This is a genomic window from Bordetella genomosp. 4, assembly GCF_002261185.1.
Classification (GTDB): Bacteria; Pseudomonadota; Gammaproteobacteria; order Burkholderiales; family Burkholderiaceae_B; genus Bordetella_A.
In genome coordinates this window covers 172,432-229,922 of sequence record NZ_NEVQ01000013.1, presented here as the reverse complement: position 1 = coordinate 229,922, position 57,491 = coordinate 172,432, and the positions used below count along the sequence as shown (strand labels likewise).

Annotated in this window: 56 protein-coding genes (2 of these 56 only partly in view); 27 read left to right on the top strand and 29 right to left on the bottom strand. The window is 59.7% G+C overall.

From position 1 onward, the window contains the following. On the top strand, window positions 1–25 hold the end of the coding sequence (locus CAL20_RS11335) for an NADP-dependent isocitrate dehydrogenase (RefSeq protein ID WP_094838372.1). It extends 2,204 nt beyond the left edge of the window; 25 of the gene's 2,229 nt are visible here — the last part of the coding sequence; its start codon lies off the left edge, out of view; it ends in the stop codon at window positions 23–25. Between the two features lie 1,422 nt (window positions 26–1,447). Here CAL20_RS11335 and CAL20_RS11325 read toward each other — a convergent pair. Further along, a complete protein-coding gene (locus CAL20_RS11325; RefSeq protein WP_094821094.1) occupies window positions 1,448–2,095 on the bottom strand; it encodes a glutathione S-transferase family protein in 648 nt (215 codons plus the stop codon). Window positions 2,096–2,304: 209 nt separating this feature from the next. On the opposite strand from CAL20_RS11325, the gene CAL20_RS11320 reads away from it, so the two are divergent. After that, window positions 2,305–4,299, top strand: coding sequence for an acid phosphatase (locus CAL20_RS11320; RefSeq protein ID WP_176456493.1), 1,995 nt, complete (start codon window positions 2,305–2,307; stop codon window positions 4,297–4,299). A gap of 62 nt (window positions 4,300–4,361) precedes the next feature. Here CAL20_RS11320 and CAL20_RS11315 read toward each other — a convergent pair whose 3' ends face one another. The 3 genes from CAL20_RS11315 to coxB are packed head-to-tail and all read right to left on the bottom strand — an operon-like array spanning window position 4,362 to window position 8,254. Further along, window positions 4,362–4,709, bottom strand: coding sequence for a hypothetical protein (locus tag CAL20_RS11315; RefSeq protein WP_094821093.1), 348 nt, complete (start codon window positions 4,707–4,709; stop codon window positions 4,362–4,364). 6 nt (window positions 4,710–4,715) lie between these two features. Beyond that, window positions 4,716–7,265, bottom strand: coding sequence for a cytochrome c oxidase subunit I (gene ctaD, locus CAL20_RS11310; RefSeq protein WP_094821092.1), 2,550 nt, complete (start codon window positions 7,263–7,265; stop codon window positions 4,716–4,718). After that, window positions 7,262–8,254, bottom strand: coding sequence for a cytochrome c oxidase subunit II (gene coxB / locus CAL20_RS11305; protein ID WP_094838371.1), 993 nt, complete (start codon window positions 8,252–8,254; stop codon window positions 7,262–7,264). Before coxB ends, ctaD begins: the two co-directional genes overlap by 4 nt. 117 nt (window positions 8,255–8,371) lie before the next feature. Between coxB and CAL20_RS11300 the strand changes: the two genes are divergently transcribed. Then, complete coding sequence (locus tag CAL20_RS11300; RefSeq protein ID WP_094821090.1) at window positions 8,372–8,776, top strand: c-type cytochrome; 405 nt, start codon at window positions 8,372–8,374, stop codon at window positions 8,774–8,776. Window positions 8,777–8,788: 12 nt separating this feature from the next. Next, entirely contained in the window at window positions 8,789–9,652 is an 864-nt protein-coding gene (locus CAL20_RS11295) for a c-type cytochrome (RefSeq protein ID WP_094837907.1), read from the top strand. A gap of 27 nt (window positions 9,653–9,679) precedes the next feature. On the opposite strand, the gene CAL20_RS11290 is transcribed toward CAL20_RS11295, so the two are convergent. From CAL20_RS11290 to CAL20_RS11265, 6 genes are all read right to left on the bottom strand, one after another. Continuing rightward, window positions 9,680–9,859, bottom strand: a complete 180-nt coding sequence (locus CAL20_RS11290) for a hypothetical protein (protein WP_094821088.1) — start codon at window positions 9,857–9,859, stop codon at window positions 9,680–9,682. 215 nt (window positions 9,860–10,074) lie between these two features. Continuing rightward, the gene (locus CAL20_RS11285; protein WP_094837906.1) at window positions 10,075–10,554 is read right to left on the bottom strand and encodes a hypothetical protein; all 480 of its coding nucleotides are present in this window, start codon (window positions 10,552–10,554) and stop codon (window positions 10,075–10,077) included. Window positions 10,555–10,642: 88 nt separating this feature from the next. Continuing rightward, the gene (locus CAL20_RS11280; RefSeq protein WP_094837905.1) at window positions 10,643–12,028 is read right to left on the bottom strand and encodes an NYN domain-containing protein; all 1,386 of its coding nucleotides are present in this window, start codon (window positions 12,026–12,028) and stop codon (window positions 10,643–10,645) included. A gap of 77 nt (window positions 12,029–12,105) precedes the next feature. Then, window positions 12,106–13,674: a TerC family protein gene (locus CAL20_RS11275; protein WP_094837904.1), complete on the bottom strand. Its 1,569-nt coding sequence runs from the start codon at window positions 13,672–13,674 to the stop codon at window positions 12,106–12,108. Window positions 13,675–14,160: 486 nt separating this feature from the next. Next, entirely contained in the window at window positions 14,161–14,586 is a 426-nt protein-coding gene (locus tag CAL20_RS11270; protein ID WP_094837903.1) for a universal stress protein, read from the bottom strand. Window positions 14,587–14,688: 102 nt separating this feature from the next. After that, a complete protein-coding gene (locus tag CAL20_RS11265; protein ID WP_094837902.1) occupies window positions 14,689–15,681 on the bottom strand; it encodes a DNA-binding protein in 993 nt (330 codons plus the stop codon). A gap of 267 nt (window positions 15,682–15,948) precedes the next feature. Between CAL20_RS11265 and CAL20_RS11260 the strand changes: the two genes are divergently transcribed. The 4 genes from CAL20_RS11260 (at window position 15,949) to CAL20_RS11245 (ending at window position 20,502) form a co-directional block, all read left to right on the top strand. Continuing rightward, entirely contained in the window at window positions 15,949–16,968 is a 1,020-nt protein-coding gene (locus CAL20_RS11260) for a site-specific integrase (protein WP_094821407.1), read from the top strand. An 8-nt stretch (window positions 16,969–16,976) separates the two neighbouring features. Further along, complete coding sequence (locus tag CAL20_RS11255) at window positions 16,977–17,876, top strand: LysR family transcriptional regulator (RefSeq protein ID WP_094837901.1); 900 nt, start codon at window positions 16,977–16,979, stop codon at window positions 17,874–17,876. 106 nt (window positions 17,877–17,982) lie between these two features. Next, on the top strand, window positions 17,983–19,017 hold the full coding sequence (locus tag CAL20_RS11250; protein ID WP_094837900.1) for a succinylglutamate desuccinylase/aspartoacylase family protein: 1,035 nt from the start codon (window positions 17,983–17,985) through the stop codon (window positions 19,015–19,017). A 102-nt stretch (window positions 19,018–19,119) separates the two neighbouring features. Next, window positions 19,120–20,502: a YfcC family protein gene (locus CAL20_RS11245; protein ID WP_218830707.1), complete on the top strand. Its 1,383-nt coding sequence runs from the start codon at window positions 19,120–19,122 to the stop codon at window positions 20,500–20,502. A 34-nt stretch (window positions 20,503–20,536) separates the two neighbouring features. On the opposite strand, the gene CAL20_RS11240 is transcribed toward CAL20_RS11245, so the two are convergent. From CAL20_RS11240 to CAL20_RS11215, 6 genes are all read right to left on the bottom strand, one after another. Continuing rightward, a complete protein-coding gene (locus CAL20_RS11240) occupies window positions 20,537–21,112 on the bottom strand; it encodes an aromatic-ring-hydroxylating dioxygenase subunit beta (protein ID WP_254924013.1) in 576 nt (191 codons plus the stop codon). After that, on the bottom strand, window positions 21,109–22,422 hold the full coding sequence (locus tag CAL20_RS11235; RefSeq protein WP_094821078.1) for an aromatic ring-hydroxylating dioxygenase subunit alpha: 1,314 nt from the start codon (window positions 22,420–22,422) through the stop codon (window positions 21,109–21,111). The genes CAL20_RS11240 and CAL20_RS11235 overlap by 4 nt, the downstream gene beginning before the upstream one ends. Window positions 22,423–22,537: 115 nt before the next feature. Further along, a complete protein-coding gene (locus CAL20_RS11230; protein ID WP_094837898.1) occupies window positions 22,538–24,481 on the bottom strand; it encodes a dipeptide ABC transporter ATP-binding protein in 1,944 nt (647 codons plus the stop codon). Window positions 24,482–24,485: 4 nt separating this feature from the next. Beyond that, window positions 24,486–25,382, bottom strand: a complete 897-nt coding sequence (locus CAL20_RS11225; RefSeq protein ID WP_179266662.1) for an ABC transporter permease — start codon at window positions 25,380–25,382, stop codon at window positions 24,486–24,488. Further along, a complete protein-coding gene (locus CAL20_RS11220) occupies window positions 25,382–26,398 on the bottom strand; it encodes an ABC transporter permease (RefSeq protein WP_179266661.1) in 1,017 nt (338 codons plus the stop codon). The genes CAL20_RS11225 and CAL20_RS11220 overlap by 1 nt, the downstream gene beginning before the upstream one ends. After that, complete coding sequence (locus tag CAL20_RS11215; RefSeq protein WP_094837897.1) at window positions 26,398–27,951, bottom strand: ABC transporter substrate-binding protein; 1,554 nt, start codon at window positions 27,949–27,951, stop codon at window positions 26,398–26,400. Before CAL20_RS11215 ends, CAL20_RS11220 begins: the two co-directional genes overlap by 1 nt. Before the next feature lie 171 nt (window positions 27,952–28,122). On the opposite strand from CAL20_RS11215, the gene CAL20_RS11210 reads away from it, so the two are divergent. Continuing rightward, window positions 28,123–28,620 carry a V4R domain-containing protein gene (locus CAL20_RS11210; protein WP_094837896.1) on the top strand — a complete coding sequence of 166 codons (498 nt, stop codon included), beginning with the start codon at window positions 28,123–28,125 and terminating at the stop codon, window positions 28,618–28,620. Between the two features lie 71 nt (window positions 28,621–28,691). Beyond that, window positions 28,692–29,375: a GntR family transcriptional regulator gene (locus tag CAL20_RS11205; RefSeq protein WP_179266660.1), complete on the top strand. Its 684-nt coding sequence runs from the start codon at window positions 28,692–28,694 to the stop codon at window positions 29,373–29,375. Here CAL20_RS11205 and CAL20_RS11200 read toward each other — a convergent pair. Further along, on the bottom strand, window positions 29,358–30,311 hold the full coding sequence (locus CAL20_RS11200; protein WP_179266659.1) for a LysR family transcriptional regulator: 954 nt from the start codon (window positions 30,309–30,311) through the stop codon (window positions 29,358–29,360). The genes CAL20_RS11205 and CAL20_RS11200 overlap by 18 nt on opposite strands. Before the next feature lie 109 nt (window positions 30,312–30,420). Between CAL20_RS11200 and CAL20_RS11195 the strand changes: the two genes are divergently transcribed. Both CAL20_RS11195 and CAL20_RS11190 read left to right on the top strand, forming a co-directional pair. Beyond that, a complete protein-coding gene (locus tag CAL20_RS11195; protein WP_094837893.1) occupies window positions 30,421–31,650 on the top strand; it encodes an MFS transporter in 1,230 nt (409 codons plus the stop codon). A 135-nt stretch (window positions 31,651–31,785) separates the two neighbouring features. Further along, entirely contained in the window at window positions 31,786–32,289 is a 504-nt protein-coding gene (locus CAL20_RS11190) for a YciE/YciF ferroxidase family protein (RefSeq protein WP_094837892.1), read from the top strand. Window positions 32,290–32,455: 166 nt separating this feature from the next. On the opposite strand, the gene CAL20_RS11185 is transcribed toward CAL20_RS11190, so the two are convergent. The 4 genes from CAL20_RS11185 to CAL20_RS11170 all read right to left on the bottom strand — a co-directional run bounded on the left by CAL20_RS11185 (window position 32,456) and on the right by CAL20_RS11170 (window position 36,199). Further along, window positions 32,456–32,785: a glycine zipper domain-containing protein gene (locus CAL20_RS11185; protein WP_094837891.1), complete on the bottom strand. Its 330-nt coding sequence runs from the start codon at window positions 32,783–32,785 to the stop codon at window positions 32,456–32,458. Between the two features lie 98 nt (window positions 32,786–32,883). Continuing rightward, a complete protein-coding gene (locus CAL20_RS11180; protein ID WP_094837890.1) occupies window positions 32,884–34,653 on the bottom strand; it encodes a thiamine pyrophosphate-requiring protein in 1,770 nt (589 codons plus the stop codon). Window positions 34,654–34,745: 92 nt separating this feature from the next. Continuing rightward, window positions 34,746–35,570, bottom strand: coding sequence for an IclR family transcriptional regulator (locus CAL20_RS11175; protein ID WP_094837889.1), 825 nt, complete (start codon window positions 35,568–35,570; stop codon window positions 34,746–34,748). After that, a complete protein-coding gene (locus CAL20_RS11170; protein WP_094837888.1) occupies window positions 35,567–36,199 on the bottom strand; it encodes a flavin reductase family protein in 633 nt (210 codons plus the stop codon). Before CAL20_RS11170 ends, CAL20_RS11175 begins: the two co-directional genes overlap by 4 nt. Before the next feature lie 209 nt (window positions 36,200–36,408). Here CAL20_RS11170 and CAL20_RS11165 point away from each other — a divergent pair, with 209 nt between their 5' ends. The 6 genes from CAL20_RS11165 to CAL20_RS11140 all read left to right on the top strand — a co-directional run bounded on the left by CAL20_RS11165 (window position 36,409) and on the right by CAL20_RS11140 (window position 41,136). Then, window positions 36,409–37,380, top strand: a complete 972-nt coding sequence (locus tag CAL20_RS11165) for a Bug family tripartite tricarboxylate transporter substrate binding protein (protein WP_094837887.1) — start codon at window positions 36,409–36,411, stop codon at window positions 37,378–37,380. Window positions 37,381–37,407: 27 nt separating this feature from the next. Continuing rightward, on the top strand, window positions 37,408–37,806 hold the full coding sequence (locus CAL20_RS11160) for a RidA family protein (protein ID WP_094837886.1): 399 nt from the start codon (window positions 37,408–37,410) through the stop codon (window positions 37,804–37,806). Then, window positions 37,803–38,678, top strand: coding sequence for an amidohydrolase family protein (locus CAL20_RS11155; RefSeq protein ID WP_179266658.1), 876 nt, complete (start codon window positions 37,803–37,805; stop codon window positions 38,676–38,678). Before CAL20_RS11160 ends, CAL20_RS11155 begins: the two co-directional genes overlap by 4 nt. Beyond that, complete coding sequence (locus CAL20_RS11150; protein ID WP_094837885.1) at window positions 38,675–39,541, top strand: fumarylacetoacetate hydrolase family protein; 867 nt, start codon at window positions 38,675–38,677, stop codon at window positions 39,539–39,541. The genes CAL20_RS11155 and CAL20_RS11150 overlap by 4 nt, the downstream gene beginning before the upstream one ends. Before the next feature lie 9 nt (window positions 39,542–39,550). Then, a complete protein-coding gene (gene hpaH / locus CAL20_RS11145) occupies window positions 39,551–40,333 on the top strand; it encodes a 2-oxo-hept-4-ene-1,7-dioate hydratase (RefSeq protein WP_094837884.1) in 783 nt (260 codons plus the stop codon). Between the two features lie 152 nt (window positions 40,334–40,485). After that, a complete protein-coding gene (locus CAL20_RS11140; protein WP_179266657.1) occupies window positions 40,486–41,136 on the top strand; it encodes a LysE family translocator in 651 nt (216 codons plus the stop codon). Window positions 41,137–41,142: 6 nt separating this feature from the next. Here CAL20_RS11140 and CAL20_RS11135 read toward each other — a convergent pair whose 3' ends face one another. Further along, complete coding sequence (locus tag CAL20_RS11135) at window positions 41,143–41,598, bottom strand: hypothetical protein (protein WP_179266656.1); 456 nt, start codon at window positions 41,596–41,598, stop codon at window positions 41,143–41,145. Window positions 41,599–41,827: 229 nt separating this feature from the next. Between CAL20_RS11135 and CAL20_RS11130 the strand changes: the two genes are divergently transcribed. From CAL20_RS11130 to treY, 6 genes are all read left to right on the top strand, one after another. Then, window positions 41,828–42,598: an endonuclease/exonuclease/phosphatase family protein gene (locus tag CAL20_RS11130; RefSeq protein ID WP_094837882.1), complete on the top strand. Its 771-nt coding sequence runs from the start codon at window positions 41,828–41,830 to the stop codon at window positions 42,596–42,598. Continuing rightward, entirely contained in the window at window positions 42,595–43,791 is a 1,197-nt protein-coding gene (clsB, locus tag CAL20_RS11125; protein ID WP_094837881.1) for a cardiolipin synthase ClsB, read from the top strand. Before CAL20_RS11130 ends, clsB begins: the two co-directional genes overlap by 4 nt. 95 nt (window positions 43,792–43,886) lie before the next feature. Continuing rightward, on the top strand, window positions 43,887–44,795 hold the full coding sequence (locus tag CAL20_RS11120) for a lysylphosphatidylglycerol synthase domain-containing protein (RefSeq protein WP_256981442.1): 909 nt from the start codon (window positions 43,887–43,889) through the stop codon (window positions 44,793–44,795). 31 nt (window positions 44,796–44,826) lie between these two features. After that, window positions 44,827–45,948 (top strand): DUF3182 family protein, encoded by a 1,122-nt coding sequence (locus tag CAL20_RS11115; RefSeq protein WP_094837879.1) that lies wholly within the window; start codon window positions 44,827–44,829, stop codon window positions 45,946–45,948. Continuing rightward, on the top strand, window positions 45,935–46,702 hold the full coding sequence (locus CAL20_RS11110) for an alpha/beta hydrolase family protein (RefSeq protein WP_094837878.1): 768 nt from the start codon (window positions 45,935–45,937) through the stop codon (window positions 46,700–46,702). Before CAL20_RS11115 ends, CAL20_RS11110 begins: the two co-directional genes overlap by 14 nt. A 41-nt stretch (window positions 46,703–46,743) precedes the next feature. Then, window positions 46,744–49,290, top strand: coding sequence for a malto-oligosyltrehalose synthase (gene treY / locus CAL20_RS11105; protein ID WP_094837877.1), 2,547 nt, complete (start codon window positions 46,744–46,746; stop codon window positions 49,288–49,290). Between the two features lie 9 nt (window positions 49,291–49,299). On the opposite strand, the gene CAL20_RS11100 is transcribed toward treY, so the two are convergent. Beyond that, window positions 49,300–49,452 carry a DUF3309 family protein gene (locus CAL20_RS11100; protein ID WP_094837876.1) on the bottom strand — a complete coding sequence of 51 codons (153 nt, stop codon included), beginning with the start codon at window positions 49,450–49,452 and terminating at the stop codon, window positions 49,300–49,302. A gap of 158 nt (window positions 49,453–49,610) precedes the next feature. Here CAL20_RS11100 and CAL20_RS11095 point away from each other — a divergent pair, with 158 nt between their 5' ends. Next, complete coding sequence (locus CAL20_RS11095) at window positions 49,611–50,600, top strand: SDR family oxidoreductase (protein ID WP_094821060.1); 990 nt, start codon at window positions 49,611–49,613, stop codon at window positions 50,598–50,600. Here CAL20_RS11095 and CAL20_RS11090 read toward each other — a convergent pair. Together CAL20_RS11090 and CAL20_RS11085 are read right to left on the bottom strand one after the other, a co-directional pair. Then, on the bottom strand, window positions 50,597–51,901 hold the full coding sequence (locus CAL20_RS11090; RefSeq protein WP_094837875.1) for an NTP/NDP exchange transporter: 1,305 nt from the start codon (window positions 51,899–51,901) through the stop codon (window positions 50,597–50,599). The genes CAL20_RS11095 and CAL20_RS11090 overlap by 4 nt on opposite strands. 26 nt (window positions 51,902–51,927) lie before the next feature. Continuing rightward, complete coding sequence (locus tag CAL20_RS11085; RefSeq protein WP_094837874.1) at window positions 51,928–52,836, bottom strand: aldo/keto reductase; 909 nt, start codon at window positions 52,834–52,836, stop codon at window positions 51,928–51,930. Between the two features lie 215 nt (window positions 52,837–53,051). Between CAL20_RS11085 and CAL20_RS11080 the strand changes: the two genes are divergently transcribed. Continuing rightward, window positions 53,052–53,936, top strand: coding sequence for a hypothetical protein (locus CAL20_RS11080; RefSeq protein ID WP_094837873.1), 885 nt, complete (start codon window positions 53,052–53,054; stop codon window positions 53,934–53,936). Further along, the gene (locus tag CAL20_RS11075; RefSeq protein ID WP_094837872.1) at window positions 53,926–54,732 is read left to right on the top strand and encodes an FxLYD domain-containing protein; all 807 of its coding nucleotides are present in this window, start codon (window positions 53,926–53,928) and stop codon (window positions 54,730–54,732) included. Before CAL20_RS11080 ends, CAL20_RS11075 begins: the two co-directional genes overlap by 11 nt. Before the next feature lie 70 nt (window positions 54,733–54,802). Here the strand turns inward: CAL20_RS11075 and speD are convergent, their stop codons facing one another. The 4 genes in view from speD to CAL20_RS11060 are tightly spaced (at most 6 nt apart) and all read right to left on the bottom strand, a layout consistent with a single transcriptional unit that may run on beyond the window. Continuing rightward, window positions 54,803–55,153, bottom strand: coding sequence for an adenosylmethionine decarboxylase (speD, locus tag CAL20_RS11070; RefSeq protein WP_094821055.1), 351 nt, complete (start codon window positions 55,151–55,153; stop codon window positions 54,803–54,805). Beyond that, the gene (locus tag CAL20_RS25610; RefSeq protein ID WP_179266655.1) at window positions 55,150–55,290 is read right to left on the bottom strand and encodes a hypothetical protein; all 141 of its coding nucleotides are present in this window, start codon (window positions 55,288–55,290) and stop codon (window positions 55,150–55,152) included. The genes speD and CAL20_RS25610 overlap by 4 nt, the downstream gene beginning before the upstream one ends. A 3-nt stretch (window positions 55,291–55,293) precedes the next feature. Next, on the bottom strand, window positions 55,294–56,763 hold the full coding sequence (locus CAL20_RS11065; RefSeq protein WP_094837871.1) for a DUF4178 domain-containing protein: 1,470 nt from the start codon (window positions 56,761–56,763) through the stop codon (window positions 55,294–55,296). A gap of 6 nt (window positions 56,764–56,769) precedes the next feature. Then, window positions 56,770–57,491, bottom strand: partial view of an SPFH domain-containing protein gene (locus CAL20_RS11060; protein ID WP_094821053.1) — the 3' portion only. It continues 313 nt past the right edge of the window; 722 of the gene's 1,035 nt are visible here — the last part of the coding sequence; its start codon lies beyond the right edge, outside the window; its stop codon occupies window positions 56,770–56,772.

Below are 57,491 nucleotides of genomic sequence, written 5' to 3'. Positions count from 1 at the left end.
TCAGGTCCTGTCCTCGATCGGCTGATCCAGCCAATCAAAGGGGAAACTCACCTCCCCCTGCAAACGGGTCGGCGACCATGAGGCCCGTTTGTCAGCGCAATGCTACTGGTCATAGAAGGCCTGAATCTGGCGTTAGCCGGATTCAGGCCTTTGTCATTCTGTGCCCACGACAGAATCGTGTCGCGGCGGCTCACATTTCAATTTCGTTTGACATTGAAACGATCCGATTTTGGGGCCACATGGATCGCTTTTGAAACGTCATATTGTCAACGGCATAGAGTGTGAAGCAGTGTTCTTGCAGCGGCTATGCACCGACGTCCAATACAGCGCGTGTCAAACCTTCGTGGCATGCCAAGGTTTCAAGGTCACTATCCGTTCTCACCCGTTCAAGGTTGTTGTTCGGGTTCTACTTTATTGAGGAAGACGTATGAGACCAATCAGCCTCTCGGAACTCTCCGATGTAGCAGGAGGAGAGTTACAGCAGCGCTTTGAGCCCCCACGGCCGGGCAACGATGCCGGGTTCCATGTTGATTTCGTCCGTCAACGCGATGGTTCGACCGACATTCACTTGAAAGACCGCTCCGGCAAACTAGTTTGGAGTCAAAACTCAGGTGTAGGCTTGGGTTGTTTCATGGTCGGCGCAGGTGCTGGAACTATCGCAGGAGGACTGACCGGGAACCCACTATTAGGAGGCGCCGCCGGGGTTGCTACTAGACAAGGTTGTAACGCACTCGGCCAGTCATCGCGTTCCCGCCATTGATTGTCAGCATAGGAAGAGCTACAGCAGGTTGATGTAATCAGGGCATTATGCAGAATCTGGTGTCCTGATTATCTCTATATGCTTTGTTCACTGAGTCCTACCTATTTTTAAGTAAATAGCATCCGTACGCTTATCACAGCAAAATTTCAGAAGGAATATTGATCGATGGGTAAATTGCGTGATACGCGGCTCGTCTACCGAGAGAGGCTAATCGTCTACGCTATCGGCGTGACCATCTGCCTTGCATCAGCGCAATATGGGGAGAGTCCAGTAGTCATGGCAGTTATACCGGCTATTTCAATGTGGATCTCCATGAGTATTGTTATACATGTATGTATGAGTTTAATGCACGCTTTTCGAGATCCGATCACGAGCTCTTTGGGTGTGCCCAATCGTGTGCTTAACGTTATTTTCCTTGTTGTGGGCTTGACCATCATTGCCGCTGCAACATGGTACGCCTCGGCAGACATAGGAACCTGGGGATGCCTTTTCCTACTGTTTGCCCTAGATGGAAGACTCTGCGAGCGCGAGAGCTGGCGCAGGTACAGATTAAGACAGGCGCGCGAAATAGCAGGCTCTGACTGAATGTGTTATCGCCCCTAAGAGCGTCACACTCACTCGAACGCCTCCCTCCGCGCTGTCTCTGGCACGGTGTGGCCCGTTTCCGTAGAATCTTCGCGCCGACGCCTACACCCACGGCGCTTGCAGCCCTTCGGCCTGTAGTGCGCGTTGCACCGCCGGGCGGGCCAGTACGCGTTCCAGATAGCGGCCGATGTGCGGCAGATTGCGGGCCGGGCGCGTAAAGCCTCGGGTCCAGCGGCACAGCATCAGGACGTAGGGATCCAGGATAGAGAACTGTTCGCCAAGGAACCATGGACCTTTGGCGGCTGCCAAATGCGCCTCTATCTGGTCCACAAGACCATTGACCTTCGTTTCCGCGTGAGCCTTGATTTGTGCAGCGCCTTCAGTGTTGCCCTCGTCCACCCATCGTTCCGGATAGAAATAGCCGAGCAGCGTGCTCTGCAGCGTATTGGTCAGCCACATCAGCCATTTATAGAACTGCGCGCGCTCAGACGTGCCCAATTCGGGCGCCAGTTTTTTGTCCGGGTGGGTATCGGCCAAATGCAGACAGATTGCGGCCGTTTCGTATAGCACCAGATCGCCATCGACCAGCACGGGAATGAGGCCATTCGGATTGAGCTGGAGATAATCCGCAGATTTATGCGCATTGTGGGCGCGATCGACAAAGGCGAGCTCAAACGGTTTTCCGATTTCTTCGAGCACGCAATGCGGTGCCATGCTGGCATTGCCGGGATGATAAAAAAGTTTCGTCACGATTCTGTCGTTGATTGTCAGATGGGATCAGCAGCCCCCTGGGCCGCCTACGGAACGCGGTATCCGAGCATATGGCAAGGCCAGCACGGGGTCAATGATCGAGATAAGGCCTCGTTGCCGAGGGCATATAGGCTAGGTGCAACGAAGCGTCATCAAGGCTACACAATTGATTCTTAGCATGGCGGGCTTTTCAACCGTTGATAAGCGCCATGCACGCCAAACTCCCTTATTCTCGTCCGTTCCCCGTTCTCGCGCTGCGTCTGACCACCCTCGCAGTCATGATGGCCTTGTCCGCCTGCGGCAGTGGCAGCGATGATGACGACGATGTCGCTTCCGGCGGCGACTATGTTGTTCCTGCTGCACCGGCTGGTCTCGGATACGAAGACAGCGCGCCGCTGCCCTCGGGCATTCAATATTTTGTCGACACTGCAGCGACCAATGTGCGTGGCGATGCTTGCCACGCCACGATTGAAACCAATGCGGGCGTGCGCGTATTGCAGGGCTTTTTGAAAGTCTGGGAGCCCAGCACCCGCCTCGTTGACGCGGGTGTATCCGCCGAAGGCAGCAACGGATGCACCGGCTTTGACGCATCGGACTGGAGCGGCACTCCCGGAGACGCGACCGATGGCAAGGTCCTCAATGCCGCCGTTCATGCCGAAAACATTGCGTTCTCTGCACGCACCACGCAAAACCGTACGGCCGCGCAGGAACTCGCCGCCTATCTCGATGACCGCCGTGGCAAAAACTACAGCGTCACCGACGGCATGGGGCCGTTGACGGACTACTGGCGTACTGCGGCGCAGCAGACCTCGACGTTTGCGGGTGCCACCTCTATCCCCGCCGAGGCCTATACCACCAACCTGAACGACTCAGGCAATAACACCGGCGTGGCGGGTGATGCCAACCCCTCGTTCGGCACCGTCATCACTTTTGTACAGAGCATGGGCGCCGACGCCTCGACCGAACCCGGCAAGCGTTTTTATAAATACGGACGTCCGTGGCGTTGGAGCAGCGATGTCATCATCGCACCCTCGCTGGAAACCGCCAAAAGCAGCACGCCGGCCACTGATGGCGGATATCCGAGCGGACATACGGCGGAAGCTGTGCGCAATGCCATCGCCATGGCCTACCTCGTGCCCGAACGTTTCCAGGAGATGATCGCGCGCAGCATGGAGCTGGGCTACAACCGCATCATGGCCGGCATGCACTCGCCGCTGGATGTGACGGGCGGCCGTATCCTGGGCACCGCCTCGGCAGTGGCCAACATCTACAACAGCGACTCGGGAGTCCGCCAGGCAGCCTTTACACAGGCCCACGACACGCTGCAAGCTGCCGTCGGCGCAGCGACCGAAGAAGACTTCTACGACTTCGCCCATTCGCAAGACGTGTCGGCAGACCGCTTTGCCGATCATGCAGCGAATGCACAGACCTATCGCTATCGCCTGACCTGGGATTTCGAGCGCACCAGCGATGCAGATAGCGACGCCGTCGTGCCCAAGGGCGCCGAGGTTGTGCTGGAAACTCGCCTGCCCTATCTCAGCGCTGATCAACGCCGCGTCGTACTCAAGACCACGGCCGTGCCCGCTGGTTATCCCGTGCTGGATGATGAAGAAGGCTACGGCCGCCTGAACCTGTTCGCGGCTGCCGACGGCTATGGTGCATTCAACGGCGACGTCACCGTGACCATGGATGCCAGCCAGGGCGGCTTCAACGCCATGGACAGCTGGCGTAACGACATCACTGGCGAAGGGAAGCTGACCAAGAAAGGCAGCGGCACCCTGGCATTGGCCGGGGCAAACGAGTACAGCGGCGGCACCGAAATTTCGGAAGGCACGCTACGCGCAGACTCGGAATCTGCGTTGGGCGCCGGTGCCGTCTATATCGATGGCGGTACGTTGGAGGTCAACGCCAAGAACGCCGTGCAAGTGAAAGGTACCTACACTCAACTGGGTTCCGGTACGTTGTCGGTCAATCTGGGGAGCGAAAACGCAGGCCAACTCTCCGTGGCAGGCGTCGCCGCATTAGGCGGTACGCTGCAGGTTGAGTTCGCCGAAGGCTACACCCCTGCGGCAGGCCAAACACTGACGGTGCTCAATGCCAAAGGCCTTCACGGCCAATTTGATAGCGTGAGCGTCGACGGCTTCAAAGCCACGGTGACTTACGGCACGGGGACCGTCCAAGTGCACTTGGATTCCGAGGCCTGATCCGCCGCGACGGCGACGCGGTGCGCGACATTTGCATCGCGTCGCTGATTGCCCCAACCATGTCATCGGCATTCAGAAACCATAAAAACCGGCAAGGTTTGCCAGACGACGGCCAGTCCGGACAACAGACACAATGCAATGGTCAGTTTGGCATGAAACTTCGGCAACCCATAGGCCGCGATACGTTGATGCTGGCGTATCGCGGCCCACGTCATTGCGCTTAATGCCAAGGCACTGGCACACAGAATGACCCAAGACGAAATCGGCAGCGCCATCCAAACCGTGCCCAGCCAGGATTGCGGACGGGCGCAGTGCAGCGCATTGACGATATAAATGAACAGATAATGCACCAGCCAGATCACCGGACCAGCGATCAGGAATAACAGTTCGACCCAAAATCTCGTTCGCATGGCCAGCTACCCCGCTGCCAGTCGTGGAAAACCATGAATGATTCCCAGACTGATCAAACCCTGCGCCACCGTGTAGTGCCAGATAATCAAGGTCGAATCGACACACGCTCGCCGTGCGGCGCTCAACCTGCCTGCCAATAGCCGCGCGACCGTGAATATCCCCATCAAGCAGGTCAACACAATGAATGTGGCTTGCAGGCCGATCAGGGCAAACACAACGGCTGCATAGGCCGATTCCTGAGGCCGCAGGCCCTGTTGCCAGTAGGTATACAGATCCAAGGCGCTCGCTGCTATCAATAGCACCATACCCAAGGGCAGATAGCCCTTCAACGCCCCTACTCCCCCTCGACTCAGCTTTCGCGCGGCATGTATCGCTACGGCGCACGCCCCCACGAGCAGAACGGCAGACAACCCGGGCCACGCGAGCGGCAAAAGCGCGGCAGCAGAAGGCCAGACCTCTGGGGACGTGACCCATAAAAACAGATAAGCAAAAATCAACGCACCAAAAATACTGAGGCACACAATGATCAGCATCATCATGGCCCACCAGGCATGAGACGCCCGGCCTGAACACCCCATGGGCAGTCGAATGCCTGCCCCGATGCTGACGGGTGGAATGTCAGGCGCCCTATCTGCGTCCCATAGCCAGCGCCATATAGCCGCAATCGCCAGCACACCGCAGACCCCGGCGGGCAAAGTCAGTTTGAAAGTCAGCAACAGAAAAAAGCCCGCCGTCCCTAGCGCCGCCACGAACGGCGACCATCCTGGCCCCGGCAATGGCAACACATACTCGGGCCTGGCATCCAGTGCGTTTGTCACTAACGTCGAACGCAGTCCTGCAGGCGCATTGGGCAGAAAGTAGCGCCCCGCCGCCACATCCTCATCGATGCCCGGCTGGTCCCATAGCGGTTCACGTGTGGTAACGACAGGAATGCTGCGCAGCCCGTGATTCGCCGAGGGCAGCCACTCGAGTGTGCCTGCATTCCATACGTTGCCCGCATTGTGCTCGCTGCTGGGTCGGAAGTTACGCACCAGATCCCATAGAAACACCAACACCCCGGCGCCGATCAGGTATGCGCCAATCGTCGACACCATATTGAGTGTTCCCCAACCTTGACTCTCTGCATAGGTGTAGACGCGGCGCGGCATCCCCGCCAACCCCGTCAGATGCATGGGGAAAAACGCCACATTGAAGCCGACGAACATCAACCAGAATGCCCAGCGGCCGAGGCGTTCGGACAGTGCCCGCCTACTGACGAACGGCATCCAGTAATAAAAGGCCGCAAACAAAGGGAACACCATGCCCCCAAACAAGACGTAATGCAGATGCGCGACGATGAAGTACGTGTCATGCACTTGCATATCAAAGGGAATGACCGCCACCATGACGCCGGTCAGCCCGCCCAATATGAAAATGAAAAAGAAACCCAGGATGAACAGCATGGGCGTCTTGATCGGCCGCAGGCGCACGGCGGCAGCGATCGTGGCGATCCATGCAAATACCTGAATCGCGGTGGGTACGGACACCGCCATGCTCGCTGCTGAGGCAAAGCTCAGGGACAGCGGTGGAATACCCGTGGCATACATGTGATGCACCCACAATCCAAAACTGAGGAACGCCGTACCTATGATCGCCAATACCACCAGACGGTAGCCGATCAACGGCGTACCCGTCATAGCAGGAATGATCATCGACACCATTCCGGCCGCCGGCAGAAAAATGATGTAGACCTCGGGATGGCCAAAGAACCAGAACAAATGCTGCCACAGCAGCGGGTCGCCGCCGCGCTCGGCGATAAAGAACGGCATATCAAATGCACGCTCCAACTCCAGTAATGCCGTGGCCACGATCACCGCTGGAAAGGCGACGATGACCATTCCGCTGAATACCAACATCACCCACGCGAAAATAGGCATTTTTTCCAGCGACATCCCGGGCGCGCGCGTGCGGAGAATGCCCACCGCCAACTCCACGGCACCGGCAATAGCCGATATCTCGATAAACCCTATTCCCAGCAGCCACAAATCGGCATTGACCGCGGGCGAATACTGCGTACTGGTGAGCGGCGGGTACATGAACCACCCGCCATCCGGCGCGAGGCCTGCAAACAAACTGCAGAAAAACACCACGCCGCCTACGGCATAGGCCCAATACGCATAGGCCGACAACCGGGGAAACGGCAGGTCGCGCGCGCCCAGCATGTTGGGCAGGAGCAGCACGGCTACCGCTTCGACTGCCGGCACCGCGAACAGAAACATCATCACTGTCCCGTGCATGGTGAACAGCTGGTTGTACAGCTCGTGACTGATCAGTCCGCTTTCCGGCACGGCCAACTGTGCGCGCATAAGCAGCGCCAACACCCCGGCCAGCACAAAAAACAGCAGCGCCGTACCGATATAGAGCACGCCTATGTGGGTGTTGTTGACGACCGTCAGCGATCTGACTCCACTCGGGCGCCGCCAGACTTGCTCCAATAGCTCGAGCTCCCCTGGAGGACGGGGAAGCGGATTCGGCAGAGACTGCGATGGCGTGGATACTGGAACAGGTGTCGTCATTTCAGGCTCTGCAAATAAGTGGCCACGGCGCGTAATTCCTCGCCCGACCAGTGATCGAATGACGGCATGGGATTGCCTGGCTTGATGCGCTGGCTGGCGGCGATCCATCCCGCCAATGCCCCGACGTTATTCGGCAAGGTCCCCGCAGCGAGCGATGAACGGCTGCCCACATGAGTCAGGTCTGGCCCTGAGGTCCCCGCGGCGGCCGTACCGCGCACGGTATGGCAGGCAGCACAGGCCTGGACAAACCGCTCGGCCCCCGGTTGCAGCTCCGGCCCGGCCTCTCTGGCGGGGCGACGTTGCGCAGACAACCAAGCGTCGAACGCCTCCGGCGCCAATGCGTGCACCGAGAAACGCATCTTCGCGTGCTGCGCCCCGCAGTATTCAGCACATACGCCGTGGAACACGCCCGGTTCCTCTGCCTGCACCGTCATGCGGTTGACGTGGCCAGGGATCATGTCCAGTTTGCCGCCCAGCTCCGGCGCCCAGAAGCTATGAATGACGTTGTCCGACTTGAGCACCATATCCACGGGTACGCCCGCTGGAATACGGATTTCATTGGCGGTTTCGAACCATAGCGAACCCGAGGCGTCCTGATAACGCACGCGCCACCACCAGATTTCGCCGACGACTTCGATCTGCAGGCGTGGCGCCGCCTCCCGTTTCATCGATCCTGGCACGCCCAGGGTATAGGACAGCAATACGGTCAACACGATCACTGGAAAGGCAATGCCGGCGAAGTAGATGATCGCGGGGCGCGACAGCCGGTCGCGAATGCGCGCCGGACCGAATACGGCAAAGGCGATCAGTACCGCCATCGCCACAAAAATGATGGCTGCCCCTGCGAAGAGCACATCCCCGAGTTCGGCGGTCCGGATCGCGGCTTCACTGGATGGCTGCTCGCCGCGTGCCGCTTGCGCTCGCGCCAGCGACCGCCACGTTAAAGCGGACCAGACGGCGAACACCAGAAAGTGAGCGGCACCAGACATGTAGTAGGCAGAATCGGCGCGTAAATAGCAGGGACTGATCGTGGAGCATGCGCCGTACCCGGCCCAGGTACGAAACTTGCGCCCCGGTATGGCCATCAGGATCAGGAGCGAAAGACTTTGCGCGAGCCCGGCCGCACCCCTCTCTTTTTGCTGGCGATCCTCGGATTGAGTGGCCTGGCGGCCTGCGGCGACGCCAAGCCGCCGCTGACTCAGGACGCCTCTGCGGCTCGCCTGTTGAATCAGGCCGATCCAGATCGAGGCCGCCGGCTGATCGCCGAGAAAGGCTGCATCGCCTGTCATGCCGTACCGCAGATCCGCGCCCCCGTGTCCACGGTCGGCCCTCCCTTGAATGACATGCGTCGCCGAGCCTATCTGAGCGGTTTGCTGCCCAACACCCCGGCCAACCTGGTGCAGTGGTTGCTGGACCCGCCCGCGGTCAACCCTCGAACCGCCATGCCGAATACGGGATTGAGCGTGGCGCAAGCCGAGGACATTGCCGCCTTCTTAATCTCGTTACCCTGAGCAACGGTAAACATGAAAAGCTGCATACGCGTTGTCGTCCTTACCTTTGCCGGATTGGCCTTGTGCGGCGCGCTGGCCGCTGGCCTATTGGTCTATACAGGCTGGTACGACGTCAGCGCCACCCAACCGCATACGAAGCTGGTTCATCGGTTGTTGGATATAGGCCTGGCGCGTTCGGTCGCCGTGCGCGCCGAACAGATCCAAGAGCCGGATCTGAGTGGTGAGGCGCGTATTAAAAATGGATTTGAATTATTCCGTACGCACTGTGTTCAATGTCACGGCGCGCCCGGTGCGGCTCCAGCGCCCTATGCGTTGGGCCTGAATCCCGCTCCCGCATCCTTGGTCGCCAGCGCCCGCGAACGTCCGGCGACGGAAATTTTCTGGATTATCCGGGAGGGAATCAAGATGACCGGCATGCCAGCCTGGAAATACCGGCTGACGGATACCCAAATGTGGGATGTGGTGGCATTCATGCGGATATTGCCGACCTTGTCGGCGGTGGATTACCGGCAATGGGACGAGAGTTCGACGGCTAGATTGCCCCGGTCCGCGTCGTCTGCCTCCGCGCCGACCAACACAGTACGGCTCGGCGATGCCACCGCAGGGCGTCAAGCGCTAGAGCAATATCTCTGCGCCACCTGCCATGTCATTCCCGATGTGGCTGGCGCGTCTCACCACGTAGGCCCCTCACTAGGCGGTATTGCCGCCCGGCCCTTCATTGCTGGCGTGCTGCCCAATAATGCCGAAAACATGCGGCTATGGTTGATGGCGCCAACCACGATCAAACCTGGCACGGCAATGCCTGATTTGGGGATCAGCGATCAGGATGCGCGCGACATCGCGGCATTCCTCACCACCTTGTCCGACTCCCCATAGACAACAGACATTGCCAGTGCCCAATCATTAAGGTTTGCTCCGGGCGCCGGACCCTCTGTTGCGCTGGCTCTGTTGATCCTGGCCTGTCCCGATCTGCGTGGCGTGGCCTTCTTTCTTGCTGCGATTCTGTGTATCGCGATGGCTGCTTTGCGCTTCGCGCGCCGTATCGTCCTCGGACGGATTAGGCTTACTTTGTGGCTGCTTCATCGTCAATGTCCTTATTGGGTTGGGACCCGGCATCTCGCAAGTGCCATGCCAGATGCCGCGGTGGACGAATGCCAGCGCCAGCTCGCGCCATCCCTGTACTTTTTACCGGCGGGTATGGCCGAAACCCGGGCAGCCAGTGCTACCCGTAGCCGGCCTCATATCTTGACGGTGTACGGGGGACGGAACGTGTATGTGGGACGCGTCGCTTGCCTGAACTAAGGGACCATTTCCTCATCGCGCCGTCCATGCACGACCGCCTTGAACAGCGCCGCGACCGCCGTCGCAAATGCCTCGTCGAACCATGGGTTGGCGCCGCTCACGCCCACCACAATGCCGTCGAGGCAGACGCTACCCCACACGGTGCCGTCTTTCGCCTGCAACAAATGCGGCTTTAACGCTACGACTTCGTGGCTGGGCAAACCCGTGCGCCAGCTGAGCCTCGCCTTGCCTCGCGCAAACGCGCCATAGTCCGCGTCCCATTCTTCCGGATTGCCTATGCTTTCCTCATACAGGATCGCATCGGCAAAATCGCACCCGCCGGGCTTGGCCAAGGGGTTCATGACCACCACGTGTAAAAAACCGCTTTCTCCTACGCCTGCATCAGACAACGCGGCGTCCAACATCGGCCGCGCCAAGCGTACGGCTTGAACCGCGGCATCGCGATCCCAGTAGGCAGCGAGAGGGGCAGATGGCATGACAGATTCCTTGCTCGGATATTGAGGCCACACCTCTGAGCAAGCGTCGTTCCTGCCGTGCGCAACATACTCTGCCTCGCTCCGCCGTTCAAGACTCTGAGTTCGCAGTCTTGCGAGGACGGCGAGTCCGTGTCGTGGTGCTGCGAGCAGTCTTACGCACGGCTTTTTTGGGGGGGTCTGATGCGGGCGCGGCAGACTCACTCTCAGTTGGCGACACGACGCCGGTGTCGGGAGCAATAACCTCCGAGTGCACGTTGTCCTGAGGCACCGATTCTCCCGACTCGGTGCCCTTGCTGGCGCGACGAGTTCGGGGGCGGCTGCGTTTCGCAGCGGCGGGCTCCCTCTTGCCAGAATCCTCCGGCAGTGCCGAGGCGGCCGCCGCAGCGTCACCGCCATTTGGCTCGGCTGATGCTCGCGGCTCCAGGACATCGGGATATTTCGGCTGCTCGATCAACGGCGCGCCGGGCTCGTCAACAGTACGTTCCTGATGGCCGGCATCGACATCAATGAACACACGATTCTGATCGGCGGGCTGAATGGGCTGCTGCTGTGCAGTTTCCTTGCCCGCGCCTTCGGCTCTACGCCCGCCCCGAGTTCTGCGCGTTGATTTGGCACGGGGCTCATCCTGTACAGCGGCAGGCGCCCCTGCGCGGCTGCGATACACATAGGCGCTGGAGTTTTCCTCGCGGCCGACCTCCAGAAACCCGCGCGATTGCGCCTCATCCAGCAAGTTTCCAAAGGCGCGAAAGCCATAATACGATTCGTTGAAATCGGGCCGGCGGCGTTTGAGCGCGTCTTTGAGCACGGACGCCCAGATCTTGCCGCTATCCCCGCGCTCGGCCATCAGGGCCTCGAACGTCTCGACCACCATCTCGACCGCTTGCGTCTTGCGCAGCTCCTGCTCTTCTTTCCGTTTGCGCTCTTCTTCTGGGGTACGGCGCTGGCCTGAGCTGGATGCGCCCCGATTGTCTCGCCGGGACTCCGCCTTGCGCAGGCCTTCTCTGGCGAGATCGTCATAGAAAATGAACTCGTCACAATTGGCGACCAGCAGGTCGGACGTGGACTGCTTGACGCCCACGCCGATGACCTTTTTGTTGTTTTCCCTCAGTTTTGAAACCAAGGGCGAAAAATCGGAGTCCCCGCTGATAATCACAAAGGTATCGACGTGCGACTTCGTATAGCAAAAGTCCAGCGCGTCCACGACCAGGCGGATGTCGGCGGAATTCTTCCCCGACTGCCGCAAATGCGGAATCTCGATCAACTCGAAATTCGCCTCGTGCATCGGAGACTTGAATTCCTTGTAACGATCCCAGTCGCAATAGGCTTTCTTGACGACGATGCTGCCTTTGAGCAGCAGCCGCTCCAGCACGGGGCGAATATCGAATTTCTGGTACTTCGTGTCACGCACGCCGAGCGCGACGTTCTCGAAGTCGCAGAAAAGCGCCATGCTGACGCTTTCATTGGAATTATTCACAAGCTCTCCTAGTGCACCTCATGTCAATGGCGCAGAGGTAGCCGCTATTTTGACATGCCGGCGGCATAGCCGACGCATCATATCTGGTCATCCGGGCGGGCGATCCGCTCGGCACGGACTTGGCTGATGCGCAAGCCGTCACGCTGGGTGACCTCGAACGCCCAGTCGCCCCAGCGGATGGTTTCCCCCACCTCGGGCAAGCGCTCCGCCAGCCTCAATAGCGCACCGGCCAAGGTAGCGTCGGGCAGCGACTGATGCATTTCCGGACTCGCCAGCAGCAACCGTACTTCTTCAATAGGCATGGCGGCATCCAGCAACCACGCCTCCTCGGCGAGTCTCGTCGCCTGCGGGGGCTCGTCCGCGTCTTCGGGCAGGTCTCCGCCCACCGCCGCCAACACATCCAGCGGCGTGGCCAGGCCTACACATCCACCATGCTCGTCCACGACGATCAACATGTGCTCGCGCGATTGGCGCAATACATCCAGCACCTTCAGCACCGGCGTACTTTCGAGGATGTAATAAGGTTTACGCGCCAACTCAACCAGATCGATCGCGTTGGGCAACTGCAGCTTATGCAGCAGATCCTTGAAATGGACCACGCCGATGACATTCGCGGGATCGCCATCGCACAGAGGCATACGCGCATGGCCAGCCGAAAATTTCTTGACGATGGCGTCTACGGGATCCTTGATGTCCAGCCAGATCATCTCGCCGCGCGGCACCATGATGGATCGCACGTTGCGCGTGCCTATACCCAACACACGCTCCACCAGTTGGCTTTCCTCCGGCGCAAACCCGGGCTCGCCCGCACCATCGACCAGGGCAGCCACGTCCTCCACGGCATTCTGATCCGCCGGACTCTTGCCGCCTCGCAGCAATCGCAATACAGCTTGAGCCGTGCGCTGACGCCCGGTCAGGTTCTGCGTGCGCCGGCTGCGGTTGCGGCGGGCCAACTGATTGCAGGCCTCGACCACGACCGAAAAGCCAATCGCGGCATACAAATAGCCCTTGGGCACATGAAAGCCCAGGCCTTCGGCCACCAGGCTGAAACCGATCATCAGCAGCAAGCCCAGACACAAGATCACGACCGTCGGGTGGCGATTGACGAAGGCCATCAACGGACGGCTGGCCAGCATCATGACCGCCATGGCGATCACCACCGCAATCATCATGATGCTCAATTCCTGCACCATCCCCACGGCGGTAATGACAGAGTCCAGCGAGAACACCGCATCCAGCACGACGATCTGCAGGATCACCTGCCAGAACACGGCGTGCTGGACCTTCTGGCTTTCGCCATGCGCCCTGCCCTCGACCCGTTCGTGCAGCTCCATCGTGCCCTTGAACAGCAAAAACAGGCCGCCCAGGATCAGGATCAGATCCCGGCCGGAAATCTCGGCCCCGAATGCGGTAAACAACGGCTCGGTCAGCGTGACCACCCAGGCGATACTCGCCAGCAGGCCCAGACGCATCAGCATCGCCAGCGTCAGGCCGATCACGCGCGCGCGGTTGCGCTGCTCGGGTGGCAATTTATCGGCAAGAATGGCGATAAAGACCAAGTTGTCGATACCCAGGACAACTTCCAGAATAATCAGCGTCGCCAGACCCAACCACGCAGTGGGGTCGGCCATCCAGTCAAAAAACATGCGGTGATCCTAGTGAAGGAAAAAGCAATAGTGATCGTCACGGCGCGAGGCAGCCGCGATAGAGGACAAATCCGGGGTCAACATGCGCGAGCCCGCGCGGGCGCCGCGATGGCGCCAGGCGGAGCCCGGCCCTGGTCTCGATAGAGGAAGAGATGCACGAACGGCCGTCGTACTTGGCGCCCTGGCCAAGCCTGTGCCTCGTGAGAGGGAAAAATCTGTGCGAGGGGCATTGCCCTCAGAGGGAGGCGCCGCTGCTGGATCGCGAGCGGCGCGATGGTACTAGGAGGCTCGTTGCTCATAAAAGAGGACGCACAAGTCCCGGCTGGCCACAGCCGGCCTGACAGCGTCCTTAGCTGACAGAAAGCTGAATAATAATGGAAATTCGGCAATTGTGCTCAGCCGAGGACCCAACAGGCCCAGCCGCTACCGCGGCCGGGCTGGCGTGCGTCATTTCCGAACCCGTTCGTAGGAATTCGTAGCGCTGCCCTATTTCACCAAGGTCACGGGCACGTCTGCCAGATGAATGACTTTATTCGCCACTGAACCCAGCAAAATACCCGGCAGTGCGCTCAGGCCGCGCGTGCCCATCACGATCTGGCCGCATTGCTGCGCGCGGCAATAGTCGACAATCGTCTGCGCAGATTGGCCTGCCTTGATGGCGGTGACGAATCGCACGCCGCTGTCTTCAGCAACTTTACGGGCCACTGCCAAAGCCTTTTCACCCTCGTCGTTGTAATAGTCCTGCACAACGCTCTTGTCCAGAAACATCTTGGCGTGGCCGGACAGTACAGGCAAAGGCACGTTCAACAAATGCAGTTCGGCGTCATCTTGCTGCTGCGCCATGGCAATGGCTGCCTTTAGCGCGCGCATCGCGGATTCTGAGCCGTCTATTGGAACCAGGATTTTGATCATGAGCTGCTCCATAAAAAAGGGGTTAATGGATGCCGCTGATTCAGGATAGCAGATTGGTTCTGCATGGTATTGATCTACATCAACAATCTGGCCACCAGGCTTTTACGTGGTTGATCGGCGCGGCCTGCTGGCCTGCCGCCGTACAACTAACTGCTGAGTCAACGCGGCAATCTGCGAGTCTTTCACTTGCAATTGAGCGCGCAGCTCTTCCACCCGATTTTCCAGATCGATCTGTCTCTGAACTAATCCGGCCTGCACCGTCTGGGCGGCATCTCGGTCCGTTTCCAGTTGCAAGCCCATCCGTGTCCGTTCTATCTGCGCTTGCGCCAGCGCGTCGGTCAGCTCATGCGATGCTTTTCTTGCGTTCTCCAGCGCCTCTGCGTGAGCGGCTTTGTCGCGGGCCGCAGATTTGCGCTGCTCATTCAACTCGTCTTTGGCCTTTTTCAATGCCTGACGTTGCTCGTCAATTTCGCTCAGCCAGCGCCGCTCATGTATGGCGTGCCGCGCCTCGGCTGCTGCCAAGGCGTCCCGGTGCGATGCTTGAACTTGCTGCAATGTCTGCTGCAGAGCAGTCACCTGCTCCCGAGTACGGGCTAATTCGGCATCGAGGTCTTTGGACGCCAGTCTGGCTTCGTTGACCTGTTGCTCGGCTGCCTGCAGCCGAGTCTCGGCGGCGGCGGCCTGAGCGTGCGCGGCTTGGGCGCTGGCTTGTAAATCCGCCTCGCGCGCTTGCAGGCGAACCCGCACCTGCTGCACAGACTCGTGATCGATGGCAAGCGCTTCTCTTGCTTTGGCCAACTCGGCGCGTTCGCGGGTCACCGTAGCGGACCATTCGTCGCGGGCGGTGGCCAGAGCGGTCTCCCATATGTGGACAAACGATTGCGTCAGAGCCTCCGGTACGCCACTGATGCCTCTGTGCCCGGCGCCGAGGCGCTCGCCCAGCCCTCGGAACCACGCCTTCAAATGGGGCCCTACCGTATTAGGCGAGCCACGCCCCAGATGCAGACGCACCCGCTCGATGGTCGGCTGTTCGCCCGATTGCAGCAGCGCATCTGCTGCTGCCCACACGTCTGCTTCTTGAACGCCTGTCGCCATGATGGGCCCCTGATCACGTACGGTCAGCTTGGCGCTGGACCGGGTTTGTGGCAAATTAGAGCGGATAATTAAAAGTTATCCGTTCTAATTCGAAATTTATGTATTATTTAATACGCACTACATATTATATAGAACACATCCGGTGTTTTGGTGAGAAATTCAGTGAAAAAAGACCGATTTAGCCCCTCGCAAGCTGTCGTGCAACGCGCTCAGGTTGCCGGGGCGTTGCAGGACAGTCTCGGCGCCAGCGAGGCATCGATTCAGTCGCTGCTGCGTGAAGGCAGTTCGGAAAACACCCTCGCCGCCTATCGATCGGCCATTCAATACTGGGCCGCGTGGCATCAATTGCGCTTGGGATCGCCGTTTCTGCTGCCCGTGCCGGTCAATACGGTGATGCAATTCATCGCCGATCACCTTGAGCACGTCACGAATCAGGGATTGGCGTATGACTTGCCTGCAGAGGTGGATGCAGCGCTGGTAGCCGCCAAGGTCAAACGCAAGCCTGGCCCTTTCAAGCTCGCCACGGTCCGCCATCGTCTTGCGGTGTTGTCCGAGGCCCACGAAACGCAGGAGCTGCCCAACCCCTGCCGCAGCCGGGCCGTACAAACCTTGCTGGAACGTGTGCGCAGCGCCTACGCAAAACGCGGCGATCGCCCCGCGCGCAAAGACGCCTTGACCAAAGAGCCACTGGAACAGCTCCTGTCTACTTGCGACGACTCGCTCATCGGGCTGCGCGATCGCGCCTTGCTGCTGTTTGGCTGGGCCAGCGGCGGCCGCCGGCGCTCCGAAATCGTGCGGGCTACCATAGAAAACACACGTCGCGTCCCCGAGGGTTTTCTCTACACGATGGGGCATTCCAAAACCAATCAGGAAGGCGTCGAACGCGTTGACAGCCACAAACCCGTTGTAGGCCGTGCGGCGGCCGCATTAGAGGCGTGGTTGAGTGCCGCCGGGATCACATCAGGGCCCTTGTTTCGCCGTGTGCGGCGGGGGGGCGTGATCGGCGAGGGACTGGGCGCCGAGGCCGTGCGCAAGATCGTGCAGGCGCGTGCCGCCCAGGCTGGGTTGTCGGGAGACTACACTGCCCACAGCCTGCGCTCGGGCTTTGTTACCGAAGCGGGCCGCCAGGGGCTGCCGCTGGGCGAAACCATGGCGATGACGGGGCATGCGAGTGTCGTCAGCGTTGTGGGCTATCACCGGGCCGGCGCAGTATTGTCGTCGAAAGCGGGACTATTGCTGGATGGGCAACCAGAGTCTGGATCAGACCAACAAGCAACGCATCATTGAGAGCGTCCATGGATCTACGCCACCTGCGATACTTCATCGCGATTACCGAACACGGCAGCGTGCGCCTGGCCGCCGACCACGTGCATATCAGTCAGCCAGCCATTTCGCGGCAGATTCACGATTTAGAGGAAGAACTGGGCGCGGCCCTGTTTGACCGGGGCCCCCGAGGCCTGAGTCTGACGCCTATCGGCGAGGCATTTCTGGTGCGCGCGCGGGGCATCCTTGCTGATGTACAAGCCGCCAAAGATCAAGCGCGCCGCATGGCGACAGGATTGAGCGGCCATCTCTCCGTTGGCTTTGTAGAAAACGCGACATGGGATGGCGTAGTGCCCCAAGTCTTTCGAGCCTTTAAAGAACACGCTCCCGAGGTCGATCTGGAGTTACGCCCGCTGCACTCGCCGGAGCAACTCGACCAGCTTGAGGCGGGCAGCTTGGACGGGGCATTCGTCTACCCGTTCGCCTCGCTGCCCGCTCACTGCACGTCCCAAAGGGTTGCCTTGCACGACGTGGTCGTAGCGTTGCCCAACTCTTGGCAATTCCGCGGGGGAAAACCCCGCCGGCTGCGGGATTTGGCTGACCGGAGCTTTATTACCTTTCCGCGGCATGTCTATCCGGACTACTACGACAACTTGCTTAACGCCTGCGCCGCCTTGGGCGGCCCGTTGCATAGCGTTCAGTCAGTGACCACGGAGGCCGCGATTCTTTCATTGGTGTCTTCAGGGATGGGCGCGGCGATTGTGAACTCGGCGAATCAATTCCGGCCACCCGCCTTGGTTGAGTTTGTGTCGTTGGACGATCTGTCGATTCCTATGCATCTGACTTTCGTGACAAGACAGGACAATCCGAATCCCGCGCTAAAGCTTTTCTCCATGACACTCAGGGACCAGCTCACGACGAGCACGGCCTAGCGATGCATTTTAAGCATCACCGCCCTCACTAAACGGTATTTTTCAACACACCAGATCTGCGCGATAGTGCCTGTCATGACTGACTTTTCCTCATGATGAGATCACGATGGCCGCTATCAGTATTGCCTCGCATGCCGGTTCGTTAATACGCGCTCAAGTCGATTTTGAGCGCCCTGGGTTTCAGACAGGTTACCTTGAAGTTCCCTATTCCCGTGATCGATCGGCTTATGGGCATATTCCCATTCCCGTGGTTGTGATCAACAACGGCATTGGCCCGCGGCTATTGCTCACGGGCGGCAACCACGGTGACGAGTATGAAGGCCCAATTGCCCTTTCGAAGTTGATCCAACGGCTGAAAGACGAACCGATCCAAGGCCGCTTGATCATCATCCCTACGCTGAACCTGCCGGCAGTGCTCAATGCCTCGCGCACGTCGCCCATTGACGGCGGCAATCTGAATCGCCTCTTTCCCGGCCGCCGCGACGGCAGCGTCACGGAAATGATCGCACACTACGTGGAAACCGAGCTCTTTCCCTTGGTCGACGGAGCGTTGGATCTGCATGCAGGCGGCGCGTCATTCGACCATTTACCTACTCTGTTGACGGCCGTCCCCACGGAGGGCAAGGCCCGGGCAGACTATATGAGACTGGTGCATGCATTCGCAGCGCCACGCGCGTTGCTATTGGACATGCTTGGAGAAGACCGCACTTATAGTGCCGCGGCACAGCGAGCCGGAATCTGGTTCATTGGCGGCGAGTTTGGCGGCGGCTCGCATTGTGATCCCGACTGTCTCAAGATTGTCGAGGACGGCGTGCGGCGAGTGCTGCGTGAATTGGGTGTCACACCCCGTGACGAGCCACCCGTGGCCCAGTACAGCACGCGCATGCTGACGATGCATGGCCGCAGCCACTACGTCTTCGCGCGCCACTCGGGAATCTTCGAGCCGTGCTATCACTTGGGCGATAACGTCCGGAAAGGCCAACTCGCGGGGCGGGTGTTTGCGCCTCACGCACCATGGGAGCCCGCACACGAACTGTACTTCGAAGGCGACGGCATCGTGATGTGTGCCCGCACCTACGCCGACGTCGAACCAGGCGATTGCGTCGCGATGTTGGCTTGCGACGCAGCCGGCCAAGGCTAAACAAACCAATACCAACAACATTAATCAAGGGGTACCGCCATGTCCAATGCATCGACAAGCGCACCGGTAAGCGCAAAGGCCGCCATTCGGCGACGTTTTACGATGCCACACATATACGTCATCCTGATGGCATTGATCGTTCTTGCCTGTGTGCTCACCCATCTGATACCAGCAGGCCTCTATGATCGCGTACCCGGACCCGGCGGACGCAATACCGTCGATCCAGCGAGTTTTCATTTCATCGACTCAACGCCCGCCGGATTGCGCGACGTCGTGATGGCCGTGCCGCAGGGCTTGGTCAGCGTCAGCGAGGTGATCTTCTTCGTCTTCATGATAGGTGGTGTTTTTGCCGTGCTGCGCCGCACAGGTATCGTGGAAATCGGTGTCAGCAGACTCAGCCACCGGTTTGCCCGCAATAGTCTGATGCTGATGCCCCTATTGATGTTCTTGTTTGGCGCCGTAGCATCAGTTATCGGAACGCCAGAGCTGTCCATGGTGTATGTACCCATCCTGCTGCCGCTGTTTCTCGCCCTGGGCTATGACTCCTTGACGGCCGCGGCGGTCGCGTTGTGTTCAACGTGTGCAGGATATGCCGCAGGCGTGCTCAATCCGTTCAACACGGGCTTGGCACAGCGCCTGTCCGATCTGCCTTTGTATTCGGGATGGGGTCTGCGTGTCGCGATATTGATTGCGCTATTGGTCTCATGCATAGCCTACGTGATGTGGTATGCACGGCGGGTTCGCCACAATCCCGAGAAAGGCTTGCTCTACGACAATGCTGCCGAGCAGGAAAAACGCCGGCAGTTCCAGGAAATCGGTGCTGGCCCAGTGCTTTGCGCCACCCGCCGCCAAGTCTGGGCCGCCATGATCGCTGTCGCATTCTTTGGCGTGCTGATCTATGGGGTCACCACGCAAGGCTGGTACATGAAAGAGCTGACCGGCCTGTTTCTCGCCATGGGCATTCTGGTGGGTCTCGTGGCAGGTCTGGACGGCAACGAGATCAGTGATGGGTTCTCCGAGGGATTTCGCGATGTCTTGGTCGGCGCTCTTGTCGCGGGCATAGCACGAGGAGTCGGCGTTGTGCTGGAGAGCGGCCACATTCTCGATACCATCGTGCATGGCCTGTCTCAGATCGTGGGCGAGCTGCCCCCCATGTTCACCGCCATCGGCATGCTGCTTTCGCAGATGGGTATCAACTTTGTCGTCCCCTCGGGCAGCGCCCAGGCATTGCTGACCATGCCCATCATGGGGCCGCTCGGAGACATCGTCGGCGTCACCCGCCAAACCACGGTATTAGCCTACCAAATGGGCGATGGCATCAGCAACATCGTGTACCCGACTGCCGGCTACTTTATCGCTACGCTCAGCGTGGCCGGTGTGCCATGGCCCAAGTGGATACGATTTTTCGCGCCGCTGTTCGGGATATGGTTCAGTATTGTGGTGTTGTTTCTGATCTATGCACAACTGACGCAGTGGCATGGTTGACTGGCTGCCGGAACAAGTGTCGCGTTGGGGCAGGCTATAGCAGCAGCTGCACCGCAGGCAAGCTCGCATCAGCGTTGAGCAATACCACTTTTTTGCGTTGTATCCGCCATTGTCCCGGCTGACCGATCAACGCATGATAGGCGGTCGCCGCGAATACGCGCTGGGTATCCCCTTGCGTTTCCACATACATGAACGGCGTACGCATGTGAAAAGTGCCAGCCGATTCGTCGGCGCCGATGACCGCGGGGGCCTGCAACACCCGCAGCCCTCGTACTGCAGGATGCAGCGAATGGGCGCGCGGGTTGGCGTATCGCTGCACGCGCAAACGCAAGAGCAACAGGTCCTCGTACAGCAAAGCAGGCGACTCGTCTGGCGGCGCGGAGTCTATCGCGCCGTCATCGCCGTCGGGAGATAACGGCATCCAATACAAACCGTCATGGGCAAACAAGGACAACCACGCCTCGTATTGCCTCGTATCGAGCAACATGGCCTCGTGATACACGAATTTCGCCAATGCGGCATGCAAAGCTGCGTTTTCCGGTGTTGTTGCCGCAATGACCTGATTCACCATACTCCCTCCGTCCGCACCCTCAGCCATGACTCGGCTCATGACGCATCCTCCATCAACGCTAGCCATCCTCGGTGCTGATTGCGAATCACCAGCTCGTTGTTCCCGCTGTCGAGCGAGATGGCGCCGGCCTCGATTTCTCCGTCCCGATAGCCGCGGTGCAGGCTCAGCCATTCGTTGCCCGCACACTGCAGCCCCTGCTGCTGGCTTTCGAACAGGTGCACATCATCGTGTGCAACGACCGACATGGGCGAAAACACCAGCCGCGCGTAGGATGCGGCGCGTTGGCGCAATCGGGCCGGCGCGTTTTTCGGGGCAAAGGCCCACACTTCGATCAAGGTCTCATTCACCGATAACGGACGGATCACACGCAGCACCATCGGCGAGGCCTTTGCAGCGAGGCTCGGATAAAACACCGTGTTCTGCGGCGAGAAACTGAGGATGCGTTCAGCCTCCTCCTTGCCGTAGCGGGACTCCAGCGAGGCCTGGTAGTCCGGCAACGGTGCATAACCCGTATGGATACTGAACTTCGTACCCAGCACGCTATGTCCATGCGGCAGCACGCGAGCGCCCATTTCCGAATAAAAACTGTAGCCGGCACCAAACGGCAGCAATTGCTCCATCGCCAAAACGGTATCGCTGTCCTCAGGCAGGTGTTCGCTGACGTGCTTGGCCGCGCTGGCTGCGGACTCGTGCGTGGAGATTGGATGCACCGTGTCGTTCACGTTTTCCAGATAGAGTTTCCAGTTGCAGCGAATGACGTTGCGCAGCGGTTTGCCCAATACCTCTACCCCGCCCTCCGGTGCACGGGCGATGATGTTGTCCAGCGTGGCCAGCGCCTCGCCAAAATAGGATTCGAAATCAGGGCCCTCATCACTGAGGCGTACGAACACAAAGCCCCGGTAATTCGTCGTCGCACCGGGACTGGACAACCCTTTTCCCGACGGACAGCTCGATAGCTGCGTGCCCTCGTAGTCGTTTTTCAGAGGAACCGACAACAACGAACCATCGAGCTTATAGGTCCAGGCATGATAAGGACAACGGAGGAATTTTCCGCAATTTCCCTGACGCTCGTGCACCAGTTGGCTGCCTTTGTGCGCACACCGGTTCATCAACGAGACGACCTCCGTGGCGCTTTTGCGCAGCATGATCAGCGACTGCCCGACGATATCGATGGTGGCGTAGTCGCCGACGTTCGGTATCTGGCTCTCGTGTCCCAGATAAACCCAGGCGCGCATCCACAGGCGCTCGACTTCTGCTCGATAGAGATCGGGATCCACATACAGGTCCCGATGGACACGATCCGGCTCGATCAGGGATCGCAGCGGTGTCGTGGATGAGAACTCACGCATCGGTTGCTCCGAATAAACCCGGTAATTCTGCCGGGTACAGAAAGCATTCAGCCGCGAGGCTGTGCGAGTGGTTGATTAAATGTTGGCCATGGGGCCACGGCTCCTGGAAAGCTGCCTACGCAGCGGCACGCTGTACTGCAGGCGTTGCGTGCAAGGCACCGCCTGCATCCTGGACCGCAGGCCTCCACGCCTCGGCAGCCGAGTCTGGCGGAACGGCTGCGATCAACGCACGGGTATAGGGATGGCTGGGTTGCTCGAATACTTGATCAGTCGGCCCCTGTTCGACGATGCGGCCTTTGTGCAGCACCAGCACGCGCGTACAGAGATACCGCACCACGGCCAGATCGTGCGAGACGAACACCAGCGCAATCCCCAACTCTTGTTTCAGCTGCAGCAATAGATTCAGGATCAAGGCCTGCACCGAGACATCCAGGCCGGACACGATTTCGTCGGCGACGATCATTCGTGGCGTCACACACAGCGCGCGCGCTATGTTGACGCGCTGCTTCTGACCGCCCGACAGCTGCGAGGGCAAGCGATCCGCCGCCTCGGGCGGCAGCCCCACTGAGGCCAGCAACTGTTGGGCGATCTGGTTGCGGTCATGAGACGCAGCGCCTGTGCGCAAGCGGGCTTGGCGACTGACCTCCAGGATCTGCGTGACCAGCGAGCCGACGCGACGCCGGGGATTCAATGCCGAATCGGGGTTCTGAAACACCAATTGCACATCGCGGGGATCCGCCAGCGGAATACTAGCCCCGAGCCGCCGGTTGCCGCTGGCAGAACCCGGATATTCAATCTGACCCGCTGTCGGCGCCACCATGCCTGCCATCAAACGTGCCAAGCTCGTTTTGCCGCTGCCGCTCTCGCCGACGATGCCAAGAAATTCTCCTTGTTCGACGTGGACATTCAACGGTTCCAATATCTGAATAGATCGGCTTGACCGAAACAAACGAGCGGGCCCGGGATAGCTCAGCGCAACATCACGCAGTTGCACAACGGGCGAGCGGCTGCCTGCTGGGGGGCCATTACGTAATGCCGCGAGAGCGTCAGTGCCGTCGGCTTCGTTCACCGGCCAGGCAGGAATATGGTCCAGGCATCGGGCGGCACGCTCGCCATCCCGCGATGACAAGTCAGGATGATGCATGGCGCAACTCTCCTGACGTATCGGGCAGCGCGAGGCAAAACGGCAGCCTTGTAGACGCGCGAAATCTTTCAATCCAGGCATAAAGTCCGGCAGGGCTTGCAGCAACCGCGTGGCTTTTCCCATGCCTGGAGCAGACTCTTTCAGGCTGCGCGTATACGGATGTAATGGCGCATCCAGCACCTGCCGCGCCGAGCCCAGCTCTACCACCTCGCCCGCGTACAGCACCGCGATTGCGTCGCAAACATGTGCGGCCAGACGCAAATCGTGCGTCACCAGCACCACCGCCGTCTTGTGCCGCCGTTGTTGTTCGGCCAACACCTGCATGATCTGTGCCTGCGTAATCACATCCAAGGCCGTCGTGGGCTCGTCGGCAAAGATCAACGCAGGATCGCCGCAGAATGCCATCGCGATGAGGATGCGCTGGCATTGCCCGCCCGACATCTGATGCGGATAGCGTGACAGCATGGCCTGCGTATCTGTCAAGCCGACCTCGGCCAGACGCGAGCTGGCATAGGTTTCCCATTGGGCGGCGGGAATCCCTACATGGCGCAAATGCTCGAAAAGCTGCTGGCGTACCGTCAACGCGGGATTCAGGCCTGACAGCGGCTCCTGCGGAATAAAAGCGATCTGCCGCCCCAGCAGTTGGCGGCGTTGGGCGGGCCTGATCTGATTGAGATCCTGGCCTTTGAACGTGAGCGAGCCCTGGCTGATACGAAAGCCTGCCGGGATGGTGCCGGCGACCATGCGCCCTATCATGCTTTTTCCGGCACCGGATTCTCCTACCAGGCCCAGCATCTGCCCCTCGGGAACGCTGAGCGTGATGTCGCGCAGCACCTCGGCAGGCGCGGTATTGCCGGCGTCGTCCAGCGCAACGTCCACGGTCAAGGTCAAATGGCTCAATTGCAATAAGGACATGGCTTCAATTCCTCGCACGCTGACGCGGATCCAACGCTCGCCGCAGTCCGTCGCTGAGCAGATTGAATCCGAACACAGTGAATACGATGCCAACGACCGGGGCAATCAATGTCCAGATGGCCTCCTGCATCGTGCTGCGGGCATCGGCGATCATGACACCCCAGGCGACCACATCGGCGGGCACAGACAGGCCCACAAAACTCAAGATCGCTTCGACGATGATCGCGATACCGATCTGCAGACTGAACAAGGTCAGAATCAGTGGAACGAGTCCCGGCAGCATTTCCCGCAAGATCACGCGCAGATGGCCGAATCCCATCAATCGCGCGGCGGTGACGTAATCGTTGCGGCGGATTTTCAGCGCCTCGGCACGCACGACCCGGCAGAACCGCGTCCAGTCCACCAGGATGATCGAAAGGATCACGTTCCCTACCCCGGTCCCCAATCCCACCATCAGGATCAGCGACAGTACGACAGGGGGAAAGGACATCCATAGATCGACCAGATAGCCAATGGCGCGATCGACACGGCCGCCAAAATAAGCGGCAATCAGCGCCAGCACGCAGCCGGCCAGCATGGCGCCGGTAGCGGCGCACAGGCCCACCCATAGCGCAATGCGGGTGCCAAAAATCAATCGCGACAATACACAGCGCCCCAGACTGTCGGTGCCTAATGGGAACTGCGCCATGCCGTCGGCGGCCCAGGCCGGCGGCAGCAGAGGCGACAACAGATCCTGTTCCAGCGGATCATTGGGCGCAATGTAAGGCGCAAATATCGCGATCAGCACCAGCATCAACACGATGGCCCCGCCGATGGCGGCCTTGGGGGATGCGCGCATTGCTGCCTTTAGCGGAGACAGCCCTGTGCGCCAGGTACGCGTGGAGATAGGCAAGGTCGACATCAGGTCGTTCGCAGTCGGGGATCAATGACGGCGTACAGGCAATCAACGCTGGCGTTGATCAGCAGAATGACGGCGCAAAACACCAGAGAAATCCCCTGGATCAAAGGCAGATCATGGTTGCGAACGGCCTGCACCATCATGTTGCCCAGCCCCGGAAATGAAAAAATCATTTCGATCAGCAAAGTGCCGCCAAACAGAAAGCCAAACTGCACGCCGATGAGCGTCAAGGTAGGCAAGAATGCGTTGCGCAACATGTGGCGCAAAATCACCCGCCATTCCGGCTGGCCGCGCAGACGCGCAACGGTGACGTATTGCTCATGACTGACCTCCAGCAAGCTGGCGCGCAATACCCGCACGATCAGCGGGCTGAAGCCCAACGCCAACGCAGTAGCCGGCAAGATCAGATGCGACAAGGCATCCAGCCAATTACCAAGCTGACCTCGCACCAGAAAATCGACGAGCACAAATCCTGTCGGCCCTGCAGCGACCACATCAGAACTGAAACGCCCCGAAAACGGCAGCACCGGCCAATACACGCCGAACCCCAGCATCAAAAAAATGCCCCATAAAAAACCGGGAATGGAGATCAACAGCACCAGTCCTGCGTCGGCCACCAGCTCACCGCGACGATCGTGCAACACATACAGCAGCAATCCACCCGGCACACTGATTAGCAGCGCCAGGAACAGGGCCACGAACGACAGCTCCAGCGTGGCAGGCAAGGTATGGGCAATGAGCTGTGTGACAGGAACGCCTGAACTGATAGACCGTCCCAGATCACCCTGCAACACCTGTCCCAGCCAGATGCCATACTGCACCAACAGTGACCGATCCAATCCCATCGTATGGCGCAACGCATCGACTTCGGCATTCGTCGCATTCGGCGGCAGCATCATGCCCAGCGGATCGGCGGGCAGCAGACGCAACACGATGAACACGACGATCGACAGGGCCAGCATGGTGGGCACCGCCACCATGAGCCGTCGAGTGAAATGGGACAACAACGCAGCCAGCATCACTTGCTCCAGCGGTATTCGGCAGGCAGGATGTAGGCGGTCTGGTAAACCTTGACGTCGAGATTTTTCTTGTAGGCGATGGTCGCCACCGACTGCAGCAACGGCAGGCTCCAGGCATGTTCGGTGGACTCTCGTGCCAGGGCTTGGTAACCCTCGAAGCGCTTGGCAGGGTCGCTCAAAGCAGCCAGGTCATCGATAGTCTTGGCCAACGCGGGCTCTTTCCAGGTAGAGAAACGCAGGCGAGGATCGAGGATTTTTCCGGCGAAGATCTCGGGATCGCCGGTCGCATTGGCCCAGCTATACAGCATCACACCAGGCACCTTGGACGAATGACTCAGTTCCAGATATTTCGCCAGCGTGATTTCCTGCAAGTCGGCCTGCACACCGATCTGCGACCACATCTGCACGATGGCCCGGGCCATTTCGTAGTCGCTCGGAAAGGCGTTGTTCGTCGAGAGAAACTGGATTTTCAGGGGCTTGTCGGGGCCGTAGCCTGCCTTGGCAAGCTCTTCTTGAGCCGCCTTCTTGTCGAATTTGAACTCGTAACCCGGCACATCGCCCGGCGATCCCGGGGTGGCCAATACCGAGATGGGTTTGGCCACGTTGCCGTAAAACGCCTTGGAGATGGCTTGTTTATTGATCGCCATGTGCAGCGCGCGCCGGACGTGCTCATTCTGAAACGCCTCCACGTAGCTGGGCATCTGCAGAATGAAAATCTCGCTATAGGGATAGATCTTGGCAGTGAGGTTGGCATTTTTTTCCAAACGGTTGACTTCCCGCAACGGGATCTGCACCGACACATCGGCCCTGCCCGACTCCAGCATGGCTACGCGGGCCGAGGCGTCCGGCACAAATTCGAACACCACACGCTTGACCGCAGGCTTGGGCCCCCAATACTTGTCATAGGCCTCGAGAATCACACGCGAACCGCGCTCGTAGCGTACGATCTTGTACGGACCTGCGCCAATGGGATTAGCTTGAAAACCGTCCTCGCCTACGCGTTCGATGTAGGCCTTGGGCAGGATATACGAGGTCAGGAACCCCAGGTAGTTCGGTGCGGTAGGCGTCGGCGTTGTAAAAACCATCGTGGCCTGGGTCGGACTGGTGACCTCGATGTCTTTCAACGAACCAAAGAACCCATTGATTGCGAGCTTTTTGTCTTTCTTGGGCCGGTCAAAAAAGCTGTACTTGAAGTCCTCGGTCGTGAGCTTGCTGCCGTCATGGAAAGTCACGCCGTCGCGCAGCTCGACCATCAGCCGCGTGTTCTTGTCATCAGCCCATTTCCAGCTTTTGATCAACGAGGGTTGCAGCTTCAGATCGCCATCGATGAACAGCGGCGAATCAAATACCGCCTTGTACACCGATTGCCCTGCCGGAAACGTCACCGCGGTCGGGTCCCAGGATGGCACATCGACGGGATAGACGATTTTTAGTTCTTCTTCGGCCGCCGGTGCCTGTGCGTGGGCCGCGCTCGCCGCCAGACTGGCACAGGCGATGAACAAACCAGATGCCAGAGACCTGGCAGACCATCTTACCAACCTCGCGATACTCATACGGCCTCCGATGCCGGAATGATTTCGGGAGCCCCAATCTGGGCATGGAAAAGAATATATTGTTTTGGATTTAAGCACGATTAGTTGAGCTTTAAACTAATTATTTACCCTAACTTCATCTACTTATGATCACCAAAAGAGTATATTGATAAGACAGACAGGGGCGTGACGATGGGACAATTACTCGAACGATTGAATTGGGATACTGCCTCGGGGCAGATCCTCGATGCTGACCGGCGCTACGTCATGATGCGAGCGGATGTACTGATGGGCCTGTTCAGCGCCCTGCCCGCAACCGACCGGCAACGGGCCTTCGAGAGCCTGCGAGCGTCGGTTCGGAACCACGGAGGCGCGTCAGCGCGTGCTTATCAGGCGAGCGGGACGGCAGACACCGGGGCTTTCTTGCAGGTCATGGCAGAATCTGCTGCAGATCTAGGCTGGGGCGTGTGGCGCTTTGATTGGAAACCTGCACAGGCGCTCACCTTGACCGTACGCAATAGCCCGTTCGCCAGTGCCGCCGGATCGAACGAGGCTCCGGTCTGCCATGCCATTGCGGGTATGCTCGAGGCCGTGACGGCGCTCGTGCTGGGCAAAGCCGCAGGCGTGCAAGAAACGCAGTGTGCGTGCATGGGAGCGTCACATTGCGTCTTTCAGGGACGAACCGATTAAAAACGTCTGCGGTCTGCTGCTTTTTGCGCTTTCCTGACGGGGTGTGGCCGGGTGTAAAAATGACAGTGGACATGACGACAACAACACATAGCAAAACCACGCGCAAACCCAATCTGCGCGAACGCGTCTACAGCATTGTGCGAGAACGCATCCAGATGGGGCAGATCCGTCTGGAAGACCGTCTCGTTGACCATGACATTGCTTGCGAGCTGCATGTTTCGCGCATGCCCGTGCGCGAAGCCCTCATGCAACTGACCAACGAGGGCCTGCTCGAGGGCACCGCTCGCGGATTTGTGCTGCGCCGTTATACGCTCGCACAGATGAACGAGATCTTTGAGATCCGCACGTTGCTGGAACCCCCGGCTGCTGCCTCGGCGTCGCTGCATGCTCAGCCCAAAGGCCTGGCCGAAATGGGCGCGTCGTTAGACAAGGCGCAACATGCCCACGAGACCGGAGACGTCGATGAGTTCATGCGCGATAATGCGCGTTTTCGATGGGCCTGGCTGACCATGGTGCCCAATCGCCAATTAGCCGACGCCATCTCGCGCTATATCGACCACGCCCAGGTCGTGCGGCTGATGACGATGAACGATTCCGATGTGCGCGATCTCATTCTGGACGGTATGCAAGGGCTGTATCAAGCATTCCTGTCCGGCGATGCGGAATTGGTGCGTGCCCGCATGCTGACGCATGCGCGGGCGGCGGCCGCGTGTTATTACAACGCCTATCAGCAGCGTTTAGAACACGGCAGTTGAGGCGGCCGCTGCCTGCGACGCTTGCAACTCTGCCGGCAAATACTCTTTCATAATGTCGATAAATCTGCGCAGCCGGACAGGCTGCAAACGTGAAGGCGCATAAATCAAATGCACGGGTAGCGGCTCGGCCATCCATTCGGGAACGAGGTGAACGAGCTTGCCTGCGGCTAGATCCTGCACCAACGCCCAGGACGAGGCCGCCCCTGCGCCCAACCCTAACCGCATGGCCTTTGCTATCGCGTACAGACCGTCCGTCGACAGCCGAGGCGCGATTTCCACACGGACGCGTTCGCCCGTCTGGCGGTGGATCAACTCAATATCTTCACGGTAGAACGTACGCAACGCCACCCATGGCAGATCCGTCAATTCGCTGGGGTGTTCAGGCACGGCACGCCCTTGCAATAACGCCGGCGCGCACGCGACCAAACGCGGGACCTCCCCCAGTTTGATAGCGACCAGCGACGGGTCTGGCACATGTCCTACTCGAATCGCGCAATCGATATTCTCGCCAATGAAGTCGGGCAATCGATCATGCAGCAGCCATTCGACCCGCATGTCGGGATAGCGGCTCAGATAGTCGGCCAACGGCTCGATGAACTGGTCTTGGCCAAATGCATGCGGCGCCACGACGCGTAACGTGCCGGCGGGTTGCCGGCTCGCGCCATGCACATCGCCTTCCAGCGTCTGCCAGGATTTCAGGAGTTCCAGCGCCCGCTCGTAACAACGCTGCCCTTCCTCAGTCAGGCCCATCGCGTGCGTAGAACGCTGAATCAATCGTACGCCGAAGGCCCGTTCCAGGGCCTGCAAACGGCGGCTCACGGTGGGCTGCGTCGCGCCCAATTGCGTCGCCGCCGCAGACAAGCTGCCGGCCTCGACGATACGGACGAAGGTTTCCAGCAATTGGAAGCGGTCTGCCCCGAATATAGGTTCTTTCATACGTCTATCGTATAACCGTTCTTCAATTTCGGCTACTACCAATACGTGCTGTGCAAGTCCAGAATGCCGCCATGCCCTTCGAATCGGGTATCTACACGGGAAAATCATCATGTCGGCCACTACCAGTCATTCCATTTCTTCTCCTGGCCAGTCAGGCCTGTCGAGCGGTCGCGTGCTGTTGCTCGCGACGGGCTCAGGACTCGCTGTCGCCTCTCTGTATTACAACCAGCCTATGCTGGGAATCCTGGGTAATGACTTTGGCGCGGACGATGCCGCGCTGGGTTGGATCCCGGCCCTGACGCAATTGGGCTATGCGGCAGGTATCTTGTTATTGGCCCCGCTGGGCGATCGCTATGACCGCAAGCGCATCATGATGGGCAAGGTCGCGGCGCTGGCCTTGGCGCTATTGCTCGCGGGGCTGGCCCCGGGCATGGGGACCTTGTTAGCGGCCAGTTTCGCCGTCGGCTTGGCGGCCACGCTGGCTCAGGACATCGTTCCGGCCGCGGCCGCCCTGGCGCCGGCCGAACATCGCGGCCGTATCGTCGGCTCGGTCATGACAGGGCTGCTTTTGGGAATCTTGCTGTCACGAGTGGTCAGCGGGCTGGTTGCCGAGCAGTTTGGCTGGCGCGTCATGTTCATGGCGGCTGCGGGGGGCATCGTCGCCTTAGGTGCTGCGCTATCGCGGGGCTTGCCCAGTTTCGCACCGACGACCACCCTGCCCTATGGCGCCTTGCTGAGCTCGCTCGGCGCGTTGTGGCGGCAGTATCGCGAGCTGCGCCGCGCGGTGTTGGCACAGGGTTTATTGTCGTTGGCCTTCAGCGCGTTCTGGTCCACGCTGGCAGTCATGTTGCACGCCGCGCCTTTTCATCTCGGCGCAGGCGCGGCAGGCGCGTTCGGACTGGCGGGAGCCGCCGGTGCTTTAGCCGCGCCATTGGCAGGACGCGCTGCGGACCGGCACGGACCGGCCGTCGTGAGCCGCCGGGGAGCCCTGTTGGCCGCGATTTCCTTTGCGCTGATGGCCGTTGTTCCGATGTTGCCTACGCAAGCAGCACTGCTGTTGATCGCGGTGAGCACGATCGGTTTTGATCTGGGCATTCAGATGTCATTGATCGCGCATCAAAGCCTGGTCTATAGCCTGGATCCCGCTGCGCGCAGCCGGTTGAACGCCGTATTGATGGTCGGTATGTTCATCGGCATGGCGGCTGGCGGCGCGTTGGGCAGCGTGGCCTTGGCCCACTATGGCTGGACTGGAGTCGTCGTATTGGCGACGGTTGCGTCGATGGGAGCGCTGGCGTTGAGATTGAAAAGGTCGGGCGCCTTGGCTGCTGCACAAGCGTGATCGTCGAGCCAGTCCTCCGACAGCGCCAGAGCCACGGCATCCCTGCGCCGTGGCTCCCTATATCCCACGGCACAGGACTTGCTGTATGGGGTGATGTGCCGCGATCGCGCGCCACATCACCATTAGGAGAAATTCATGGCTGAGAAAACCCTGCAAGACTTGTTCGTGCATGAGCTATCCGATATCTACAATGCCGAAAAGCAGCTCACCAAAGCCCTGCCCAAGCTGGCCCGCGCGGCCGAGGACCCCGACCTCGCCAAGGCCTTTACCAGTCACCTCGAGGAAACCCAAGGCCAGGTCGAGCGTATCGACCAGATTGTCGAAGTCCTGGGCATACGCCTCAAACGCATCAAATGCGCTGCGATGGAGGGTCTGGTCGAAGAAGGCAAAGACATCATTGACGAACTGAAAAAAGGCCCGGTCCTGGATGCGGCCCTGATTGGCGCTGCACAGAAAGTCGAACACTACGAGATTGCCAGCTACGGGACGCTATGTACTTTTGCCGATCAGTTGGGGCACAAAGAAGCGGTGAAACTCCTGAAGGAGACATTGGCCGAAGAGAAAGGCGCCGATGAAAAACTCAACACCCTGGCGCTGCGTCGCGCCAATGAAAAAGCCGCACAGAAAAGTGCAGCCTGAATGAGATCGGTCAAGTCGACACGTCACTGAAAAATCATCGATGGGACCCGGTGCATCGGGGTCCCATCGGTTTTCGGTTTCGTCGAGCTGGCGTCGGGCTGGACGCTTAGTTGCTGCTGACGGCTGAAGTTCTCACGTACGTATTCAAGCCGAATACGCCTCCGCTTTACCGCCGCGTAGACTTCGACATCAGACACGCCGTAATCACTGCACCGACTACGGCCGCCACTGCAATAGATTCCCACGCATGGCGATGCGCGCAACGATCTGCTGCCCGGGAAAAATGACGTAGTCCTGCGCCCGCGGCATCCTGCCAATCTGACGCGCGCGAACTGGCCGCATCCCATTGGCGTTTCAAACGATCGCGCCCGGCTTCGACGTCCGCGCCGCCGAATGCCGCGGTACGGCGCAGCAGCTCCTCGGTGCTGTGCACCAATCTGCTCAGGGTGCCACTGTCATGGTCGCGGTTTTCGTCACTATGATGCTGCTTATGCATATCGCCTCCTATCCATCGATGCACGCGCAAAATGCCGTGCCTGGCCTTATCCGCCGCAAGTCCCGTGCCGGGATTTGATCTCGCGCGCAACCGGCGGCTCAGCCTGCCCACCACTGCTTCAACGTAGCGCGCAATGCAGCGCCACCCGCCGGATCTTTTCGCAGTGCCTGCATATAGGCGCCAAACTGCTTGGCGGTAATGTGCGGCGGCATCGGCGGCACCTCGGGATCTGTCATGAGCTCCAGCACCACAGGCCGGTCTGCGGCAAATGCGCGGTCCAGCGCCGACGGCACGTCCTCGCTATCCGTCACCCGCACGCCTTCCAGGCCCAGGAGCTTGCCATACTCCGCATACGAGAACGGTGGCAACCGCTGCGAGTCGCGGAACCGCGGATCGCCGCCCATGATGCGCTGCTCCCACGTGACCAAATTCAGATCCCCGTTGTTGAGCACCAGTACGACAAAACGCGGATCGTCCCAGTCACGCCAACGATCGGCCACAGTGATCAGCGTATTGATGCCGTTCATCTGCATCGCCCCATCGCCCACCAACGCGACGACGGGACGTTTGGGCCAGGCCAGCTTGCCTGCCAACGCATAAGGCACCGCGCACCCCATAGTCGCCAACCCGCCGGATATCGATGCGAGCATGCCGGGACGAACGTCGACATCGCGCGCATACCAATTGGCCGCCGAGCCCGAATCGCAGGTCACGATACTGTCGTCAGGCAAGCGTTTCGATAGTTCCAGAAACGGCAATTGCGGATTGATCAATTCCCCCCCCGTCTGCGCGCGTGCGGCCACTACCTCGCGCCAGCGTGCGACTTCTTTTTCGATATCGTGACGCCAGTCCAGATCGGTTTTTTGCTCCAGCAACGGCAATAGCGCGGCCAGCGTTTGCTTCGCGTCCCCCGCCAAGCCGACCTCGATCGGATAACGCAGGCCTAGCGCTCGGCCGTCGCGGTCGATCTGCACGCCGGCCGCCTGCCCTTCGGGCGGTAAAAATTCCGTGTAGGGAAAAGTTGTACCGACCATCAGCAAGGTATCGCAATCCTGCATCAGCCTCCAACTGGGCACGGTGCCCAGCAGCCCGATACTGCCGGTGACATAGGGCAAGCGATCCGAGAGCACTGCTTTGCCCAGCAGGGCTTTGGCCACGCCTGCACCGAGCCGTTCGGCGACCTGGGCGAGTTCATCCGATGCCCCCAAAGCCCCGGCGCCGGCCAGGATCGCCACCTTGCGGCCGCGGTTCAATACCGACGCGGCGTTATGCAAGGCGTCCTCGCCCGGCACATGCGAATGCGACACCGCCCCGATACCGGTATGCATCATGCCATGCTGCTGCGGCGGATTCGGCACCGCGGGCAGATCCTGCACATCGTTCGGGATCACGATGCAGGTGACCGCGCGCCGTTCCAGCGCGATCCGCATGGCGCGGTCGACCAGGTGGCGCGCCTGCTCGGCGGTGCTCATCACTTGCACAAAATCGCGGGCGACGTCTTTGAACAAGGCCGCCAGATCGACTTCCTGCTGAAAGTCCCCGCCCAGACTCGATCGCGCCTGCTGGCCCACAATGGCGACCACCGGCTGGTGATCCAGTTTGGCGTCATACAAGCCATTGAGCAAATGAATGGCGCCTGGCCCCGATGTTGCCAGGCATACGCCGATCTGACCGGTGAACTTCGCATGGGCGCAGGCCATAAAGGCAGCCTCTTCCTCGTGGCGCGACTGGATGAAACGCATGGTCTGTCCCTCGCGCCCGAATGCGCCAATCAGGCCATTGATGCCATCGCCCGGGTAACCGAACACGCGTTCGATGCCCCACTCTGCCAGTCGCGCCAGCACAAAATCCGCTACTGTCTTTGCCATGCTTTGCCCCCATTAAGCGTGAATGCGAAATAATCGGGGCGGCGCAAGTTGTATGCCTGGCGTGGCGGTTATGGGACGAACTCGATGCGACATCAGACGGAGCGTGATCGCTGTCCCTCGAGGTGTCTATCGGAAACACGTGCGTGACGCGCTGCAATAGCCGCCGCCGCTTGGCGCATACGCTCTACCACCATAGGGAAGCGCTGTTCCGCCAGCCGCTCTGCCATCGCCGTCACTGTAACGGCACCCAGCGCCTGGCCATCTGTGCCCGTGATGGGAACGGCTACCGCGCTCGTGCCCGGCATCAACCCGGCAGGTTTGTGCGCCAGGCCGCCAAGCGCACGCGCCTGTTCGACACTGCCGAGAACGTCATGGGCGTGTTCACCCTGCACCTCCAAACGCGTAGCGTTCTGCTGTACCAACGAAGTGCTTTCCTCGGGAGACAGACAAGCGAGCAATGCCACCCCAGAGACACCCAACCCCAACGGGCGCCGCACCCCTACCTCGATGGAAAGCACCTGAATCGGATGATGTCCTGTATGGCGCCCAATACAGATCGAGTCGTGTCCATGCCGAATGCTCAGGAACACGGTATCGCCCACTTCATCAGCGAGCTCCCGCAGATAAGGATCCGCCACCGTCAACAATGGAAAACGTCGCGTGCGCGCCAATCCCAGCAAACTGATTTCCGGCCCAATCAAATAACGCCGCGTATCAGTGTCCTGCTCAACGGCGCCTTCCTGGATCAGCGTCTTGAGCAAGCGATGCACCGTTGGCCGGTTCAATCCGGACATGCGCACCAGATCAATCAACCTGACGCCACGTTCCTGGCCACAGGCCACCAAACGCAGGATGCTCAATGCACGGCGCACCGTCTGCGCACCGCCTGCCGAATCTTCCGTCAAGGTTGTGCTCATGTGGAATCTCTCGCCATCACCGTCTTGGCCGTTTGGCGTATCGCACGTTTGGTCACGATGGGTCCCAGCGACGCATAGTTCGGCCCGCCGATACGGCAGATAGGCCGCAATTGCGTGGTGTCGATCTTGCCGTCCTGCAGCAACCCGTCGCGAATATGGAACACCAGCACTTCGCCTACGTAAAACTCGGCTCCCGTGTCGCCATAGGGTGTCGCGTTATGGAACCGACATTCCAGGCTGATAGGCGCCTCGGCAATACGCGGCGTAGCAATGGCCTCGCCCGGCAGGACCGACAGGCCCAGCAGTTCCGCCTCGCTCACCTCTGGCGGATGTTCCTCTGCGCTCATATGAATTGCATCAAGCAGCGTCTCATCGCCGATATTCACCACAAAATGGCCGTGGGTGACGATGTTGTTGGCGGTGTCCTTTCGTATGCCGGCCTTGCGTCCGATGTTCACGCCGATCATCGGAGGCGTGTTGGAAACAAAGGTATAGCAACTGAAAGGCGCGAGATTGACCTGCCCATGGGCGTTCAGGCTGCTGATCCAGGCAATCGGCCGCGGAACCACGATGCCGCTCATGAGCCGGTAAGTCTGTTCGGGATTGAGATCGGGGGCGGAAATGCGCATGAGATGTCTCTTTTTCAGTCCGCATATTGAACTACAAAGTACCGATATTCTCCCGAATTTATGCATGTTGATTGCGAGGCCGCTCTGGCAGATTCCAGATTAAGTCCAATATTCGGACTTTTTTCGAATTTCTCGATTGTCGGTTACGGAGCAAGTTTTTAGAGTTTCAACACAACAGAAACACGACAAAAACGAACCAGGAGACCGACATGCATTTCCCATTCATCCTGCGAACTTGCACTGCGATCGCGCTCACTGCCTATGCGTCGCTCAGCATTGCGGCATGGCCCGACAAGCCCGTCAAGATTGTGGTTCCCTATCCACCCGGCGGAAATGTAGACGTTGCCGCGCGCCTCATTGCGCCGGGATTGCAAGCCGAGTTAGGCCAGCCGTTTATCGTCGACAACAAGCCTGGTGCGGGCGGCATGATTGCCGGCGAGCAAGTTGCTCGTGCCGATCCAGATGGCTACACCCTGTTCATGGCAGCCAATGGCCCTCTGCTGTTCAGCCCGTTGATTTTCAAACGCCAAGCTTATAAATGGGACCACGATTTCGAACCTATCAGCTCGATCTCGTACACCCCACTGGTATTGCAGGTGAATCCCAAATTGCCGGTGAAGACAATGAGCGATCTGATCGCGATGGCAAAGCAGGATCCCGACAAACTCATCATGGCCTCACCCGGGGCGGGCACGACGAATCATCTGGCGAGCGAACTGCTGCAGTCGCTCACCGGCGCGCATTGGACGACAGCCCACTACAAAGGCAATGCGCCCGCCACCACCGATCTGATAGGCGGCCAAGTGGATTTCAACTTCGACCAGATTTCGGTCGCCTTGCCGTACGTCAAAGAAGGCCGTTTGCGCGCCTTGGCCGTCACGACAGCCGAGCGCGTGTCGTCGATGCCGGACGTGCCCACCTTTGCCGAGGCCGGGATATCCGGCATGGAGGCGGCAACATTCACAGGATTGTTGGCCCCGAAAGGGACGCCATCCAACATCCTGAATCGTCTCAGCGCCGCGTTGACCAAGATCCTGGCCGATCCCACCATCATTCAACGCTTTGACGACCTCGGCGCTCAAGCACGTGCGAGCACGCCTGAGGCATTCACAAAATACCTGGCCGCCGAAGATGCGCGCTGGAGCCCGATCATCGAACGCGCGGGCATCACCGCGAACTAATCCTCAAATCGATTCCTGGATCCCTCCATGACACGACGCAGTATCTACGCCGATGGCTTCAGCCATAAAAATCCCATTCCTGCTGCCAGCCGTATCGACAATATGCTGTATTCAGGCAGCATCCAAGGCACCGACCCTGCCACAGGCGCCTATGGCAGCACGATCGAGCGCCAATGCGAACTGATGTTTGACCACGTTCGCCGCATCGTCGAGGCCGGTGGCGGATCGCTCGCCGACATCATCAAGATGACTGTATGGATGCGGGATCGCAGCCAGCGCGCGACGTTGAACACGGTGTGGCTGCGTGACTTTCCTGATCCGCAAAGCCGGCCCGCCCGTCACACGATGCAAGCCGACCTGGATGGCGACAAGCTGATCGAATGCGACTTCATTGCGATACTGAATGAGAAAGAGGCCACACGTTGAGCTCACAATATCAGGTCTTTCATCCCTCTCCGACTGCGCCCCGAACCTCGCTGCCACGTGGCGCGTGCGATAGTCAGTTCCATGTATTCGGTCCACCCGAGCGCTATCCCGTACGCGCTGGCGCCGCCTATGAAATGCCCAGCGCCACGATCGACGTAGCACTACGTTTGCATAAGTTGCTGGGCATTGAACGCGGCGTCATCGTGCAAGCCACCACGTATGGTGCCGATCATCAGGTCGTACTCGACGGTCTGGCTGCCGCCGGGCCGAATTATCGAGGTTGCGCTAACGCAGCTGTCCTAGCAGAACGCGATGACGCCTACATAGCCAAGCTGCACGATGCCGGCGTACGGGGCGCACGCTTTAGTCGCCAGGGCCTGGGCATCAGTATGGCGCCCGCGGTGTTTGACCGGGCAATTGGGCGCATCCGAGAACTGGGCTGGTACGCCAAGTTCCAGCCCGAACCGGACGGCATGATGGCGCAGGTCGAGCAGTTCGAAAATCTGGACATCCCCGTGCTGCTAGACCATATGGGGCGCGCCGATCCGGTTGCCGGCGCCAACGACCCGACATTGCGCAAGCTGCAGGAACTGCTACAGCGCGGCAATTTCTGGGTCATGCTGTCGCTCACGGAAAAGCTGTCCAAGACGGGCTATCCCTGGGATGACGTCCTGCCGTTAGCCCGTACGCTCATCGCCGCCAATCCTGACCGCATTGTATGGGGCAGCGACTGGCCTCACCCCGTTTCGGTCAAGGCGACTCCCGACGAAGGACAGTTGGTGGATCAACTGGCCCGTTATGCCGGCGATGCCGCCACGCTGCAAAAAATCCTGGTCGACAATCCGGCCCGCCTGTTTGGATTCAACCAATGAAATTGCTTTCGTACGAACATCAAGGACGTATCGGCTTTGGCGCATTGCGTGATGGTGAGCACATCGTGACGCTGGACGACCTAGGCTATGACAGCCTGAAAGGCGTATTGACTGCTCGAGCCTTGCCCATATTGCAACGGCTGGCCGCCGAGCGAGCGGCGAGCTTGCACCTGGACCAAGTCCGTCTCCTGCCACCCATCACCGAACCGGAAAAAATCATCTGTGTCGGTGTCAACTATGGCAATCGCAACGAAGAATACAAGGACGGCAGCGCGCCACCCGCCTATCCCAGCGTATTTCCGCGGTTCCCCGGATCCTTTGTCGGACATGGCCAACCGTTGCTACGCCCACCCGAGTCCGAGCAGCTCGATTACGAAGGGGAAATCGCGCTGATCATAGGCAAAGCGGGCCGCCGCATATCGGCCGAAGATGCCTGGGATCATGTTGCCGCCTTGACCTGCCTGAACGAAGGCACCGTACGCGACTGGCTGAAGCACGGAAAATTCAACGTTACCCAAGGCAAGAACTTCGACGCCAGTGGATCAATAGGCCCCTGGATGGTGACAGCGGATGAATTCGATCCCCGCGCGCCACTCGAAGTCCGCACACGTGTCAACGGCGAACTACGCCAGCACGACCGCACCGACAATCTGATGTTCCCTTTTGCCGAGTTGATTCGCTATATCTCGATCTGGACCACCCTGAAACCGGGGGATGTCATCTCTACCGGGACGCCTATCGGTGCGGGGGTGAGGTTTACTCCCCCCCGGTTTCTGAAGCCTGGTGACGTGGTAGAGGTAGAAGTCTCAGGCATAGGCGTGCTGTCGAATCCGGTGGCCGACGAATTGATCTCTCATTCTTAAGGAATTCTCATGCTCAACGCCAGCGACCGCGAACGCGCCGCCACATTGCTGATAGAGGCTGAACGCAGCGGTGTCCCCTGCCAGCAGCTAGATCGGCTCTTTCCCGATATCGAAATTGCAGATTCTTATGCAATCCAGAAAAGAATCATCGATGACAAGCTTGGCCGCGGCGCAGTCCTGCGCGGCCACAAGATCGGCCTGACATCCAAAGCCATGCAAAGCACGGTAGGCATCAACGAACCGGACTATGGCCATTTGCTCGACAGCATGTTTTATCAGGATGGTGAAACCATCTCGACCAAAACACTCATCGTCCCCCGCGTCGAAATGGAATTGGCCTTTGTGCTGGGCAAGCCCTTGACCGGCCCGAACGTCAGCCTGTTTGATGTGCTGGACGCCACTGACTATGTCGTGCCCGCCTTGGAACTCATCGACGGACGTAGTCAGTATCCCCGCCGCATTGTCGACAACATCGCCGATAACGCCGCCTGCGCCGGGATTGTGCTGGGAGGCCGTCCCGTCAAACCCCTCGATGTCGACCTGCGTTGGGTCGCAGGCCTGCTGCTCAAGAACGGCGTTATCGAAGAGTCTGGCGTGTCCGCTGCCGTACTAGGCCATCCTGGCCTGGCCGTTGCCTGGCTCGCCAACAAACTGGCGCAACACGACACCAGCCTTCGAGCTGGTCACGTTGTGCTCGCCGGCTCATTCACGCGTACCGTGGCCGTCGCACGGGGCGATACCTTGCATGCCGATTACGGTCCTTTGGGGAGTATTTCCGTGCATTTTTCATAGGGCCCGCTCGGTCCGCGTGCCCTATCGCCCCGGGGCGGCCCCTTGCCGTCGCCAACACGCCACGATGCTGGCGCGGCATTTGAAATGCCTGGGCCCCTTGCGGGATGGAGCATAATAGCGACACCCCCATTCAGCACCGCACTCCCGCCGTCATGCCCACCCTACACGTGTTCCTGCTGTATCTGGCCGCCGATCTGGCGCTCAAACTCACCCCAGGCCCGGACATGGCGCTGACGCTCACGCGGGGCATGACACAAGGGTTTCGGACGGCATGGATCAGCGTGCTGGGAACCTGGTCGGCAGGATTTGTGCAGGTGCCGCTGGTCGTGCTGGGCTTGGCAGCGATTTTTCAGGAATCTCAGACTCTCTTCGCTGCGGTGAAGGTTCTGGGCGCGATCTATCTGGTCTATCTAGGCATTCGTGCGTTGCGCCGGTGTGCCCGAGCCACCGCCACCAACCTCACCGCCCAGCCCGGGAGTGCCCGGGATGCCTATTGGCAAGGGTTCATGACCAACTTGCTCAACCCCAAGGTGTTCATCTTCATGATCGCCTTTCTGCCGCAGTTTACCGATCCGGCCCGCGGCCCGGTATGGGTTCAGATGCTGGTCTTGGGTGTGTTTTCCAAAATGCTGGGGCTGGTGACGGGCGCGATTTATGCCTACGGTGCCTCACGGATCCGGGGCTGGTTGAGTCGTAATGCGTGGTTCATGCGTCTGCAGGACGGTCTGCTAGGCGTTGCCATGTTGGGCATTGCCGGATGGTTGATATTTAATCGGGATCCGATCAGCTCGCCGTCCCGCTAACGCGACTCATCGCAACGTCTGGGAAACCGCCTTCCATTGACCGTCTTTCTGGCAAAACAAAAACTCCCAGCTTTCATGGTTTGGGCCGCGCTCCAAACGTGAATGCAACAAGCGGCATGGCATACCGTTTTGTTGCTGGACACCGTCGGCATTCAGTGTTGCCGTAATGGGCGTTCGGCGTTTGGTGGGGCTGCTCCACAACGTCGTCGCATTGTCCTGGGTGTTTTCAAGAACGCCCACCGCCGCTTTGTTGAACGAGACAGCCTCTTCATGCTTTAACGAGCCGTAAATCGTGTCGGTGGAAAACGCGCTATAGGCTTGCGCCCAAGCGCCCTCACCAACCCATACCAGTGCAAGTGCCATTACCGACAGCGATAGATTGCGGCGAGATACCTTCATTACTATTCTCCAGCGTTGACAATTGATTTTTTCACTAACGGTCAATCGAGGAACGGCCAGCATCCAGGCCGAATGCCCCTCACAAAGCTTTGCAAACCTGACTGCCCGCATTTGGCAGGCCGCGCCGCAAAAGCCATATGCCTAGTTCGCCCTTGCGAGGTATTTACAATAGTATGAAGTCGACACAAACGCTATCCAAAAAACGAAATAAACAGTCGATCGAACACATAGACCTGACTCCCTGGGCATGCCGCTTGCAGTATGGCCACATCTACCAAGCTAGGGAGGCAGCATGCAATCACAGCGCGACAGTGGCAGTCGCTTCGCCCTCAGGTTGCTGACGGTCAATACGCACAAGGGGTTCACCAGTTTCAACCGCCGTTTCATGCTGCACGATCTGCGTGAGGCGTTGCGTTCCGCGGCACCCGACATCGTCTTTTTGCAAGAAGTCGTCGGGGCCCATCAGGGACATGCCGAGCGGTTGCCCGATTGGCCAGTGCTGTCGCAGTACGAATACCTGGCCGATACGCTATGGTCCGACTACGCCTATGGACGCAATGCCGTCTACCCGGACGGCCACCATGGCAATGCGATCCTCTCGCGCTACCCTATCGCTACTTATACCAACCATGATGTCAGCATCGCCGGCCCTGAACCGCGCGGTTTACTGCATTGCGTGCTGCGCCCGCCGGAGCTGGCGCATCCGCTACATGCGGTATGCGTGCATCTGGGTCTGCGCGAACGTCACCGGCAACGCCAGTTGCACTTGCTGTGCGAGCTGGCCCAACGACAGATTCCCACGAATGAACCGCTGCTGATCGCAGGCGACTTCAATGATTGGCGCTTGCGTGCCGACCGGGTCATGGCCGGCTGCAACGCCCAAGAGGTATTTACCCGGCATTACGGCAAGCCGGCCCGATCGTATCCGGCGATGTGCCCGATTCTGCGGCTGGACCGTATCTACGTACGAGGCGTACACACCTCTCGGCCTGAACCTCAAACCTCGCGCGTATGGGCAGGCCTATCCGACCATGTGCCGTTGACCGCAGAGATCTCGCTATGAGCACGGGCTGGCGTACGGGGAATCATTTTGAACTGCTCGAGAACGGCAATGCGTTTTTCCCTGCCGTCGAGGCAGCCATCGCGCGGGCAAATAAAGAGGTCCTGCTGGAGACATTCATCCTGTTTGACGATCCGGTAGGAAGGTCATTGCAGCAAGCACTCATCAAAGCTGCGCAACGCGGCGTCTCGGTCGTACTGACGCTGGACGGCTACGGCTCTGATCCGCTGGAGCCGGCCTTTCTCGCCGAACTGGCCACTGCCGGGGTACGTGTACATATATTCGATCCCAAACCGCGCCTGCTCGGCATGCGATTTCATCTGTTTCGGCGCCTGCACCGCAAGCTGATTGTCGTCGATAACGAGTTGGCATTTGTCGGCGGCATAAATTTTTCAGAAGATCATCTAACCGAATATGGCGATCAGGCCAAACAGGACTACGCGGTCAGCGTGCGAGGTCCGTTGTGCGCCGATATCGCTGCCTATATGCGTGCCGCCGTGCGGGCTGCACCGGGCAGATTGCCGGCCTCGGACCCTGGACCTGTGCCCGACGAAGAGGGAACGGGCAAGCTGGTGGTACGCGACAATGCGCGGCACCAGCAGGACATCGAGCGCCTGTATCGCGCCAGCCTGCGCTCGGCCCGCGAGGATGTGTTGATCGCCAATGCCTATTTCTTTCCCGGATACCGCTTGCTGCACGATCTGGCAGGCGCTGCCCGCCGAGGCGTGCGCGTGCGCCTGATACTGCAGGGCGAGCCGGATATGCGTATCGCCCGGCTCGCCGCCACGATGCTGTATGACTATCTCATCGATGCCGGCGTGGAGATCTACGAGTATTGCCGCCGCCCGCTGCATGGCAAAGTCGCGTGCTTCGACCAGGACTGGAGCACAGTAGGCTCGAGCAATCTGGATCCGTTCAGCCTGGCCCTGAACCTGGAGGCCAACGTCCTCATGCGGGACCGGGCGCTGAACCGCGTATTGCGCGAGCGTCTGGAACGCCTGCTGCAAGAGGATTGCCAGCGCATCCCCCGTTCATCGATCGGCACGCGACGTCTGCGGCGATTGTGGGCCGGGGTGGTGGTATTCCACGTACTGCGGCGTTTTCCTAACTGGGTGGGCAGCCTGCCCGCTCATAAGCCTCGCCTGCAGCGCATAGCGGCAGAACCTGTGGACTGCCAGCAGCCGGCGCGAGAATGAGGATCCCCATGGACACATTCCGACTACGTACGACAAGACGGCGCTGGACTCGGATCAGTCCCCGGGCTCGACGTTCTATAGGCAGGTGGCTGGCCGTGCTGATCCTGGCGGTCGTGGCGGGCATGTTGTATTACCTCGCTCGCGACGTGGACTGGCCCGGTGTGTGGAAGGCCGTGCGCGCGCTTCCCCGGCCCACGATCGCCTTGGCAATCGCGGTCGCACTAGGTGGCTATCTCGCGTATTCACTCATGGACGTTCTGGGTCGCCGCTACATCGGTCACAAACTGCCGCTGTTCAGCGTCGCAGGCATCGCCATGCTCAGTTATGCGCTGAACCTGAACCTGGGCATGCTGCTTGGCGGCTTCGCAACGCGTTTGCGGCTCTATCTGCGCTTGGGTTGCCGCAAGTCGGTGCCGACGCGCGTGGCGCTATTCTCCGCCCTATCGAACTGGATCGGGTTCGGCTGGGTGGCCGGCGCCTTGTTCGTCAGCGGCGCCGTCCCTCTGCCTCAGACCATCGCTTGGGGAGAAGATGGATTGAGAGTGGTCGGCCTCGTACTGCTGGCACTTTCTGGCGCATATGTCCTCGCTTGCCTGAAATACCCGGGACGGACGTGGATGGTGCGCAGGTGGCGTATCGTGTTGCCCGGCGCGCGGATGGCGCTCGCGCAGAGCCTGAGTGCCGTACTGTCCTGGGGCCTGATGGGACTGGTGCTGTATGTTGTGTTGCAGGGACGAGTCCCCTATGCGGCGGCATTAGGGGTACTGCTGTATGCCAGCGTCGCCGCGTTGGTCGTACGTGTGCCGGGCGGACTCGGCACCACCGAGGCCATTACCGTCGCCGCACTGGGGAAATATCTTCCTCCCGTGGATATCCTGGGCGCGGTGTTGATTTACCGCGCCGTCTATTTCCTTTTGCCTCTGGCAGTGGCGTTGCTGGCGTTCGGCGTGGTCGAGGCCAAATGGTCTATTCGGCGCCGCGAATCCCGGCCGTCACCGCAATGAGGCCAGGCATGGCGCTTGCGGGGGGTACGCCATGACACACTCTTCTCGATTCTCTCCGGCCTGCGTGGTGGCCTATCCCCGCGATAACGATGCATCGGAGCACGAAGTCGCCACGCAATTATGCCTGGCACGCAAACTCGCCGAATTGCTGCAATGCCAGGTAATGGAGCCCTATCAGACCAATAGCGCCCGGCCTGGGACGGCGCACTATTACGTTCCCGATCAAACGCTGATTGCTCCAGCGCAAGCGCAGGAGCTAGGCATCAGCGACGAAACGCAGTTTTTTGGTGGCATGGTGCCCTACGATTTCGTGGCCAGCAAAGCGATCACACATGGCCTATGGCGCCGGCACAGCGCTGCGCCCGAGGGCTGGTCGCACGTCTTGGCCGAGCGTCTCGGAGACGCCGTACTCGAGGGCTACACCGCATTTTCAGCCGAGGACGCCACACAAGCCGGCACCGCATTGCTGCGTCGTGGACCGATACGTCTGAAGCCCGTGTACGCCAACGCCGGACGAGGACAACGCGTGGTTCAGGACGTGGACGAACTGAAAAGCGCCATCGCCGAGATGGCCGACATAACCCGAGGCGTCGTGCTGGAAGAAAACCTGACCGACGTCGAGACCTACAGCGTAGGATGGTGCCGCGTGGGCGGCTATACCTTGTCGTATGTGGGCACACAGGGATTGACTCAGGACAATAGCGGCCAGGACGTTTATGGCGGATCGATCCTGCGCTGCATTCTCGACGAACCGGCTGCGCTCACGTCGCTGGATATGACGCAGAACGAACGTGACGCCGTCACGCTGGCGATGCGCTATGACGCTGCTGTGAGCCAGGCGTACCCGTCCCTGATCGCGTCCCGCCGCAATTACGATATTGCGCTCGGACAGTCTATGACGGGGACATGGCGGGCTGGGGTATTGGAACAATCGTGGCGCGCCGGAGGCGCGAGCATCGCCGAGGCATCCGCCCTGCTCCATTTGGCGCATCACCCTGACTGCCGCGAAATCAGGGCCTATACGCAAGAGCGTTACGGATCCACGTCAGAACCGCCAGACCAACGAGAACTCGTATTCCACGGGCAAGACAGCCAGGTGGGATGGTTGACAAAGACAGGTGGCATAGTGAGGGAAAACGATGGTGGCACATAGCGATGCGATAGACATCAAGGTCGCAGATGATGTCCTGGCGGGCACGCTGCTGACGCCGAAGAGCAAAATCCCGGGAATACTTTTCATACACGGCTGGGGCGGCGATCAGGCCTTTGACCTGAAACGGGCAGCGGGAATAGCCGGCCTGGGCTGCGTCTGCCTGACCTTTGATCTCAGAGGGCATGCCGCGAATGAAACCCAACGCGAACACGTATCCCGCGACGATAATCTGCACGACGTCATGGCGGCCTACGATCGTCTGGTTGCACATCCTGCCGTAGAAACCGGTGAAATCGCCGTGGTCGGCAGCAGTTATGGCGCCTACCTGGCATCGATCTTGACGGAATTGCGCAAAGTCCGTTGGCTAGCCTTGCACGTGCCCGCCTTGTATCTCGACGACGAATGGTTCAAGCCCAAGCACCAACTGAATCGGGAAGTATTACGTGCCTATCGTAGTGATTATGTTGCGCCCGAGAGCAATCGTGCGCTGTCGGCATGCACCACATTTCCGGGCGATGTGCTGATCGTGGAATCGGAACAGGATGACTACATCCCACACTCGACCATCATGAGTTATCGCTCGGCATTTCGGCGCGCACATTCGATGACCCATCGGATTATCGACGGCGCAGATCATGCGTTGACACAAAAGACTGCGCAGCGGGCGTACACATCAGTGCTGGTGAACTGGATCACCGAAATGGTCATGGGCGCACGTACCGGCACTACCCCTTCCCTGACAGGTGCGCCATGAAGGAGAGGCAATATCAGCCGTAGATCAGTATGGAGCCGCCAATGACACTACGCGCCACTGCGCGTCTGCAACTGCATGCCGACTTTCCCTTTGATGCGGCACGCGCACAACTGGACTATTACGCCGATCTGGGCGTCAGCCACCTGTACTTGTCGCCCATCACGCAGGCTCGACCTGGTTCAATGCATGGCTACGACGTTCTGGATCCCAGTCGCGTCAGCGCTGACCTGGGCGGAGAACAGGCGCTTGAGCGGCTGGTCGATGCCGTCAAGGCTCGCGGAATGGGGTTGCTGCTGGATATCGTGCCGAATCACATGGCCGCCGACGCGCGCAACCCATGGTGGCGCGATGTTTTGCGGCATGGCCGCGCCAGTGCCTACGCTGATTACTTCGATATCGATTGGGAGATGCACGAGGGGAAAATCCTGCTGCCCATTCTTGGTCAACCGTACGGCTCCGCCCTGTGCAAGGGGGATATCCAATTAGGCAAACAACACGGCGAACCGGTGGTATTGGCAGGCGGCCAAGCCTTGCCCATATCGGGCCCGTCAGTGTTAGCTGCGTTGGCTCGCTACACCGACGCATCGGATCATGCAGATCGCAAAGCCGCGCTGCATGCGCTGCTGGAACAACAGTGTTATTGCCTGGCCTGGTGGCGCTCGGCAACGAACCAACTGAATTGGCGCCGTTTTTTTGACATCAATGATCTGGTGGGCGTACGCGTCGAAGATCCCTCAGTGTTCGAGGCGGCGCACATGCTGCCTCTGGCCTTATATCGCAAGGGCTGGATAGACGGACTGCGCATCGATCATGTAGACGGATTGGCAGAACCCGGCGCCTATTTGCGCCGGCTGCGCACAGCTATGCGAGAGGCCGCGCCGACGCGTACGCCATATATCGTGGTCGAAAAAATTCTGGCGCCGCAAGAGGCGCTCGACCGGCGTTGGCCTGTCGACGGCACCACAGGCTATGACTTTATGGATGATGTGAGCGCGTTGTTGCACGCGCCCGCCGCGCGTCGTCCACTGTTGGCTTGCTGGTATGCGCAGGGCGGCGATTCGACCGGATTGAAACACCAGTTGCACATCATCCGTGCGCAGTTGCTGGACCGGCGTCTGGCGCACGAGCGGCAAGGATTACTGAAGGCATGGTCACGCCTCGCCTCGCATAAAAACGAGGACCAAGCATCCTGGGATCGTGTGCTCGGGGCGTGGCTGACGGCGTTCCCGGTCTATCGCAGTTATGCCGAGGACGGCGGTCCATCCGCTGCAGACCGGACCCATTGGGACGAAGCCACGCGTTCTGCGCGCACCATGCTGGCCGAATCGGATAGTGCACGCCTGGATGAATTACTGCGCGATCTCCATGCGCCCGCAGGACCTGAGGGCCTCAGTGCGCTCAAACGGCTGCAGCAAGTCACGCCGCCATTAGCGGCGAAATCGCTGGAGGACACCCTCCATTACCGTCAAGGCACTTTGCTATCCCGTAATGAGGTAGGCGCGTGGCCGCAGCGATTTGCGCTGGGGCCACAGGGCTTTCATGCCCGCAATCAGTGGCGCTCCCGGCACATGCCGCACTCCCTGCTGGCCACAGCGACTCACGATCATAAACGTGGCGAAGACACCCGAGCGCGTCTGGCTGTCCTAACCGAGATGCCCTCGGAGTGGGCGAAAATGGCGTCAGAATGGCTGGCCTTGCTGCCGGCCAGTTCATTCAGCGATCCGGACCGCTATATCCTGCTGCAAGCACTGATTGGCTCTTGGCCTGCGGACTGGCCAGCCGACATCGATACACTGGATCCATTGCTCATACGCGAATGGCTGGCGCGCATCGGCGCCTGGCAACGCAAAGCACTGTGCGAGGCGGGACAGCATAGTTCATGGTCAGATCCCGACGAGCATTATGAAGCTGCCGCCCAAGCTTGTATCGATATCCTGGACCCGGGCGGACATGATCGCCAGCCCCTGCGCAAGCTGGCGACCCTGGCGCAATCGCTGATCGAGCCAGGGCATATCAATAGTCTGGCTCAAGCCTTGCTGCGCAATACGTGTCCCGGCGTGCCTGACTTGTACCAGGGCACCGAGCTGTGGGATTACAGCTTGGTCGATCCGGATAATCGCCGGCCCGTCGATTACGCGCGCCGCCGTTTTCTGCTGTCCTCCGGAATCGTCGCACGGCCTGAGTTAAAACACTGGCGCAATGGGGCAGTCAAGCAGTCGTTGATCTATGCAGCCTTGCAACTGCGAGCACAGCAGCCTGCCCTATTCGCTGGCCCCTATAGGCCTCTATGTGCAAACGGCCCTCGTGCCGCCCATGTCGTGGCGTTCCTGCGCGGCACTGGCCGGCGAACGGCATTGGTCGTCGTACCGCGATTGTGCGCGCGCCGTATTGCGGGTTATGCGAGAGATGAAGGCGAGGCCGCGAGACAGTTCTGGCAAGGGACGACATTGCGCGTGCCGTCATTGCCGGGCCTTGTTTGGAAAGACATGCTGAGCCAGCGTGAGCTGGCTTTGAGCACAACAGGCGAAATCGCCCTGGATACGCTATTTCAGGACTGGCCTGTTGCGCTCTGCGCCACCACAGACTAGGCGAGCCTGCTACAGCCGGCCCGTCAACAGCATGACGATAAGGACGATCAACAAAATCCCCAAGATGCCGCTGGGGAAATATCCCCAACTGCGGCTATGGGGCCACGCAGGAAAGGCGCCCACCAACAAAAGAATCAGCACAATCAGCAGAATGGTCGACATGACGGCAGTCCTCCTCCGAAATCGCGTCAGGAGCCCCCTTGGGCCCGTACTGTTTCATACAGCAATTTGCGTACCCGCACCGAGCCGGGAATACAAATTGCGCGGATTTGAGCTTATGCCGCGCCCTGCCTGGGCGCCCGATAGCCAAGGAGAAACAAATGACGAACCATTCTCGCGATCAAGACGCCGACGCCACCGCCCGCCGCCAACGTGAACTGCAACGCGACCAAGACCAACGCGATGCGAAGTCGTCCAAGTCGTCCAAGTCGAGCAGCCCCGTTCAGGCCGGCGAGCGCGATCAGCCCGAGCCGCCGCAGCCCGCCCAGCATCAGCAGAAACCGGGCCGGGAATCCGATCTGGATCCCGCGCCCCGATATTCTGCGCCGGAATATCGAGGCAGCGAAAAGCTGGACGGTAAAGTCGCGCTGATTACCGGTGCAGACTCCGGTATCGGGCGCGCCGTTGCCGTCCTGTATGCCCGCGAGGGGGCCGACGTTGCCGTAGCCTATCTAAACGAAGACGATGACGCTGCCGAGACCAAGAAAGCCGTCGAAGCCGAAGGCAGCCGATGCATCACTATCAGTGGCGATGTGCGCGATCCCGAGTTCTGCCAGCAAGCCGTCAATGAAACCGTCAGTGCCTTTGGGCAGCTGGATATTCTCGTCAATAACGCTGCCTTTCAGGAACACGCGGAATCGCTGGAGGATATTTCGGATGAACGCCTGGACGAAACGCTGCGCACCAATATCTACGGCTATTTTTATATGGCCCGAGCTGCGCTGCCTCATCTGCCCGAAGGCGGCTGCATCATCAATACCGGATCGGTGACCGGCCTGCGCGGCAGTCCCCAGCTGTTGGACTATTCGGCGACCAAAGGAGCCATCCATTCATTCACCCGCGCGCTCGCAGCCAATCTGGTGAGTCGCGGCATACGCGTCAATGCAGTCGCGCCGGGCCCCGTCTGGACGCCGTTGAACCCCGCCGACCGTGCCGCGGAGGACGTTCGAAAATTCGGCGAACAGACGCAAATGGGCCGTGCCGCGCAGCCAGAGGAGCTGTCGCCCGCGTACGTCTTTCTGGCAGCACCATGCTGCTCGAGCTATATCACGGGGATCGTGCTGCCCATAACGGGGAACGCGGGAGATTAGACCGACTGCCCATGTTTGCCTGCGCCTGGCTCGCATCGCCGGTACTGGCGTGCCAGCCAGGCCCCCGTGAAGGCCCACGCCAATGCAATCATCGCGCCCAAAAGCAGAGCCAAAGACGGCTGGTCTGCTATCAAATCCACCCCGCGCTTCACCCAGCCACTCACCGCATCGCCGCCGCGATACACCACGGTGTCGTTGAAGTTTTTGGCCTTGTATTTCTGTTCCGAAGGCAGCACCGTATAAAGCATCTCGCGGCCTGGACGCACCAGGGCATATTCCCCGGCACGGCGCGCCACCATCACCACGACAAACACGGCAAACACCGGCGACCACGCCAGCCACAAAAAGCCCGCTACCAACAACAGCGGTACGCCCGTCAGCAATACCCGAACGCCCAGCCGCTGTGCAATACGGCCTGTGAAAAACACCTGGGTCAGAATGGCCAAACCCTGCACTACTGCGTCAATCAAACCAAAGACCTGTGTCTGGCGTGTACGATCCGGAAAATGCTCGGCGACCATCCGGGCCTGCTCGAAGTACATAAAGGTGTTGACACTGGCCAAGAGCGTCACGAACAAAGCGATGCCCAGCAAATAGCGCGAGCACAATACCTCGGTCACACCGGCAAAGGGATTGCCGCCCAAAGGTCGATGACGCTCGACCCGGTCAGTGGCATCCTCTGCCTCGTCGGGATGCCGGTCACGCCAGTGATGCAACCACGCCGCGCAGCCAGCGCTGGCGGCCAGCAGTGCGGACGCCAATACCAGCAGACCGCTATGACCCAACGGCTCGACCAGCAGCGCGCCCAACAACGGCCCTGCGAGTCCACCCAGACTCGCGCCACCCGCTATCAACGCGAACAAGCGGCGTGCCTGTTCCCCGGCAAACACATCGGCCAGCACACTCCAGGCGAGTGAGATCGCCATCAGATTGAACACCGACAACCAGATATAGAACACGCGCCCGGTCCATACGATGTCGGCCTGCAGCCACCAGACCACGGCAAACGCCAGCAGGTTCACGACAAAAAAACCATATGTCCAGGACAGAATATGCCGCCTTGGCGCACGCGAGGCTACCCAACCGAACAGCGGCATGGCAATCAACGTGACCACAAACGTTCCGGTAAACAACCACTGCAGGTTATCGACGCCGCCAGCCACGCCCATGGTCTCGCGCACAGGCCTGAGCATGAAGTACGAGCAGAACAACAGAAAAAACATGCCCACGCCTGCAGCCACCGCCACGCCTTCTCCCTCGCGCAGGTTCAACAGGCGAATCAGACGCGCTTTTATGGGCATACGCCTGGAAATCACGTTACGCGTTATCAGGCGAACATCGATTGCAGCGATCGACGTTGCTCTGCCGTCAATGGCTGTCCATATCCCGCTCTCAGGTTGTCGCTCTGCCGGTCGGGGCGGCTGGTCGCCGGGATCACCGCGGTCACCGCGGGCGGACTGATCGCGAATCGCAAGAATGCCTGGGCCCACGACGTGATACCCGCCTCGGCCGCCCAGCCGGGCAAGGCCTTGCCGCCCACTTCGCGAAACAGCCGGCCATCCTCAAAGGCACGATTGACCAATACGGCGATGCCGAGGTTCTGCGCCAACGGAAATAAACGCTTTTCCGCACCCGTGGCGATTACCGAATAATTGATCTGCAGAAAATCGGGCTTGGAGGCCTGCACGGCATCCGCCAATTCGTCATGCGCTCCCTCGTAATAGTGAGTCAGGCCCGAATATCGGACGACGCCTCGGGCCTTGAGTTCTTGGATCAAAGCCAATTGCGTGCGCCAATCCCGCAGGTTATGTACCTGCAGCAGCTCGACCTTGTCTGTTTTCAAACGCCGCAGTGATTCCTGAAACTGGGCTCGCCCCGCCTCACGGCCCGATGTGCCGATCTTGGTGCAGAGAAACGCCTTGTCGCGCAAGCCCAGCTCGGCCAGCAAATCACCGATCACCGTTTCCGATTGCCCATAGCTGGGCGCCGTGTCGATCACCGAGGCGCCTGCAGCGAAAAATCGGCGCATCACCTCGCGTAGCGGCGCCCGTTCTTGTTCGGTATCGCCCACATTAAAACTGTCCGCCGTTCCCATTCCAATCACGGGCACCGTTTGACCGGACGAGGGAATACGCCGTGTGTTCATCGCGGTATCAGCCGTCATCGCCATGCCAGGCAGTTGAATCCCGGCGCCCAATGCGGACAGGCCATAGACAAAGCGGCGGCGTGTGAACATGCGGGCACTCCTTGGGCAAATGACGAGAGGCACTGAACTGCTCTTATAACCGCCGCATAGCGCGATGCCAACAGCGACCCGTTGACGATGCGGCCCTGCTTTTGTTCGCATTTTGTAATATTTTGATGCGAGCCCGCTCCGCGACATTTTCTGTCCCGGGTTATCCTTGCGCCCCAGGATGATCACCCCTGCCCGCGTAAAGCGGGGCTGCGCGCATGCCCACCAAACGTACGACCATCAACACCATCACCCTGACCTGCTCCACCTGCGGCAGCAGCCAGTTCACCAAGCTCGCGACCAACGAATATCGGTGCAATCACTGCCAGGCCGTCACACTGGTCGAGGACGATGTTGCACAGCGGCTGGAAAAAATCCTGCGGGGCATGCAACAACCCCAGCCGACGCCGGTGCACATCAAGCCGGCTGCGATTGCCATCATTATCGTCGCCGTGGCGGCGATTTTCCTGGTGCCGCTGGTGATGACGCTGCTGCACGATTCCCGGACGCCCACCCCTCGATACGAGCCTGAAAAGCCCATCGATCCAGGCCTGGTCAAGCTCACCAACGTACAGAACATCAAAACCGGTCGTGGCCGCGAGCTGGTCATGCTCATGCACAACGACACGGGCCGCGACATCAGCGCACCGAACGTATCGGCGACCTTTTACCGCGATGCGTTGACGTTGAGCAGCACCTCGGGCTCGACGATTGCCAACACGCTGCTGCCCGGTGAATATGCGCCTGTCCGCTTGTCGATGCCTGATGAGCCGTTTACGCGCTACGAATTGAAGGTCGAACGCGTTTCTCCGACGAACCGTATCAGCCGCGCCGTCGTGGCGGAAAAGGTGCAACTCGTCCTCAATGACGGCACCTATCGTTTAGTCGGTTTGGCACGCAACATCGAGATGGGCACTGCGCGCAGCGCCAGAATTGTCGTCACCCTGTATGGCAAGGACGGCCGCATCATAGGCGTGGGTTCGGGTTATGGCGTTGCCAACGAGCTGGGGCCCAATGCCGCCACGCCGTTCGATGTGCATTGCGATATGTTCAGCGACGAGAAAGTCGCGTCTTATGACTATATGGTGCAAAGTGAAGGCTAGCCGCTACACCGCCGCGCTGCTGGCCGGCATGATTCCCTCGTTGGCGTTTGCACAAGCAACAGAAGTCCCGCCAACACCCAGTCCGTCTCGCATCATTCGCGTCGATCCGGCCAATGTACGGGTCATCGACCATCTGCGCCTCAGTACCGAAGAATTGCTGGATGAGAACTTCAAGTTTTTCGATAGTTCCGTCATGGCTGTCGTCGATCCGCATCGGCTGCCCAGCGAAATCGGACGTTCGCAGCTGTATCTGGAGTTCGTCAATACCAGCAAAGACACCATCATGGTCGATCCCAACGTGACGATGGCGTTTTTCGACGGGTCGACGGCGATCGGGTTGCGTCACGAGTGGACGATGCCCAGCACGATCTATCCCGGCGAGCGTGTGCCGATGATTTTCACGGGCGAGCGCTTTAACAAGATCACAGAAATCAAGGCAGACTGGCAACCCGCCAAACCCTCCGCCCTGCCCGGTCCACGTCCGAAACTGAAAGTCACCATCGAGAAAACCGATGCAGGTATCGGCGGCGGCACCTTGAATTTCACATACCGCTATCAGTACAAGTATGTGACAGTCTTCGGCCGTGTGCTCAACGAATCACAAAGCGATGTCGACGAAATCCGCGTGTGGGTCAGCCTGTACGATGCCAAAGATCATCTGACGGGTGCGCGCTACGAAGAACTGCGTGTGCCGACGCTCAAGCCAGGCGAAAGCGTGCCGTTTCAATTCGACGTCAAACAGCATGGCGCCAATTTTGCACGCGTCGCGGTTATCTATGATGCCGAGGCGCAGTAGCCGTCACAGACTGAGCCCTCATTCGCCGCTTGGCATCAGGACTACCAGCGCCGCCGCTGCGCGCAGGCTTTTATCCTCGCTCCACACACGTAACGTGCTCGCTGCCGGGCCGAAGCACGTCGCGGATATGCTGCAGCGCGAGTTCTGGTTGCGCATGACCGCACATGAAGACATCCAGCGCCGCAAAGCCATGTTCGGGCCAAGTGTGAATACTGATGTGCGATTCGCTCAGCATGACGACACCGGTAACGCCGGCCTGCTCGCCAAAATGATGGAAATGCGCGCCCAGCACGTGGGCACCGGCCTGCCGTGCCGCCTGGATCAAGGCGTCTTGCAGAGCCTCGGCGTCCATCAATAGCGGCGCGGCTATTCCTCGCAAGTCAGCCAGCAAATGACGGCCGGGCGTGGCATGCACAATCATTTATGACTGCCGCCCGAAGACCAGCCGGAGCCGCTGGAGCCGCCCCACGAGCTGGACCCGCCGCTCGATGTGGTGGGACTGATGGACATTGTCAGCACGACAACGGCGGCATAGATGATGTACAGAATCTTTCCCATCGATCAGTCGCCCTGTCCGAAAAACTTGTCCGCCAGGACAGCGGGAATCCATAACAGAATCACGCCCATGATCAGGAAAGGCAGCTTGCCGCTGAAAATGCTGGAGAAGTTGAAAAACAGCATGGCTATCGTGGCACGGCCAGCCCAGGTGCGATACCCTGTGACGCTGGTACCCGAGGAATAGGCTCTCTGATTGGCCAATTCGGGTTGGCCGAACCATTGCGCCAACGACGCCGGATTGACCGGTGTCGACATGGACCATCCCAATTCGTTCTCGGATTCTTCACGCGTCAGTTTGCGGCCGCCGGATTGGTAATCCGAAATCTGGGTAGTGTCGCCGACCTTGACGCGCCAATTGAATGCGCCCAGGGCCAGTGTGACCCTGGACGTATAGTCGTACAGTTTCCGATAGGGCTTGCCCAGCCAATTGATGCTGCTGTTGTTATTACGCGTGGGCCAGGTATCGCAGACACTTACGCGCTCCCAGCCATCCTCGGATTCGACGAGCCACAGAAAACCTTTTTGGGAGTTGAACAGCAGATACTCGATCCAGTCGGAGGGCTCCTCCGGATCTGGGTCTTCGCATTTCAACAAGCCGATCAGGGTATATTCCGCACCATCGATCTTTGCTTTTGCGCCCAGGGCCAACGTGGTCTTGATGGCTTTGAGCTTGCGTTGCTGCTCGATGACCTTGGCCGTGTCTTCGGTACAATCCACCACCGCCATGCAGGATGGACACACAACCTGTGTCGCCATCGCCGCCACAAAACTGATCGGTGCGCCGCAGTTGGGGCAGTCCAGCGCATGGATTTTGCCGCGAAAACGCCCCGCGGTTTCCTCGACCTGTGCGTCGCTGCGCAACGACGCCGCCTGCATGTCCGCCAGATCAAACGCCTTGCCCACATAGAGTTCGGGCGTGTCGCCGTCGGAATAATCGAGCGTCAAAAAAGCATTGACACTGCGATAGTCCGCGACGCGGGCCTGCCAGCCGTCTCCCGGAACAAACGGCAATTCGCCCTGTGCCCCGGTCGCGCGGCAAGTCCGTACATCAGCGGCCAAAAAAATCTGGCCATCGAGGTTGAACACACCGCCGGGCTTGATGCTGTCGAACGATGGGAATTCCGGCGGGTTCTTGGCCCGGCGCGTATGCGTGACCGCATACTGGCCAGAGGCATCGGACAGCCAGCCATCGGTGCCGTCGTCGAACCAGATATACCACTCGTTCCAAAAGCCATCGTCGTAGCGCATCTGGATACGCCCGATGACGTCAAAACGCTTTTTGTCGTAGACGCCCGCGGCCCCGACGCAAATCGGAGAATAGTCTTCCAGCACATCGGTCATTTCGCCAATGCGCTTGACCGACTCCGCATCCTTGAGCAAGGTGCTGCGGCATGCCCCGCACACCGCCATGACGGAGGCCGTGGAGGTAAATTTGACCGGTGCACCGCACTGCGGACACAGAACCTGCTGCATCGTTTTTTAACTGGTGAGTTTCTTGAGCACCTCGGCTTTGGCCGAGTCGTAGTCCGCAATGGTGATCAGTCCTTTGTCCAGCAGATCCTTCAGTTGCTGCAGGCGTTGGACAGGGTCGGCGCCGCCCGCTGCACCAGCTGCTGCGCCGGCTCCGGTTGCGGCGCCTGACGCAGCCGCGCCAGCCCCGGGAACCAGCCCCTGCGCCATCGTCTGCCCCAACGCTGCACCGGCGGCCAGGCCCGCACCGATACCTGCGATGCCACCTTCGTTCTGCGCCGCCATCGGAATGGAGCTGGCGGTCTGGTATTGGGTGTACTTGCCCAGGTCGCCCGTCATCCCGATCGAGATCCGCGTGTCCAGCGCCTTTTGCAGTTCCTCGGGCAAAGACACATTTTCGACGGTGAAGTTATCGAGCTTGACGCCATACCGATCGAACACAGGCCCGAGCGCCTCGGCGATTTTTTGGGACATCAGGCCCTGATTGGCCGCGATATCCAAAAAGGCGACGTTCGATCCGCCCAGCGCCGTCGTCATGGCCGCCACCACCATATTGCGCAGCTGCAATTCCAGATCGTCAACAGTAAAGACATCGCGTGTACCACTGATCTCGCGATAGAACTTGGCCGGATCGGAAATGAGATACGAATACACCCCAAAGGCGCGCAGCCGCACCATGCCGAACTCGCTGTCGCGTATCGTCACGGGCTGCGCAGTGCCCCATCGCCGCC

Coding starts and splice junctions, on each gene's coding strand:
- CAL20_RS11065 (WP_094837871.1), bottom strand. CDS start 56,763: ATGCAGCAGGTTCTGTGTCCGCAGTGCGGTGCACCGGTCAAATTTACC.
- CAL20_RS11150 (WP_094837885.1), top strand. CDS start 38,675: ATGAAATTGCTTTCGTACGAACATCAAGGACGTATCGGCTTTGGCGCA.
- CAL20_RS11270 (WP_094837903.1), bottom strand. CDS start 14,586: ATGATCAAAATCCTGGTTCCAATAGACGGCTCAGAATCCGCGATGCGC.
- CAL20_RS11320 (WP_176456493.1), top strand. CDS start 2,305: ATGCACGCCAAACTCCCTTATTCTCGTCCGTTCCCCGTTCTCGCGCTG.
- CAL20_RS11255 (WP_094837901.1), top strand. CDS start 16,977: ATGGATCTACGCCACCTGCGATACTTCATCGCGATTACCGAACACGGC.
- CAL20_RS11095 (WP_094821060.1), top strand. CDS start 49,611: ATGACGAACCATTCTCGCGATCAAGACGCCGACGCCACCGCCCGCCGC.
- CAL20_RS11135 (WP_179266656.1), bottom strand. CDS start 41,598: ATGCTGGCCGTTCCTCGATTGACCGTTAGTGAAAAAATCAATTGTCAA.
- CAL20_RS11265 (WP_094837902.1), bottom strand. CDS start 15,681: ATGGCGACAGGCGTTCAAGAAGCAGACGTGTGGGCAGCAGCAGATGCG.
- CAL20_RS11230 (WP_094837898.1), bottom strand. CDS start 24,481: ATGTCCTTATTGCAATTGAGCCATTTGACCTTGACCGTGGACGTTGCG.
- CAL20_RS11220 (WP_179266661.1), bottom strand. CDS start 26,398: ATGCTGGCTGCGTTGTTGTCCCATTTCACTCGACGGCTCATGGTGGCG.
- hpaH (WP_094837884.1), top strand. CDS start 39,551: ATGCTCAACGCCAGCGACCGCGAACGCGCCGCCACATTGCTGATAGAG.
- CAL20_RS11295 (WP_094837907.1), top strand. CDS start 8,789: ATGAAAAGCTGCATACGCGTTGTCGTCCTTACCTTTGCCGGATTGGCC.
- CAL20_RS11245 (WP_218830707.1), top strand. CDS start 19,120: ATGCCACACATATACGTCATCCTGATGGCATTGATCGTTCTTGCCTGT.
- CAL20_RS11290 (WP_094821088.1), bottom strand. CDS start 9,859: ATGAAGCAGCCACAAAGTAAGCCTAATCCGTCCGAGGACGATACGGCG.
- CAL20_RS11165 (WP_094837887.1), top strand. CDS start 36,409: ATGCATTTCCCATTCATCCTGCGAACTTGCACTGCGATCGCGCTCACT.
- CAL20_RS11175 (WP_094837889.1), bottom strand. CDS start 35,570: ATGAGCACAACCTTGACGGAAGATTCGGCAGGCGGTGCGCAGACGGTG.
- CAL20_RS11210 (WP_094837896.1), top strand. CDS start 28,123: ATGGGACAATTACTCGAACGATTGAATTGGGATACTGCCTCGGGGCAG.
- CAL20_RS11240 (WP_254924013.1), bottom strand. CDS start 21,112: ATGAGCCGAGTCATGGCTGAGGGTGCGGACGGAGGGAGTATGGTGAAT.
- CAL20_RS11085 (WP_094837874.1), bottom strand. CDS start 52,836: ATGTTCACACGCCGCCGCTTTGTCTATGGCCTGTCCGCATTGGGCGCC.
- CAL20_RS11195 (WP_094837893.1), top strand. CDS start 30,421: ATGTCGGCCACTACCAGTCATTCCATTTCTTCTCCTGGCCAGTCAGGC.
- treY (WP_094837877.1), top strand. CDS start 46,744: ATGACACTACGCGCCACTGCGCGTCTGCAACTGCATGCCGACTTTCCC.
- CAL20_RS11275 (WP_094837904.1), bottom strand. CDS start 13,674: ATGTTTTTTGACTGGATGGCCGACCCCACTGCGTGGTTGGGTCTGGCG.
- CAL20_RS11140 (WP_179266657.1), top strand. CDS start 40,486: ATGCCCACCCTACACGTGTTCCTGCTGTATCTGGCCGCCGATCTGGCG.
- CAL20_RS11180 (WP_094837890.1), bottom strand. CDS start 34,653: ATGGCAAAGACAGTAGCGGATTTTGTGCTGGCGCGACTGGCAGAGTGG.
- speD (WP_094821055.1), bottom strand. CDS start 55,153: ATGATTGTGCATGCCACGCCCGGCCGTCATTTGCTGGCTGACTTGCGA.
- CAL20_RS11185 (WP_094837891.1), bottom strand. CDS start 32,785: ATGCATAAGCAGCATCATAGTGACGAAAACCGCGACCATGACAGTGGC.
- CAL20_RS11110 (WP_094837878.1), top strand. CDS start 45,935: ATGGTGGCACATAGCGATGCGATAGACATCAAGGTCGCAGATGATGTC.
- ctaD (WP_094821092.1), bottom strand. CDS start 7,265: ATGACGACACCTGTTCCAGTATCCACGCCATCGCAGTCTCTGCCGAAT.
- CAL20_RS11205 (WP_179266660.1), top strand. CDS start 28,692: ATGACGACAACAACACATAGCAAAACCACGCGCAAACCCAATCTGCGC.
- CAL20_RS11315 (WP_094821093.1), bottom strand. CDS start 4,709: ATGCGAACGAGATTTTGGGTCGAACTGTTATTCCTGATCGCTGGTCCG.
- CAL20_RS11100 (WP_094837876.1), bottom strand. CDS start 49,452: ATGTCGACCATTCTGCTGATTGTGCTGATTCTTTTGTTGGTGGGCGCC.
- CAL20_RS11080 (WP_094837873.1), top strand. CDS start 53,052: ATGCCCACCAAACGTACGACCATCAACACCATCACCCTGACCTGCTCC.
- CAL20_RS11235 (WP_094821078.1), bottom strand. CDS start 22,422: ATGCGTGAGTTCTCATCCACGACACCGCTGCGATCCCTGATCGAGCCG.
- CAL20_RS11285 (WP_094837906.1), bottom strand. CDS start 10,554: ATGCCATCTGCCCCTCTCGCTGCCTACTGGGATCGCGATGCCGCGGTT.
- CAL20_RS11215 (WP_094837897.1), bottom strand. CDS start 27,951: ATGAGTATCGCGAGGTTGGTAAGATGGTCTGCCAGGTCTCTGGCATCT.
- CAL20_RS11090 (WP_094837875.1), bottom strand. CDS start 51,901: ATGCCCATAAAAGCGCGTCTGATTCGCCTGTTGAACCTGCGCGAGGGA.
- CAL20_RS11190 (WP_094837892.1), top strand. CDS start 31,786: ATGGCTGAGAAAACCCTGCAAGACTTGTTCGTGCATGAGCTATCCGAT.
- CAL20_RS11160 (WP_094837886.1), top strand. CDS start 37,408: ATGACACGACGCAGTATCTACGCCGATGGCTTCAGCCATAAAAATCCC.
- CAL20_RS11200 (WP_179266659.1), bottom strand. CDS start 30,311: ATGAAAGAACCTATATTCGGGGCAGACCGCTTCCAATTGCTGGAAACC.
- CAL20_RS11115 (WP_094837879.1), top strand. CDS start 44,827: ATGACACACTCTTCTCGATTCTCTCCGGCCTGCGTGGTGGCCTATCCC.
- clsB (WP_094837881.1), top strand. CDS start 42,595: ATGAGCACGGGCTGGCGTACGGGGAATCATTTTGAACTGCTCGAGAAC.
- CAL20_RS11170 (WP_094837888.1), bottom strand. CDS start 36,199: ATGCGCATTTCCGCCCCCGATCTCAATCCCGAACAGACTTACCGGCTC.
- CAL20_RS11225 (WP_179266662.1), bottom strand. CDS start 25,382: ATGTCGACCTTGCCTATCTCCACGCGTACCTGGCGCACAGGGCTGTCT.
- CAL20_RS11130 (WP_094837882.1), top strand. CDS start 41,828: ATGCAATCACAGCGCGACAGTGGCAGTCGCTTCGCCCTCAGGTTGCTG.
- coxB (WP_094838371.1), bottom strand. CDS start 8,254: ATGTCTGGTGCCGCTCACTTTCTGGTGTTCGCCGTCTGGTCCGCTTTA.
- CAL20_RS11250 (WP_094837900.1), top strand. CDS start 17,983: ATGGCCGCTATCAGTATTGCCTCGCATGCCGGTTCGTTAATACGCGCT.
- CAL20_RS25610 (WP_179266655.1), bottom strand. CDS start 55,290: ATGGGAAAGATTCTGTACATCATCTATGCCGCCGTTGTCGTGCTGACA.